The following is a 57,671-nucleotide window of genomic DNA, read 5'->3' as shown; positions in this document are numbered from 1 at the left end:
CTCCATCCCTTGCGCACCGGATATCCGACAGATGCGCATGGAGATCGACAGCTCGCGCATCGACAGTCAGGTCCTGCAGCAGGAAGTTGCCGACTTCACCCGCGACTGCTACGGCTATTCCCGCTCTCGGCTGTTCACCAACCGTCCGCAGTTGGACAAGGCACAAAGTCACGACGCGTCCTGGATCGGCTCAAGCTATTTTCTCGACACTCCGGGCTACTACGACACCGATCGCTCACGTACACCGCGCGTCAAGTGGCCGTATGACGACAACCGCGATGTTTCCTTGCCGCGGTTGGAGAATGGCGCGGGCTACCCCACCTGCAAGCGTTGGTGGAGCGACAGTGGTGTTGGGCTACGCGAGCGCTTGATCGAGCAGGTCGATCCTTCGCTGCTGACTCAGCTGAAAGGTTGGTTGACTGGCCGTTCGAGCAACGAGATCGAAGATGCCACCCTGCGTGAGCTGGTCAGCCCGCGCCAGCAATCGATGTCCATGTCGCCCGGACAGGTGTATCAGGACTACGGCTCTAGCGCTCGTGGAGGTTCGATCAATCAGGGTCTCAATAACCTGGCCACCAATACTGGATTGGCACTGGGTTCCTTCAGTAATTTTCCCGCAATGAATGCGCTACGCGCCGCCCTGCCGATGGTGCAGGCGTTCCTGATCATGGGCGTCATCATCAGCTTGCCGTTGATCCTGCTGGTCAGTACATACCAGCTGAAGACCGTCATGACTGTGACGTTCGCGCTGTTCACCTTACACATGCTGAGCTTCTGGTGGGAACTGGCGCGCTGGGTCGACTCCAGTATGCTCGATACGTTGTACAACCAAGTTTCGGCTTCCAATCAGGTACTGTTGTCGCTGCCCACATCCGGCTTCATGGATGGGACTGTCACCGCGCAGGTGATCGAGTATGTGATGGGGGCGATGTTCATCGTGCTACCGATGCTGTTTCTCGGGGCAATGAGTTGGGCCGGATATAGCGTAGGTTCAGGCGTAGAAGGAATGCTCACCAGGGGAACCCACGCAGCACAGACAGCGAGCTCTAACGGGACCTCTCAGTTGATGAGCGGTGCAAGAATTGTTTCGCGTAAATAGAGCTCAAAATAACCAATAGCCTACTTCAGAGAACCCCATTTATCGTAACGCTCAGGCCGAGACGGTCTATGCATTGGATCGTCGAGATCGTCACTACCTGGAGCGTCTGAACCCTGAAATGGGATAGCTGCTAATACGACAATTGTGCACATCAGCATAAACAACCAGAAGCTGACAAAAAGAAATGCTCCGAACAGAGCGAGCTTGGCAGTCAGAAAACTCCCGCGAACAAGAAATTTACTTGCGGGCACACTTGCGGCCTCCGCACGCTCAACCATGTGGGATTCAAAAGTTTTCAACCTAAGGTAACCACGCTTCACCGACAGACCACAGACATACGCCCAGCGGTGGGCACGTGAATTCTGAACAGGTTGTTGAGTCGGCATGGTCTCGCCCTCTTCTGAGCGTTTTCATGGTTGAGCCTTGAGGAATAGCCTACTACCGAAAACGGCCCATGCCTGACCGTATATCAGTTTCCCCGGTCGAAAAATCCTCATTGGAAGCCAGAAGACAAGTCCCGTGAACCAGCGTCTCTACAGTGATTGACCCAGATAAATCGTACGATTAAATACAAGGTACGGATCGCTGTTATCGACAGCACTCTCCCAGGTAGCCAGAACCTTCAAGGCTACGTCACTTCGATGATGGTTCTTCCCAAGTGCGATTAGCGTTCGGTGGCTCGCACGGTGACCGTTGCCGCGGTGATGAACGCCTACTCCTCATCTAAGTGCCTTCCGAGCTTCGCTCGCCAGGCAAGCTTCTTGTTTTTCTTCAACCCACTGCAGGGAAATCTTTCCCCGCGCGGGACAGGTTTCTTCGAGTTTTCAACGGAGACATACCATGCCCGACTCACTTACACCGGAAATACTGAACACCCTTCGGTTACCCATCGTGTTCACACCTGGCGCGTGGCAACGTGCTGTACTGCTCGAGCAATCCGATCATGCTGAGAAGCTGCAGGTCGATCGGTTGAGCCACGTGTTGCGCGCAGCCTTCGAAGCCCACCTGGCCTATCCACATAAGTCTTACGTGCTGTTCGAGGTAATGCATATTGAACCAGCCGATCACTTAGACCACGACCCGTTGCTGCAATTGAGTCTGAGCTTACTCCAAGAACCGGGTCAACCTGGCGCCTTGCTGATCGCGCTTGCAGGAGAACAGCGCTAAGCGCAATGGGCGGCGCCCACCTCCACATTCGGACGGCATGCAAGACCTGTATCAATCCAACCCATCACCCAACCGGGGAACCCTCCCCCGACGGGCAAGGCGTTCCTCCGTTTTTTCTCTCGAGGAAATTGCCATGCGCGATATCTACCAAGACGTGACAGACAAGATCGTTACTGCTTTAGACCAAGGCGTTGCACCCTGGATCAAACCCTGGTCCTCAAGTGGCTCCGCTCACATGGGTCATCAACCCTACCCCATCAACGCCATCACGCGACGTCCGTATTCGGGCATCAATTTACCGCTGCTCTGGACCGAGGCCAGGTTGCAGGGGTTCACTCAAGATCGTTGGCTGACTTTCAAGCAAGCCAAAAAAGCTGGCGGGCACATTCGTAAAGGTGAGCACAGCACTCTGGCGGTGCTCTACAAGCCGATGGAGCGCGAGGAACAGACCGAGTCAGGCCAACCCGTACTCGATGAAAACGGTCAACCCAAGGTCGCTCACTTCGGCATTCTCAGGACGCATTTTCTGTTCAATATCGAGCAAACAGAGGGGCTCGAAATGCCCAATGACACGTTGCTCGAAACGGAACAGAGTGACCCCTTCCAACCCACTAGCGCCGCAGAAAATCTGCTGCTAAGTTCAGGTGCACGTATCGTTCATCGGCCTGGCGACGAAGCCTTTTATCACCCGATCAGGGATCTCATCCAACTGCCGACAAAAGCACAATTTCACGATGAAAGCGGGTACTACGCCACGGCACTTCATGAGCTGACGCACTGGACAGGGCATCACGCTCGGTTGCAGCGCGAAGGCGTGACGTCAGCCTGTCCGTTCGGCTCGCCAGGCTACGCGTTTGAGGAGTTGATCGCCGAGATGGGCGCTGCTTTTTTATGTGCCTACGCCGGTATACAGGGGGAGCTGCGGCACGAGGGCTACATCGACTCCTGGCTTGGCCTGCTCAAGGCTGACAAACGCGCGATCTTTCGCGCCAGTGGTCAGGCCCGAAGCGCCTCGGAGTTTGTACTCAACCTGGAGCAGCAACTGAAGCAGGTGGTAATGGATGACTCACGATGCATGAACGATGGAGTTTGATCGCTACCTCACCGTTGCAATCGCATCACAGGGCCCAACCCGAGTTGGGCCCTTTTTTCTGCGCCCAGAAAAATCCCCATGCCGCCGGGCTCTGATGCAAAGAATCAGGGGTGGGCACACACCCGCAGCCTGTCATTCCGCATCCAGATTCTGCGCCAGATAATCCACCAGCTCGAGAGGACTTCGGCTATCGATTACCTTGTAGATCAAATCACGCTTACTGCGCGGCAACTTCTTGACCACGCTCTTAGCCGAGGCCCGGACGGCTTCGTCGGTCCCATGGATACGTGCCGCGAGCAGCAGCACGAGCGTGGCGTCAGTGAGGTTCATGGCAAGACCCAAAAAATAGGCACCGCAGTGTACCGACTCTTGTCTTTGCCGTACTAGCCCCAACAAAACGATGCCTAGCAGTATCCATATTCCGATTGCCGCGCAAAGGGACACGCGCCAAAAGGACGGTAAGGGTTGGAAAGGAATGGGGGGGCAAGGGTAAGAGCCCTATCCGAAAAGGCTAAAAGGCCACTGACCCAGCCACTTCCCGGAGGTCACGATGCTCAGCCTGTTTCGCCGCAAAAGGCAGAAGCCCTCTCCGCCACTGACCGTCAACGTCGCCGAAGGTTACCTGCCCATCGAGTCGGCTCACAGCTTGTTAGCTGCGGAGCACCGCCGCCAGTTGCTCGATCGCATATGGCAGTACACCGCCCTCTCCCACGCGCAGTTCATCCAGCTCTATTTAAATCCGATCCATCGCTACGCCGAACAGGTCCAGCAACTCCCGGCCAGCGAGACCCACCACCATGCGTATCTCGGCGGTATGCTCGACCATGGACTGGAACTGGTCGCTTGCAGTTTGAAACTGCGTCAGTCGTATCTGCTTCCCACTGGCGCCGCGCCCGAAGACCAGGCGGCCCAGACCGACGCGTGGTCGGCGGGCATCGCCTATGGCGCGCTGCTGCATGACATCGGGAAGATCGCCGTGGACCTGGTGGTCGAACGCCAGGATGGCCATCTTTGGCATCCTTGGCAGGGTTCCCTGGATCAACCCTACCGTTTTCGCTACCTCAAAGGCCGCGACTATCACCTGCACGGCGCCGCCGCAGGCTTGCTCTACACCCAGATTCTCGACCGCACGATCCTGGACTGGCTCAGTGGCTTTCCGCCGCTATGGGCCAGTCTGCTGTATGTCCTGGCCGGTCAGTACGAACGTGCTGGCGTGCTCGGTGAGTTGGTGATGCAGGCCGACCGTGTCTCCACCGCGCAAAACATCGGTGGCAACCCAAGCAAGGCGCTGCAGGCCCCGATTCATTCGCTGCAACATCACTTGATCAGCGGACTGCGTCATCTGGTTCAGCACGAGCTGAAACTCAACCAGCCAGGTGCCGCGGGATGGCTGACCCAGGACGCACTCTGGCTGGTCAGCAAGACGGTCACGGACAAGCTGCGAGCCTATCTGCTGTCGCAATCGATTGAGGACATTCCCTCATCCAACATCGCTGTGTTCGATGAACTCCAGTCGCATGGATTGGTCGAGTCTACCCCGGAAGGCAAAGCCATCTGGACCGCGCTTGTGACACAGGGGAACTGGCAGCAGAGCTTTACGTTTCTGCGTCTTCAACCGGCGTTGATCTGGGGGAATGAAGACCGTCCCGAAACTTTCAGCGGAACGGTAAGCGCTACACTCGATGACACTCAGCCCAACGCTCCCCTATCACCACTCTCCCCAAAGGCCGTCGATTCAAGATCAGATCAAAGCTCTTCGCTGCCAGATCCCATTGAGATCGAAGATGCCGACTATCTCGGCTCGTTACTGGATATAATCGACTCGGGAGAACCTGAAGTTCGTGAAGTAACGTCAGTAAGCGCTCTCGAAATCTCATATCCGCATTCGGACAACCCAGGCCAGGCTTTCCTAAATTGGGTCAGGGTAAGTATTCAAAGCCACAAGCTAATCATCAATGAAAGCAAGGCCAAAATCCACACGGTGAGTGGCAGCGTATTTTTGGTCACGCCCGGTCTGTTCCAACGTTACGCGCAGGAGTTTCCTGGCGTCTCTCAGAGGACCGATCAAGCGATTGAAGAATGGCGACGGGTGCAAAAACAATTCGAGAAGCTGAAGGTCCACAAGAAGCGAGACAACGGTCTGAATATCTGGGCATGCCAAGTGCAAGGCCCGAGGAAGAAAACCATCTTGAAGGGGTATCTGATCATGGACCAAAAATTAATTTTTGAATCGATACTCCCCGATAATCCTTTTCTTAAAATTGTTGAACATTAAATTTCCGTGGTGCGGCGGGTAATGCTTCCAATCGCCATATTCAGACCTTCATCATTGTGCATTATCGCAGGCAACGGACTGGCTCCGCGCGGACCGGTATCGTAGGATAAATGCCTCGACACGAGGAGAGTCATGGATGAGCGCTACCAACCCCCAATCGTTTTCCCTGGCGTTGCGCTCTTATTCAGGTGAGGTTGAGCTTCACGAACATGACTTTTATCAAATAGTCCTTTCTCAGTCCGGCTCAATGGAAATTGAGGTCGACGGACGAGGTGGCAAGGTCGATTCGAGCCAGGGGGTTGTGATTTGCGCGGGTTCCCGGCATACGTTTCTGGCCAACACCCATAACAATTTTCTGGTGTTGGATGTATCGACCGACCGTGACGAAGCGCATACAAGTAGTGCTGCATCACTTGCCCCCCTCAACGCCAAGCGCTTTTTTGCGGTCAGGCCCGATATACGGCATTTACTCGATTACGCCAGCAGCAATGGGGCACGGTTGATCGGCTCTCTCACGATGGCCGAGTCCTGGAGCCGGTTGCTGTTGTGTTCGTTATTGCAGCCCGAGGTTGCGCGCAGCGACCCCGGCCAGTTCATTCTCGCTCGCGCGCTGGCCTACATCGAGCAGCACCTGGCCACCGCCCTGACGGTGCATGATATTGCGCGTTATGCGGGCACCAGCGAGCGGCGCTTGTATACCCTATTCGGGCAGCACCTGAACACAACCCCGTTCTCGCATATCGCGAACCTGCGCCTGAATCTGGCCATTGATCTGCTGCGCCAAACGTCGTTGTCGATCATTGATATTGCGCATCGCACCGGTTACGCCGACCAAAGTGCGTTAACCCATGCCCTGAAGAAAGCCCGCCACCTGACGCCGGCCGGTGTGCGTAAACAAGTGCCAGGCCACTGAAAAATAGCAGTCCCGAACAATTCTTTGGCGGGACTGATCAATACTCGCTCTCTCGACCTTTCTATTGTTCCCGCTTGAGGATAATCCGCAGACGGGGCTTGCATGAGCACTTCCAACCCATCCATCACCCTTGCCAAGGGCGCCGCCAGTGCAACGCTGATCGGGGTGATTGCCGTGTTTTTGTGGGCGTGCCTGGCGCTTCTGACCACCTTGACCGCCGGGATCCCGGCCTTCCAGTTGCTGGCTTCGAGCTTCGCGGTCGCGTTCGTGGCCAGCCTGTGCATGCTGGGGCTGCGTGGCGCTGCCGGGTTCAGCAGCTGGCGACAGCCCTGGCCTGTATGGGCAACGGGGTTTGCCGGCATCTTCGTCTATCACGCGTTGTATTTCTTTGCCCTGAAGGCCGCGCCTGCGGCTGAAGCCAGCCTGATTGCCTACCTGTGGCCACTGCTGATCGTTCTGCTGTCGAGCTTTGCCACCGGCGAGTCGCTGCGCAAGCGCCAGTTGCTGGGCGCGTTGCTCGGCCTGGCGGGGACGGCCTTCATCATGCAACTGCGGGCCCGGAGTGACAGTGCGTCGATGCCGGTTATCGGTTACGCCGCCGCCTTTGCGTGTGCCTGGGTCTGGGCGATCTATTCGGTGTTCAACCGGCGGTTCAGCCATGTTCCGAGCAGCATCATCGGGGGTATTTGCGGGCTGGTGGCCGTGGCCGGAGGGCTATGCCATCTGGCGTTCGAAACCACGGTGCGGCCTGAGCCGGGCCAGTGGGCCGCAATCATCGCCCTGGGGCTGGGCCCGGTGGGCCTGGCTTTTTTCGCCTGGGACCACGCGACCAAGCACGGAAACCTATCGATGCTGGGCGCCCTGTCTTACCTGGCGCCGCTGTTCTCCACGCTGCTGCTGATTGCCGTGGGGCAAAGCGATGCCAAGCCGATCCTGATGATTCCCGCGGTGTTGATCATTACGGGGGCGGTCATCGCCACTTCACGCTCACGCACGACCTCACGGTGATTTCGACGGGTAAGGAGACAGGGAAATGAACTTGATAGCTTCGCAGGGCGTGTTCGCAGGCTCACGACTCGTCGGCCATTCGAGCGATGACGCCAAAGTGATCGCCACACTGATGAATGCACGTGGCCTCATGGAACTCATATTTCTCTCTATCGGGCTGCAACTGGGGGTACTACCGCCGAACGTTTACTCGATACTCGTGATATTCGCGCTCTTCACAACAGCGGTCACGGCGCCGCTACTGCGCCGGAGGATACGGCGTGCAGAAGTCGATGTGATGGGATAAATCTCGTAACACATCAAATGTACCAGCTGAGGCGGAGAACACTCGGCGCACCCACTGGATCTCGATGCCAGGACTAAATCTCTACCGCACTGACTCAACGAGCGTTTCAATGCTCCATGCACCATACGCGCTGACGTGGCCAACAATGGTATACACCAAGTGCAACGTAACAGTCCGGCCAAGTCACTATTTAGAAAACCTCCAATGGCGGCTCAGGAGGACCGATAAAATCCAAAAAATACGTCGTTTCTGTCACTGCTAACAATGAAGGCAGGGCGGCCACCTTCAAGCTTTCAAGCGGTAGGAGTTAACCGCTACCGCAGGACCTGAGCATGCCAGTGGCGGAAAAGTCGTTCCTATTTAACAACTCGCCAGTCAAAGCGGCTTTACCCTGCAGAAGGTTAGCGGTGCTATAGCGGATATCCATTGCCTCCAACCTAATGCCTTAAAATATCCGACGGATGTCAGGGGGGTAGTTAATGCTGACCTTCTGCTTCCCTTACTCTATCTGGCTCTATAGTTAGCGGGCCGTAAGCTGCCCCTGCTGCAATGCAATGTTCAGGGCCAGCACGTTGACCACCGGCGGGCCCACCAACGAAGTTTCAGTATTAGCTGAAACTAAGTCTTTCAGGCTTTGCACGGATACCTGCCGCGCAGCAGCTACCCGCGCCAGTTGATAGGCAATCGCCTGTGGTGGCAAGTGTGGATCAAGACCGCTGCCGGAGGTAGTCAGCATTGCTATCGGTACCGGCCCCTGACCGGGTACCAGCAGCTTGTTGGCGTCGTCGAATACGCGGGTAGCCAAGGCAGGGTTGCTTGGGCTGAGGTTGCTGGCGCTGCTGGAAACCGTCGCAAACGCACCGGCAGATGGCCGTGGGTGGAACCAGCCGTCACCGGTGAAATCCTGGGCGATCAGGCTCGAACCGCGAACCTTGCCGCTGGCATCGTGTACCAGGCTGCCGTTGGCCTGGTCAGGGAACGCGACTTGCGCCACGCCAGTGACAACCAGGGGATAGGCCACGCCGGTGATCAGGGTCATCAACACCAGCAGGCTCAGGGCCGGGCGGATTATGTTGGACATTTCAAATTCCTCGATTCGGTTATTGCAACCTGCAGGCACCGGTTTGCCGGCGCCTGCAGGCATCGGGTCAAACCAGGTGCAGCGCGGTCAACAGCATGTCGATCGCCTTGATGCCCACGAACGGCACCAGAATCCCGCCCAGGCCGTAGATCAGCAGGTTGCGACGCAGCAACGCCGCCGCACTCGCCGCCTGTACGCGCACACCGCGCAGTGCCAACGGGATCAGCACCACGATGATCAGGGCGTTGAACACGATGGCCGAGAGGATCGCGCTCTGCGGGCTTTGCAGGTGCATCACGTTGAGCACACCCAGTTGCGGGTAGATCGAAGCGAACAGCGCCGGCAGGATCGCGAAGTACTTGGCCACGTCGTTGGCGATAGAGAACGTCGTCAGTGCGCCACGGGTCACCAGCAATTCCTTGCCGATCTGCACCACGTCCAGCAGCTTGGTCGGGTCGCTGTCGAGGTCGACCATGTTGGCCGCTTCACGGGCAGCTTGAGTGCCGTCGTTCATTGCCATGCCGACGTCAGCCTGGGCCAGCGCCGGGGCGTCGTTGGCACCGTCGCCGCACATCGCAACCAGGCGGCCGTCGTTCTGTTCGTGACGAATGCGCGCCAGCTTTTTTTCCGGCGTGGCTTCGGCGAGCACGTCATCCACGCCGGCTTCAGCGGCAATCGCGGCGGCGGTCAGCGGGTTATCGCCGGTCACCATCACGGTACGAATCCCCAGCTTGCGCAACTCGGCGAAACGCTCACGAATGCCAGGCTTGACCACGTCCTTGAGGTGAATCGCGCCGAGCAATTTGCCGTCGGCACACACCAGCAACGGCGTGCCGCCGCTCTGGGCGATTTTGTCGATTTCCCGGGAGAGCGCCGGTTGCAGGTCGCGGCGTTGCAGGCCGATAAAGGCCAGCAGCGAATCCACGGCACCTTTACGGAACACACGGCCCTGGTAGTCGACGCCGGACAGGCGGGTTTCCGCGCTGAACGGGACGCTGGTCAGTTCATCGGTCGACGGCTCGGCTTGCGGGTGCTGGCCACGCAGGTATTCGACGATGGATTTACCTTCGGCCGTGTCGTCCGCCAGCGATGCCAGCAGCGCGCCTTCGGCCAGTTCCTTGCCGCTGACACCGGGCGCGGCGATCACGTTGGTGCAGCGACGGTTACCGAAGGTGATGGTGCCGGTCTTGTCCAGCAACAGCACGTGCACATCCCCCGCCGCTTCCACCGCGCGACCGGATTTGGCGATCACGTTGAGACGCACCAGGCGGTCCATACCGGCAATACCGATGGCCGACAACAGGCCGCCGATGGTGGTCGGAATCAGTGTGACCAACAGCGCCACGAGGAACACCAGCGGCAAGTTGCCATTGGCGAAGTGGGCGAACGGCTGCAGAGTCACCACCACCAGCAGGAAGATCAGCGTCAGGCCGATCAGCAGGATATCCAGCGCGACTTCGTTGGGGGTTTTCTGGCGTTTGGCGCCTTCCACCAGGGCGATCATGCGGTCCAGGGTCGACTCGCCCGGGTTGGCGGTGATGCGGATCATCAACCAGTCCGAAACCAGGCGGGTGTTGCCGGTGACGGCCGAGCGGTCGCCGCCGGACTCACGGATAACCGGAGCGGACTCGCCGGTGATCGCCGCTTCATTGACCGCAGCAATCCCTTCGATGACTTCGCCGTCACCCGGGATCATTTCCCCGGCGACCACACGCACCACATCACCTTTGCGCAGGCTGGTGGCCGGTACGACTTTGAAGCTGCCGTCGGTTTCCTTGCGTCGGGCGCTGAGGCCCTCGCTGCCTGCCTTGAGGCTGTCGGCACGGGCCTTGCCGCGACCTTCAGCCAAGGCTTCGGCGAAGTTGGCGAACAGCACGGTGAACCACAGCCATACAGCGATTTGCACGGCGACGTAGGTCGGTACGGCAACATCCGGCACGAAGCACAGGATGGTGGTGAGGATCGCGGTCAGCTCCACTACCAGCATCACCGGCGAGCGTTGCAGCTGGCGCGGGTCGAGCTTGACGAAGGCCTGGACCAGCGCCGGGCGCCACAGGGCCGACATTGCGGTCTTGGCCGGCTCCTGGGTTTTGACGGGAGCCGCGTTTTTTGCAGGCATATTCATTTTCATATCCCCTTAGAAGCCCATGCTCAGATGTTCAGCGATAGGCCCAAGTGCCAGCGTCGGCAGGAAGGTCAGGCCGCCCACCAGCAAAATGGTCACGGTCAGCAAAACGACGAATAGAGGACCGTGGGTAGGAAAAGAGTTATGACTGAGTGGAGCAGTTTTTTTCATCGCCAAACTACCGGCCAGGGCCAGGACCGGGAGGATGTAGCCTAAGCGGCCAATCAACATGGCCAACCCCAGCATTAGGTTATGGAAGGTTGTGTTTGCGCCGAACCCGCCAAATGCAGAACCATTGTTGGCAGTCGCCGAGGTATAGGCGTACAGAAGCTGACTGAAGCCATGTGGCCCCGGATTACTGACAGCTCCGGCCGGTCCAGGCAAGGCGGAAGCGATGGCGGCCAGTACCAGTACCCCAACGGGCATTACAAGCAAGGTCGCCACGAGCAATTTTACTTCATGAGCCTGTAGCTTCTTGCCTAAATACTCCGGCGTGCGTCCGATCATTAGGCCAGACAGAAATACTGCAATCAGCACGTAAAGCAGCATGCCATAAAGTCCGGCACCGACGCCTCCAAATACCACCTCACTGAGCATCATGTTGGCCAATTCCACCATCCCACTGAGTGGATTCATACTATCGTGCATGGCGTTGACCGAACCATTGGAAGCAGCGGTTGTGGCCACGGCCCAAAGCACACTGGCAGTGGTACCGAACCTGGTTTCCTTCCCCTCCATTGGAGCTGACTGCTCAACCATCGGTGAGTTGAAGGCCGGATTTGGTTGATACTCGGCGACCAGTGAAACCGCCCCACCTATCAATAACAGCGACAGCATGCAGGCAATAATCGCGCGACTTTGGCGCATATCTTTAACGTAATGCCCGAACGTAAATACAAGGGCAGCAGGAATTAAAAGAATCGACACCATCTCGAACAAGTTACTTAACGCCGTAGGATTTTCGAAGGGATGCGCTGAATTGACACCGAAGAAACCGCCACCATTGGTACCCAGCTGCTTGATTGCGATTTGGCTGGCCGCTGGGCCCAGCGGAATCACTTGATCAGTGCCTTGTAAAGTTAATGCGTCGATATAATGATAAAAAGTTTGAGGCACACCTTGCCACACCAAAAATAGCGCGAGCAGGAAACTAAGCGGCAGTAGTCCATAAAGCGTTGCACGGGTCATGTCGACCCAGAAGTTGCCGATGACATTCAGCGATCGGCGTCCGATCCCCCGGGACAAAGCGACCAGCACAGCGAGACCGGTTGCGGCGCTCACGAAGTTCTGCACTGCCAGGCCGACCATCTGACTGAGGTATGACAGTGAAGCTTCACCGCTGTAGGCTTGCCAGTTAGTATTAGCAACGAAACTCACGGCGGTATTGAATGCCAGTGACCACTCCATACCTGGGAAGTTTTGGCCATTGAGCGGCAGGTACCCCTGCAGCATTAGCATCAGCCACAACAGCAAGAATCCGGCCAAATTGAATGCAAGGAGTGCCAGGGTGTACTTCTGCCAGCTCTGTTCAACCTTTTCATCAACGCCCGAAAGTCGGTAGCACATCCGCTCCACTGGATGCAAAAAGGGACTTAGGAAGGTACGTTGCCCTTCCATAACCTTGTAATAAAAACGCCCCAAAAAAGGGGCTGGAACAAGCACTAATGCTAGGAATGCAAAGATCAATGCATAGTCATAACCTTCCATAGCCTACCCCCGATCCGCATGTAATAAGGCGAACAAAAGATAGCCAAATAGCCCTACGGCGAGCAGAAGAGAGACCCCATCGAAAATGTTCATTAAAATCCCCAAGCTATGGTTAACGGCGCTTGGTGAGAATTTTCTGCGGGACACCCGTAAATTAGCTAGGTGGACAGAGAGGAAATGAGTAAAGAGCACGTAAACACAATGAGATTGTATTCGACGTAGAGGACATATTCTTGTTACTAGATGGGGAAACCTGGTGCGCACGTCCTTGCCGTTGATCAACTTGAAGATCTCACGCAAGCAGGCCGGGTCGTATTCGGAGGGCACCGGATATTCCAATCGTTGAAGCGCACGTTGAGCACCTTGGCATACACCTAGAACGACTCAGCCACCTGGTCATTGAAGCTGGCAAAAAAGCGTAGGCTGTGGAGCAAGGTACGCCGGGCTTCAGGGAAATCGGTGCCTTATTTGTCGAGCTTTTCGATGATCGACACAAACTCATTGCCTCCCGCGTCGGTCGAGTGGTTGGGAGGGTTTTCCGGGTCGGCAGTCTCATTCAGGGTGATCGACCACGCGAAGTCAGAATAGATCACCACGAGCATTTCCTAGTGCTGGTTTTCCCGATTTTTTCGCCCCGTCTTTCAGTAGTTCTTCGGTCTTAGCGATCCATTGCCGCTGGCGAAGAAGGTACGGTGCGCGGTTCTTCAGGGGGGACTTGGGCGGCCACGCCGACGGACAGCCGGGCGGCGCGGAACACTTCGGGGTGGCGCTTGGCGTCACTGTCTGGCGCCTCGCCACGGGGCGGTCACCAGTTTTTGGCCGGTGACGCAACCGGAATATGACGTGAAGCCCACACTGGTGACATGGGTGGAGGTGAAAATCGCTCCGGACAACGTCTGGTAGTAAATATCCGTCAAGTTAGGCTGCGCCTGGCCAACGTCTTTCATCGCCTTGCCCATCCGCGACATCGGCGGGCGGGCGACGGAGGTTGCCTGCACGGTTTGCGGATCGTGATCCATCAGATCGTTGAAATAACTCAGCGAAAGCAGCGTGACATCAGTAGGCACCAGGGCACTGAACGAAAATCCCGAGCCCACCGGCCAAGCCTTGCGCGGTTCCCGGACGATGACCTGCACAAGTACGTCGAATACGCCGCGGTTCATGAATAACGGGCTGCCCCTCTCACTCGTTTGCGTCCCTTAACAGCGGAAGTTCAGTTCGAGCGTCTTGTAAAAATCAGTCCGTAAATAGCGTCGGCCACTCGTGGAAAAACCTCACAGTCGAGGGCGCCAAAAAAGCGACGCTGATTCGCTCTCATCGCGATAACCTAAGCAAGTGGCGACCCGCTCGCCACTTATCAACCGGCACGCTCACCAGGAGAGTACTGTGACTAAGGTTATGCGCAACAGTTCTTATCCCTACACTTAGCCCCTCCCCTATGCTCACGTCAACGGCAGGGGTCTGAACTTCGCTTACGTTAGACGATTGTTTGAGGGCACTGTCGAGGCCAACTTCCTAAGCTCAGCAAGCGCATTGATACGCCAGCAATTGCCCGATCACGGTTGCTCGCTGAATAGGCCAGCGGATCAGTACGTTTTTAAGGTAGGCATGCCAATTTATCAAAAGCACTCACATGTGTTGGCAAAACTTGCTAACGAAAATCGTTGGGATTTTGAGTCCTCGTACTCATCTGAGAACTCTAGGTTCTGGAGTTTGCAGACAGAGCGCGAGCCTATAATATTCAATGGGCCGGCCTTGATGTCGCGCGATTTGTCGGGGGGGATTATTCCAAGCTGACGGTAAGTACGCTTCGGACCTTCTTCGAAATGAGTCTGCCTCATCCTTGAACGCTTGGCGCCGCAATCCTAGGTCAGTCACAAATGGAAAAACCGAGTGTTGAGTACAGCAACCAGCAACGCTGGTTTGCCCTGACCAAGATAAACATCCTCTCAGCCCTGTCGCAGATCGTGCAGATCGGTACAGTCACTCCGCTGCTGTCGCTTTCGCTTGAGCGGCAAGGGGTCGAGCCGGCAAAAATCGGTGTGATTGTCAGCGCCTCGTGGCTGGCTATTTTACTGCTCTACAAATGGGTTCCACGCTTACTGGCCTATCAGGGGCTCGTAAGGACTAATATCCTCAGCGCAGTGCTGACTATTGCTGCGCTGATCGGTATGACCCTGACAACCCATCTGGTACTGATTTTTTCGCTGAACGTTTTGCTCGGCATCGGCTTGATCTTGCGCTGGATCGCGTGCGATACGTGGATCGTCGCGGTCGCCTCGAAAGATGAGCGTGGCCGGGCGATCGGCGTCCATGAGACCTTGATGGGCCTGGGTATTGCTGTAGGCCCGCTGCTGCTGATTGTATTTGGCGTCGGGAGCGCCGCACCTTACTACGCCTGTGCCGTGATGGTGTTGATGTCCGGCGCGCTGGCTTTAACCCTTAAGACCTACGACACGCAGCCGAAAACTCCAGTTGAAAAACGCCACGGCAAAATGTTCAGGGTCATCCCGACGGCTCTATGTGCCGCATTTATCGCAGGTTTTTCGGAAACCTCATCCGTATCGTTCCTTGCAGGCTACAGCCTCTCGGCCGGCTATCTGTTGACCGCCGCGACCCTCCTGATATCGGTCTTCGGAATTGGCGGCACCGCCCTTCAACTGCCGATCGGCTGGCTGGCTGACCGCAGCTCTTACAAGGTCGGCCAGCTAGTCTGCAGCCTGATACTGTTGCTGGGCACATTGGCCATTCCGCTCAGCCAGCCGCTTCCTTGGTTGGCGGCGATTATTGTGTTCCTCTGGGGAGGAGCCATCGGAGGCATGAACACCCTGGCCGTGATCGAAGCAGGAGGCCGGGTTGGCGAACATCAAGTGTCCACCGCCATGACGTCGATTGCGATTTTCTACACCTTGGGCAGCGTATTGGGCCCCATTGCCACTGGCGCCTTAGTGTCTTATATCAGTGAGCAAGGATTGATGATTTCAGTGGGCGCAGTCGGTGCGCTGTTCATTGCAATGGTGCTGTTGCGTGGTATTCCGCGATCACCGTGATACGTCCCAACTGCTTGGCTGAATATCCTAGCATGCCGCGACCCGGTACTCAGCAAGCCACATTCACGTATGTTTGCGCGATACCGAAAAAGGACAGCCCTGCGTATCTGTCGAGGCGCTGGGCCAGTTGCAGGACGTTTGACTGCTCGCGCTCGGCAAAACGCAAGGCTCCGTTCCTGAAAGCTCTGGCTGGCTTTGGTCGGCGGGATCGCTGGGAGAAAAATCTCCACATCGAATGTGCAGGCATGCTACCCAGCGCGTCGGACAGCGAGGCAATAGCGCTCTACTCGTGTACAAAGGTGTCGGGATGTTTATGGGCGATCCTGAGAGTCTTTAGGTTTCGTCGGGCAGGCTGTTTAGCTGATCATTTCTGCCTTTCCACAAACCATGGAGTTCCATTCACTTCCGGTAGATTGCTACATTGGGGGCACATCTGAGGGCATACGTTGGATGGTTTGAAAAGGATGCCCCCAGCCTGAAGTCCAACAGTTCCCTTCTAGAAAAGTCACCCGTTGTTGTTCCCACACACCGCGGTGTGAAGGTAGGCCGATGAGATGCTCTCCTCTGCCAAAGTGCGTGAGCAACCGAGTGATACCTCCTGTGCAATTAATATTTCAAGTGTAAGTCGCCAAGCTGAATTCAGGTATTACTCCGACGCTTTTCAAAACGCTGCCAAAAGTCGGCTGCTCACTCCAGGGGCCAGCAGGCTTTACCAGACCTCTAGTTGGACAAAGGCTGCTAACGGTAAAGAGCAAAAATTCAGTAGGCGCAGTTCCTTGTCTGCCTTGCTGCGATATCTGACACACAGGCAGTCGTGGTCTGACAGCCGCTCTCAGCAATTTTCCGTCGTACGTGTATGGTTGCTTTCGGTTAGTCTTGTCGACTAGGAGCAGGGGAACAAGATGCAATAGGACGCCTGCATTGGATTGTCGTCAAGGAAGTCAACCTTAGCATGCACATCACTTTTGGCCTTTTCTTGGATACCCGTCAGGGTCCGTCCCCGACGAACTTCTTCAATACCCCGATAGTGGGCCGCCTCGGATTCCTGTCCCTGCTGGAGACCTACCTTGGTCTAAGCGCGCCAGAAGCGTCCAAGGCCAGACGCGTGACCATCTACTCTGGCCTGCTGCGCGTCCATGACAACAACTCGCGCTTTTACAGTGAGTCCCTGAAGGCCGACAGTATTGGTACGGCTGCGCGCCTCCTGGCCTGGCGTGACGAGTGGCGGCTTGGCGGTTGGGACGGCAGCGCTAATCCAGAGCATGCTTCGCGAATCCAGGAGCTTGCCGCCATTGAAAAGGCAGCTCTCGAAACGCTGCCGCCCGGAGAGGCCGATCGCTTGCACCTGGTGATACAGGCTCTGAGTGCGTCCGCCCCCGGCCCCATCAAGTCAGTTCACCTGGTTGACCCGCCCGAGGATTTCCCGCTTCTCTGGCGGCAGGTGCTCGAGCGCCTGCCAGCGGTCGAAGTCCGACTTCCCGAGCCACAGGGAGAAGGCCAACTTCGTGCGTTGCAAGAGCAAGCCCTAACCGTTCTGGCTGGAGGCTCCGCGGGCAATCTGACCGTGCAGACCGACGGGAGTGTCTTGCTAGTGCACGCTCTCGCGGCCACGACCGCCGAACACTGGTTGAGCGCACAGCACTCGCACCAGCCCGGCGACCGGCTGATCCTGGCTGAGGATGCGGGCGACTCGCTAGATGTGTCGCTGTCCGCGACCGGCGGGGTCAACTGCGGGTTCGAACGCCCTAGTCAGCTCCGCCCAGCCCTACAGGCACTAATCCTTGCCTTGGAAATGTGCTGGGAACCAATAGACATGAACCGACTGCTGGATTTCCTGACGCACCCAGTGGGCCCATTCAGTCGTCCTGCGAGAGGCAGGCTCGCTCGTGCTGTCGCCAAGCAGCCTGGAATTGGGAGCGAAGCCTGGACGGCGGCTAAGGCCAAGATCGCAGCGGGTAACAATGCCCAGGAAGTAGCAGATGAAATTACCTTCTGGCTGGAGTCAGAGCGCTGGTCACGCACCGATGGAGTGCCGGTCGATGCACTGATTGCTCGCGTCGCCCGGATGAAGGAGGCTATGCGGCTTCGCCTCTCAGGTGAATCCGCTGATGCGGCGAGTTTTACGGCGGCGCATAGCCAATGTGCGGCTGTCCATGAAGCATTGATCGAGCTGGCTCGGCAAGGGTTGGCCACGGTGCTGCCTCGGCAAGTCGAGCAGTTGGTCGCCCACGCCACGCCCGCAGGGGCAACCAACCCCGCAGCGGTTTCCCATGTCGGTTGCATGCGCTCGACCAGCACCGCAGCCGCGTGCATCGAAGCAGCTGATGAGGTGATCTGGTGGATGCCATCTACGCCTGCCCTGCCCTCGCCTCTGCCTTGGTCTCCTGCCGAGGTGAACGCTCTTACACAATTAGGTGTGCAGTTGCGAGACCCGGCGCGTGAGCTTGTATCGTTAGCACTGAAGTGGCTGCGGCCACTACTTGCTGCGAGAAAAAGATTCATCATCGTCTGCCCTCCCCCCGGTACAGAAGTACATCCGATTCGCCAGATTCTTAAGAAGCTCGTACCGGATATCGAGTCCGCTTCGCTTGACCTGGACATTGCACTCGACTCCACACTTCTCGGGGTAACCGCTGAGGTGCTTGCACCTCAGTCGCTGCCAGCTACTCCACGACACATCCAACTCCCTCATCCCGTGCAGCTCGGCGACGTTTTACAGTCGTTCACTACGCTCAACGAACTCTTCAATGACGCAGCCCTATTCGTTCTGAAACGAGTGGCGAAGCTGGATCCGACCTCCGTCCTGGCGGTGGATGAGGACAACCGCTTGCTGGGTATCCTCGCTCATCGGGTACTCGAGAAACTCTTCGCGCACAACGATGCCTTGAGTTTGTCAAACTCCGATGCCCTTGCGTGGTTCCGCGCCGAAGCAGACTCGCTCTTGCTGACTGAAGGCGCTGTACTACTCATGCAGGGCGCAGGAGTAACGCAGCAGCACTTCCGGAAGGTTTGCGAACTAGCCATCGGCAGTCTCCTCGATCACCTCAGGCTCGCTGGTGCCGTTCAGGTTCAGACGGAGGTGGAGCTCAGAGGAACCTTGGGAGCAGTCCCGCTGATCGGCAAAATTGACCTCTTGGTCACGCTTGGTGACAAGCGAACTGTCGCCGTGGACATAAAATGGAGAGGCGATACCTACTACGCCGGGCTGCTTCGCTCTGGTGAACACCTACAGTTGGCCCTCTACTCCAGCCTTATAGAGCAAACAAGCGGTGTCGCACCCGCTGCGCTTGGCTACTTCATCCTAGAAAGCGGCGGACTGTACATCAGCGCTGCTGACATTTTCCCAAAAGCGCAGGTTAGAAGACCGCCGGACGGCGCAACCGTCTCCAGCATACTAGACCGCGCGCGCGCTACGTGGAAATGGCGCAAGGAACAACTGGATGAAGGGACCATCGAAGTCGTTCCGGAAGATCCGAGCGACGAGTTCCAGGGCCCTGAGGGAACCCTTCCGGTCAAAGGTCCAAGCAAATGGGACCGAGACCACCTTATCTTGCTGGGAGGCTGGAAATGATGAACAACATCGAATTCATCAGTGCAGGCGCCGGCAGTGGCAAGACCTACAAGCTGACTGAAACACTCGCCCAAGCCCTAGAGTCGGGCACAGCCCGCCCTCACGCCATCTTGGCCACGACCTTCACCGTGAAGGCCGCTACCGAGCTGCGTGAACGCGCTCGCTCCTGGCTGCTTGAAAAGGGACGTATCGACCTGGCCACAGCTATCGGCCAGGCCCGCTTGGGCACCGTCAATAGCGTTTGCGGCCAGATGCTCAAGCGGTTCTGCTTTGAGCTGGGGCTTTCTCCCGATCAGACTGTATTGGGCGAAGGTCAATCCAAGAGACTGCTCAAAGCTACACTTGCAGAGTCGATGGAAGCCGACGCTCAAACGGAACTGGTTCGGCTCACAGAGCGGTTCGGTATCGAGCAGGCGGACTGGTCCAAGACTGTTGAGGCTGTCGTTAAGGCCGCGCTCGACAACGATATCGGGCCGGATGAACTTCGAGTGATGGGTTCCCAGAATGCAGACGCGATGCTCACGAATTGGCCTACTCCGGCTACGGGGGTGGATCCGACCGAAGCATTGGCGACTGCGCTGGCCGAAGCGTACAGGGGAGTGGCGGCATACGTAGAACAGCAGCAAGCTGCCGATGTCAAAGTTGCAGACAACCTATTAAAAGGCCTAGAGGGACTCCAGAAGCTGGATCGACTCTTCCGTGAAGGCCGCTGGAGCTGGCCAGACTGGATCGGTGCAGCCGGGTTCGACGCCGGCGCCAAAGTCAGAGATATCGTAGCACCAGTCAAATCCGCAGCGCAGGCCCATGAGTCTCACCCGGCTTTTCATGCCGAGGTCCGCCAGTACCTTGACCACGTCTTCAACCTAGCCGCCGACGTTCTCAATGCATATGAGCAGGCTAAGAAGGCGCTGGGTGCCGTCGACTTCAGCGACCAAGAGGTGTTGCTGCTACGTGCGTTGAGGACAAAGCCAGCTGTCCGTGAAGTCTTGGCTGCAGAACTGGATCTGATCATGATTGATGAGTTCCAGGACACCAGCCCGCTCCAACTGGCGCTTTTCATCGAGCTGGCCAAGCTAGCTAAGAAGTCGGTGTGGGTCGGCGACCCCAAACAGGCTATCTACGGCTTCCGCGGTACTGACGCAAGCCTCATTTCCGGCGTTCTCAATGCCATCAAGGACTGGGGCGGAATCGTAGGGAAGGCCCTGGACACTTCCAGACGCTCCAACGAAAGCCTGGTCTCGCTCACCAATGGTCTATTCAACTCTGCATTTGAGCCCGAGCTGACGCCCGAGCAGGTTCGGTTGCAGTCACTGCGCAAGGACATTCCGGACCAGCCTGCGCTATTGAACTGGAACTTCGAGAGCAGTCGAAACGACTCGGATTACCTATGTCTTGGTCAGGCCATCCGCGAGCTGTTGGAATCCGGGACCAAGGTCGAAGACAAGGACACCAAGGAGCTCCGCCCGATTCAGGCCGGCGATATTGGAGTGTTGTGTCGCTACAACGACCAGGTCGAATTTGCCGTCACGTCACTCACCCGCTGGGGCATTCCGTCAGCCAGCCCACGCTCCGGCTTGTTGGGGGCCGCCGAAGCCATCTATGTCATGGCCTGTCTGAGGCGTATGAACGACCCAACCGACACTGTCGCCACGGCGCTGGTTATAACACTGGCCGACAGCACTCCGATCGAAACCTGGCTTGCAGACAGGCTGCAGCACCTCGCCACGGATGAGGCCAAGCCATACGAGTGGCTGACGACGGGCGATAGCGCTCATGAACTGATCGCCCGATTGGAAAAACTGCGCCCGACGCTAACGGCTTTGACGCCACTGGAGGTGCTACGACTTGCCGCTGCTGAGTCCCAAGTAGCAAGACTGGCCGGCCAATGGTCCACCTCCCCCCATGAGAGCCGCAACCGGATGTCAAACGTCGAGGCACTGGTTGAGCTCGGAAAGACTTTCGAGGACGAGTGCGTCGCCGCGAAGCGGCCAGCGACGGTAAGTGGCATGCTTCGTTGGCTGGATGAACTCGCTAGTCAAGAGGATGATAATCGGGCTACTTCTGCAGGCAACGCAGTCTCGGTTCTCACTTATCACGGGGCAAAGGGACTGGAGTGGCCAGTTGTCGTGCTGACAAGCCTCGATGCGATAGCACGTACTTCGCTTTGGGGCGTGCGCGCGAGGACAGTTGGAGGCTTCGACCCGCAGCAGCCACTCGCCAACCGCTTCGTCCACTGCTGGTTAAAGAGCTGGGGCAAGCGGTCCCAGCCCCAGGCCGCACTCAATGCCGAAGCCAGCGTAACTGGCCAAGCCATGCAGGCAGAGGCATTGGCGGAGAACAAGCGTCTTCTATACGTGGGCCTGACCCGCGCACGTGACATAAACGTAGCACTATCTTTCGTGCGTAAATCAGGACCGGGCCGCGCCTGGGTTGGCGAGATTCAAGGCGCAGCCGAGCTGTTGTTCGGTGACTCAGAAATCGTAACGACACCCGAAGGCAAGCAGCTCTCCAGACTATCGAAGTCCTGGAGCAAGGATGAGTGCTCAGCGGAGCCACCTTCCACAGCCCCCGAGGCCTGCCACTGGTTTACAGCTCGTCCGCGCGTGCAGGCCGAACCTTTGTGGCACCGACCGAGTTCTGCTTCGGGCGGTACATTCACAGTTGTCGAGACCGACGCCGTCGGAGTTCGGCTAAGTCTGGCAGGCAAGCCCGACATGGCATCGCTGGGCACTGCGCTCCACCTGTGCATCGCACGCGCCGGCGTGCTTGGCGGTATTTCTCCCCCTGACGTCGAGCGCATCCTGAAGATCTGGGCCGTGGCTGATTCTGTAGATAAGGATGCCGTGTGCACCCAGACCTCAGCGTTCCAAGCTTGGGTAGCCAAGCGCTGGCCTGACTGTCCCGTTTACGTCGAAGTGCCCATCGAAGCCAATGGCCCTAACGGCACTCGTATCCGGGGCCGCATCGACTTGCTGGTTGAACTGCCAGATAGTTGGATTCTCATGGACCACAAGTCGAACCCCGGTGGCTCAGCCAGAGACCAGGACCTGGTGGCGGAGCACGGCCCGCAGCTCGAGTCCTATGGTCATGCCCTTCTCAACGCGACCGGCAAGCCCGTGAGCGAGCGATGGCTCTACATGCCGGTCGCTGCACGAGCAGTCCGCCTCTCCTGACGCTCCCAGAAGCGTACCGGACTTAGTTAAGTAGAAACACGAGGGAAAGCAGAGATGGATGTGAAGTTCCTGTCGGCTTCGCAGACGCAGTCGACACTCATAGCACTGGTTGAGAACTGCGACTCGATGCAATGGGCAGTAGCCTGGGCGACCGAGAACGCGGTCTTCGAGGCAGCGATGAAAGACAGCTCGAAGTTCGAGCACTTCGTTGTCGGCACTCATATGTTCCAGACGCAGCCCGAGGTGCTTGAGCGGCAGCAGCGCTAGCGGCCGCAGCCGTCGTTCCTCCTACGGGCGACCTGTTCCACCCGAAGGTCTACCTGTTTCGTAACGGGCAACGCATACGCTGCGTGGTCGGGAGCCCAAATCTCACGAAGGCGGCGATGAGCCGAAACGTCGAGGCGAGCGTGCTGCTTGATGGCTCGCTCGACGATGCAGTGCTGGTAGAGCTCAGTCGCTTCATCGCAGAAGCGTGGAAGGGGGCGGAGGACATCTCTCACGAGTTCCTCTTTCGGTACCGTCACCAGTACGCAGCTAAGACGGCTGCGCGACAGGAACTGATCAAATTCGCTGACGTTCGGCCACCTTCTAAGCCGAATACCAAGCGCGCGCCACATGACATGAGCTGGGCGGACTACCTCGTGCAGGTCCGAAGCTCATCACACCCGTCTGAGCACCTGTTTAAGGAGCGCTTGGGCGTTCTGACAAAGGCTCGCGCCCTTTTTGCGACTGGCATACCCTACGCGAAGTGGAACGAGGACGACCGCAAGCTGGTCGCCGGCACTCTCGGGCGCAAGAAGTCTCAGCAGCCAGGCGTGGACTACGGGCTTTTCGGGAGCATGGGCGCAAGTGGGACGTTCGCGAACCTGGTCATCGAAGCGCCCACAGATCTCTCCCACGCCCTCGATTTCATCCCGTTGATGGGCGCGGTCACGCAGGGCGACTACGACCGCTACGGCAAAGCGTTCAGAGCAGCCTTCGATCAGGACGGGCGAGTCGGCGGACTACCGACCGCGACTAGGCTCTTGGTGATGAAGCGGCCTGACGCATTCGTGTGCATCGATTCGGCCAACCGGAAGGACTTGTGCGAAAACTTCGGTGTCAGCCCGAGCACAACGAACCTGGAGAACTACTGGCAGCGCATCATTGAGCCGATGCACGGTGATCCGTGGTGGAGACATCCGCAGCCGAGCAATGCGGCTGACGCAGAAATCTGGTTGGGACGCGCAGCGCTTCTGGACGCGATCTACTACACGCCCCGTTGAGCGTGCAGCTCTTCGACTTCCTGCGGACGCAGGACACGTCCATCCCCCCCTTGAAACCGCCGAGGTTCACAGATGGTGAAGAAGTCGCTGACTTGGTCATCGTCAAAAAATCTACATCCTGGCAAAGCCTATATAAATTAATAGCTTAAATTTAAATCCAGCCCATCAAACCGCCCTTTTCGCGTATCGCAGTATCACTAGACCACCGCGCTTAAACGTTAAAGCGAAACAATAGAACAACTTTCCGGCGTCAGAAAGCCAACAAAAATCTCTCCAATCTGCGGTTTACAAGACGACATTTACATGGTGATATCTTTGTGCCATTTATGAGTGTCATATCTATCCGTGAAGGGAGTCAACGTGAGCGTCAAGAGCAAAGGCTATCCAGCCACCGCTGTGTCTACGTGGAGCGGCTACGTCTACCAAGGGAAAATTGCACTATATCACTCCCTCAAGTTAATCCATCAGGGCGACTTAGATTTTGAGCTTCAACTAGATAGCAGCGACGATTTCGCCATTTACAAAAGCGGCGCACTTGTAAGCGCTCATCAAGTAAAAGCCAAGATTGGAACGTACAAAAGCGAGTACATCGAGGCACTGGAAAAATCATCTGCTGTCGAGTACGATCGAGTTAAAGGCGTATCACGATACTTCCATGTATCGGTCCAACTCAACGATACCGATGATTACACCGGAAACAACAACGAGCTGGTTAAATTCTACTCGTACGGGAACAACAAATATTGCGGTCTAGGCGAGATCGAAGGCCTCACAAAAGCTGTCATCAAAGAAATATGCAGCAGCAACTCCATCCTGCTAACCGACGAGCTCTTGCACTACAACTACTGCCTTCTGTCTGAAAAGATAAGCACACAAGCAGTCGCGATTCACCGAATGGTACAGGTCGACCGAGAAAAGGCCAACAAGGCAGCGTATGAAAGCCGTATTACAGCTCAGAGCCTAATAGACGATATTGTTAACAAGAACCCATACAACAACACTGAGTATTATGCGATCGATCTGAAGGCAAAGCTGCACAGCCATCTGGAAGACAGACTCGATCAAGCCTTACCTGGTATGAGCGACGCCTCGTACGGGCGAGCGCGTCGGCTCTTCGAACATATTCGGGATTCAGAAGCCAGCGACATGCAGACGCTTTGTCAATTGATAAAGCCATCAGAGCGTTTCTCCAGCATACAAAAAGCAGATATCCGGCGTTATTCCGGCCTTATCGAGGACATGTCGATTGAGCCGATTTTTAAACAATTCCCGCACTATCTGGACAGTGACAAGCGATTCTATCTTCCGACGGCCCTCGACCTTCCCTTCGTTGATGACCACGAGGGTTGCACTGTAGACCTGCTGGGAGAGATGGATACCAACGGAGATTTACTCAAGCTGCTGTTTGAGTACAACAACCTGATCCCCAGCAGATCTTCCGAGTCTTTCATCATCAACACCAAGTTCACGCACCCCAACGACCTTGACGATCAGCAGGTCAGAGACCGCATTGACAGCAACATTCTCAAATCATTTTGTTTAAGCATCGTGACTAAAGAAGACGCAGAGGCTCGTTTGAATGATAAATAAAATTATTGATGAGGCGCTCATTTATCATGGATTCACCAAAGACTTTGAAACCGACCTTACGAGCTTCTACGTTCGGGAATCCGGCTCCGCCATCCGCTTTGCGATTTTGCACAAGCTGGATCACTTACCCAGTCCCACCGAACTAAATGCTCTTATTAATCAATCGGCCCCCGACTCCTTCCTGAACCATCCAACATTCAAGAAAAACTGTGACCTCATCTGCATTCATCACCTGAACCACCTAGCTGAATTCAAAGACCAGGAAGAACAGATTTTTGCGATTGAAGAGGACCCTCACTTCTTCAAGAAATATGTACTTTACTACAGTGATACTGAGCAGCATGCCATCCAGGACTATACCTTCAACGAACTAGTGGCCACTGTCTCGGACAAGAGCCAGTTCAGCAACTACAAGGAAGACCCTCTGGCCGCTACGCACTACAGTGTTGCAGCAAAGATTTTCATCAAGCTTCCTTTTCTTGAGCTCCCGTTCACCCGAGGTGAGCTTATTTCCTTGCGCCTGCAAGCAGCCGACGCCGTAGCCGAAGCAGGCCTTGATGAAACCTACACAATCATCCAGAAACTCACGTCGAATAACGCTGAAGAATTGATCACGGAGCTGATGAGCAATGAAATGGAAAATAGCGCGGATTGAAGTTTCTCGATTCAAGGCTTTTAAACACGTCAATTTGGATCTTGGCACCTCATCGCTGCTAACGCTCGACGGGCCGAACGGGTACGGAAAAACCAGTGTCTTCGATGCTGTCGAGCTGTTGCTCACGGGTCAGATCAAGCGGATCGACAATCTTTTTTCGACATTGATGACGAAGCTCAAAACAAACTATGACGACAACCTCTTCTGGAACCAGCGCACCGATCAAAAAGACCTGAGCATCAAAATCGAATTCCATGATGGGGACAAACGCTTGGTTCTGGCCCGGCATGCGCCCGTAAAAGCGTTCGACAAGAAATCGAACAACCGAGCCGACAAGTTCAAGCACTTCAAGCTGTATGAACTCCCCGATTTCGAATCGAAAGCCTTCACGCCGGCCAACCTGCGTGAGAACGAGTTTCTAGACGAAGTCTTCGGCAGAAACTTCCGGGAAAATTTCACCTTCCTCAACTACCTTGAGCAAGGGCAGAACAAACTGCTTCACACGCGGGTAGACGAGCGTAAAGACCAGCTTGGCAACCTGTTCAACATCAACGATGTTGCAGCTGAGATTGAAAATTGCCGCTCACTCTCGACAAGGTTCACAAAATTCCTAGGGGACGAAAAACGCAAAGCTGATGAAGAAGCGCTTAACAATGAGTGCACAGCCCTGCGCGCGATGGTGCAAGCCGATCTGGGAAATATTGATTACAAAAAGCTGTCCACGGTTGAGGTTGGGCCGGGTTGGGATAAGGAAGATCCCTTCCCCACCTACGACTCAGAGATTCACACCCAGTTCTCGAACGCCATTCGCAAGCTAAATGGCCTGCTCCCTCAGAAAGCAGCCATTCGGGTCAGAGCTCAGAATGATGCCATCAATGCGGACATCGAGTCGCACGCGGAGTCGCTGAGCAGCTTGGCACTGCTGGGCACCGACTTGAACAAACTAGATGACCTGGAACAGATCAAAAAGGAGCTCGACGGGCTCGATAAAGCAGCCAAAATCGTCAAGAAAGGTGCTTCCGCCATCACTGCTGAGCAGGCACGAACACTGCCAAGTTGGGCTGCTGGTCGACTTGAATGGTTTGAAGAGCAAATCAAAGCGCGTAATGACCTGAACATCAAGAACACAGCCAATGACAGCGCCGCTGCCGAACTGGCCCGACTGAAGCAGCAGTTGCTTGATGAGCACGCCAAGCTCTATCCGGACGACAAGTTTTGCCCGTTGTGCGGGAATGACTGGAAAACTCACGTTGCAATGCTCGAAGCGATTGAGGTCAGAGCCCAAAAAATCTCTGACACCTTAGGAAAGGATGGGAAGGCACTCGTCGCGCTGACCACTGCGATGACCACTGAGTTGGGCACCATTGATACATTCATTCAGGGGCGCGAAGCGATCCTGAAACCTGGGTACAACGAGGCACTGCATCAGGCACTGGCCAAAGTTGAAACCCGCCTCCCTGCAATCCAGCAGCTCCTGGAACGGCTCAGGGGCGAAGGCATTCTGATCACCTTCACATTCAACAACGACGAAGTGGTGACAGAGGCTCGCCTGGAAGAACTGCGAAAATCGATGCACGCCAAGAAAACGGACGAGACAGTGGTGCTCCCTGACGATTGGCGGCAAACCATCGAAGCAGTCTTCAAGGACTTGCAGGATTTTTACATTTTCGACGCTCAGGATCTGGCAAAAAAAGAGCTCTACATCACGATCAAAGCCAACGAAGCGCAGAGCAGCCGACTTCAAAAATGCCTTGAAGAACTGCAGAAAATGCAACGCGAGACGGAGGCCGCCACCAGAGCAAAGGGCAAGGTCATCCAGCTGCGCGCTACCTTGGAGAAAGCGGAGCAGAAGTATGCAGATCAGACCATCTCGGAGATCGAGCTCATCTTCCACATCTACAGTGGGCGACTGATCCAGAACTACCAACGCGGCCTGGGGTTGTTCATCGAGAGCCGAGATGGCAAGCAGCTCAGGTTCCTGACGGCAGAAAAATCTGAGCATGACGCGGTCATGTCCATGAGCACGGGCCAGGTGTCGGCGCTGAGCCTGGCCTTCTTCCTGTCGCTCAACAAGGTCTACGCAGAAGTCCCGCTTATCCTCATCGACGATCCATCCCAATCTCTAGACGAGGTGAACATCGCATCTCTGACCGACCTGCTCCGCTGTGAGCTCAAACATAGCCAGTTGATCGTGTCGTCGCACGAGGACGATATCTCGGCGTACATGCGCTACCGCTTCAACCGGGCCGGTCTGACGACGAGCTCGCTCAACATGCAACGCTTGGCCAAGCAAGCGTCCTAATGGTCACCGCGTAGCAATTCAGCGACAGGAGTAACCGGAGCGAGTCATCGATACTGACGCCTTCGAGGTCGGGGTGCATGGAGCGCCCCGGGTACATCAATGCTGCGACATTACTAAGCAAGATCAATGATGACTGCGCGAAGCCTTCGATATCCAATGCTTATTGTCCGCAGCCGGCACAACGATCATTTTGTCGCTAGCCTACGACTGAGCGGCTGCAGATAAATTATCGATAGAGGCTTTGTTTAAGCCTAGTTCATAAGGCTGGGATAAGAGTTGCTCAAGCCCTATGCCCTCTTGTGGCAGACAGTCGCCCTCCTTCCACACATCGTGGACTTCCTGAGCGAGTTCAGGTATCCACGAAGTAACCGCTTGGTTGTCACCTGCGTAAAGGATGGGCAGTGGCCTGTGGCGACCGATAGTCAGCAGCTTTCGGTAGAGCCAGATCGCCGGGTACAGCTGGGTCTTATGCTTAGAGTTGTATCGCAGCGGTATTGAAACACCCTCGGGGTCCAGATCTCCGAAGTATTCCGCTCCGTCACCGTCAACCTCCCTGATGACTTCATCCAGCGCTGTACCCGTCGACGTAATGGCGCTACCCGCGCCATATACGACGGCCGCGTAGCGATGTGCGGTGTCGTTCCATTCGCCAAGGCTGAAGAACGTGTGATGGTTCTCCACGACCAGCACCGGCCGCCCTGGTTTGCCAGGCTGCTGTCGGTAAGGCAAGGGAAGGTCCACCTTTCTGGCACCAATCGCCGACAGAGCAAGCCTGCCGCCAAAAAGTGCATTGGATCGCACCCTGGCATCGAGGTATTTCTCATCCCCGAACATCTCAAGCGATCGCTCGCGCAACGGCACCGTCATAAAGCGCCCCTTGCGGCGGATGAGCCATTCGTTGACGACCTTGGCAGTCACCTTTTCGCTTTCCGTCAATTGCATCCAAAACCCCAATTCCGGCATCCAGGAAACGGTTGTCCAGTCTGGTTTCAACACCGAGATCGTTTCAACGATGACGGTGATAAACATGGGCATGGCCGGATTGCCAATCCGCTCGAAACTGCGGGGAGAAGGAAGTCTCAGGATGCCTTGCTCATCTCCAGCCCTAAGGGCTTCCATGAGTAACCTATCCCGATTGGGATGCTGTTGGAGCTCTGGATGGTGTTCTATCCAGAGGCTCCTTAACTTCAGCAGCTCTATGCGCTTTTTACGGCTGCCGCGCAACGCTTCAAAAAAAGCAATGTTCATCAATTTGTACCTGCTCTTTGCACCACAGTATTGAAGGTTGCAGTCGCCATCTGAATATGAGATCGCCCACTTTTCACGCCCTCCTTGCGCAGACGGATCACCCGCTGAAAGCCGGCAAGGATGTTCACATCCTTCATGGCTGTGAAGAAAATCAACTGCACACCAATGGCCTCGGCCAGCATGATCTGTACATCAATCAACGCCCGGGTCTGTACCTTGGCAAACGGATTATCAAGAATAAGGGGACACCCGCCTCCACGCTTAGTGACGGCCTGATGGGTACGCCGCAATTGGCTCATCATCAGGTACATGAACATGGCGATGACCACCCCTTGGCCACCAGACTTTTTCAGCCTCCCGGCATCCTGGTACTGGTGATCAGCATTCTGCTCCATTTGCAATAATTGCAAACCGAACGCGCGTTGTGGGGAAAGGTTAATCATGCCGGCTGCGACCAGGTCCGCGCCGTGTTCAGGAATGACCTTAGTCTCTATCAACGCGTTCAAGTAATGCCGAATAGAAGCCTTTCCGGTTTCCGTCGAAACACCTGTAATCGGATGACGCATCTTCATGATGACTTTGCCACCGACATAGGGGGCGCCTTTTGGCACCATGACCTCGCAAGCTTTCTTCAGGACACTCATGCCCTCTTCTACCAACTGATGCACTTCGCCCACGCAATTCTCAAAGTCGGGCAGCATGCCGTCGAGCTCAGACTGAGAGGCATCCGTACGCTCAACGATCAGCATCATCAGTCGCTCAAAATCACTGCAGGTGGTTTCAAATGAGTTGCTCGACAGCTCGTGCGCGAGGGCCGGATCGACTTCCTGCACGGCCTTTGATTTCACCACATCAGTAAACCCTACGAAGTGCGCCTGAGCCAATTTCCGGGCTTCGTCCAAGCCGCCACTGAGCTGCTTGTGGCGGTCGAGCACCTCGTTCAGTTGTGCATCACCGTCACCTTCAAGCTCAATAAACTCGGGAGCGGCAGCCTCATGAGGAACCGCAGAACTGAGCATTTTCTTATGTTTGTTCAGCACATCGACATTCTTCTTGCTTTGAGCACGCCCCTGCAATGCTTTCTCGGCTGCTTCTTGATCACAGACCAGACTGGTCTCAAGCTGCTCCGTATTTTCCTGGACCACCACGATGTGTTGCGCCAGTTCATCATCGCTGAGTGACAAGACGTCATCGGAGGGTTGAGGGGGATTGACCTTGGCAAAGAAAGCACGCTTGTCATTGCTGGCCACCGCGTGCGCGTTCGATGACGATAAAAATGCCTGCTCGTACAAACTGACCTGCGCTGCCTGGGTCGAGCGTTCATGTGCCAGATCGAGGTCGAGCAGGTCGATCACGGCCTCTTCGCGCAGATCGGAATAATCAGCCCTGTATTCGCTACGCAGTGTCGCTTCCGTTTCACGCCGTTGTTGAAGGGCTATTCGGCGAGCACCCAATCGGTCGGATTCCGCGGTATCAAAAAAAAGCTTTTCGGTGTCATAGGTTTCGATCAGTGCCTGCAGATTGAAATCATGTTTGAGGATTGCGTTGCAATCGAAACCGGGATCGAAGATCACGGTTGTTGGCGCTGATTGAAAACTGACCCACCCTGCCGATTGAAAATTGACCCAGGACGGATTGCTGATTTTTGCCCCAGCAATTGTGGATAAGCTTAGCAGCAGTGTTCTGGTTGACGACGCATCCAGCCCCACCGCATGTAGGCATGCAGCAGGGCGTTTATGACGCGGATCAAAACGGCTGATCGTCCTCGATATCATCTTCATCCTTGCGCTTTCGTTCTCGTGATTTGATCTTTGTCCGGGCGGCCAAGGTGCTGTGTTGAAGGCGGTAAGACTCGTTGCCCGTTTCGACGATGTGGCAGTGGTGCGTCAGCCGATCCAGCAACGCTGTAGTCATCTTGGCGTCACCAAATACGCTCGACCATTCTGAGAAGCTGAGGTTGGTGGTGATAACCACGCTGGTGTGCTCGTACAGTTTCGACAGCAGGTGAAATAACAGGGCGCCGCCACTCTGGCTGAAGGGCAAATACCCCAGCTCATCAAGTATCACCAGGTCTGTGCGAAGCAGTCCCTGGGCGATTCGGCCTGCCTTGCCATCGTACTTTTCACGCTCCAGCAGATTCACCAGATCCACCGTGGAAAAGAAGCGCACGCGTTTGTTGTGGGCCGTAATTCCGGACACCGCCAAGGCGCTGGCCAAGTGTGTTTTCCCGGTTCCAGGGCCGCCAATGAACACGACATTCTGCGCGGTCTCAGTGAACGCCAAGCTGGATAGATCGCTGACCAACCGGGCATCAGCGCTGGAAGCGCTGAAGTCAAAGCCAGCTAAATCACGGTGCATGGGGAGTTTGGCCATGTTCATCTGGTGGTTCACCGAGCGCACCGCGCGATCCGCCTGTTCCTGTTGAAGCAGATGCTCCAGCAGCCATTTCGATGAAGCCGTCGAGGCGGTTCCTTGAGAGACCAGTTCGTCCCAAGCACTGGCCATGCCGTGCAGGCGCAGTTCTTTGAGTTCTGTCATTAAGTCACGCATTGCGGTTCTCCTCATCGGTCGTGCGGAGCCGGTCGTAGCGCGCCGTATTGGCAACAGGCGCCACCTTGAGTTGCAGGCTGGTTTCTACGCAGGGAGGTGGTGCCGTGGAGGTCAGGCGGGCAAGGACATTGAGGATGTGATCGGCGCTCAGATTTCCCGACTCAAGTACCAGCGCCACCGCCACCAGCACCGGTTCGAGACCGGCGATAGGCACAGCAGCCAGTACCTGCATCATGATTCGATCACCGTTGGTGTGACGCCTCAGTCCCCGTTTGAGAAGCAGTAACGGCTTCGGTAGATCGGCAAATGGCGCACCATTACGCAGTGCACCAGGCTTGCGTTCGATAAGCGGGATGTAATGCTGCCAGTCAAAACTTACCTGATCTCTATCAAAGAGGCGCTCGTGGCTGGCGATCACCGTTTCATCGGCGATGACCACGATTCGCGAAGGATACAGACGGCTGCTGACCCACTGGCCGACTCGCTCACATGGCACTGAGTAGCGATTTCGCGCCACGCTGATCAGGCAGGTGCTGGAGACCCGCACGGTACGTTCGACGTAGCCATCAAATGCTGTCGGCATCGGCATCATTTCAACCCGCTCCAGCTCTAAGACCTCGGCCACCGTCAGCCCGCTGTACTGCGGATGCACCAGCTCGCTCCAGAGCGACCGGCAGCGTTGACCGAGCCAGATATTCAGCTCTTCGAAGGTGTGAAACATGCAGTCTTGAGCGTCGATCCAGATGCGCCGTCGGCTGTCTTGGACGTTCTTTTCGACGATGCCTTTTTCCCAACCCGAGGCGACGTTGCAGAAGTCCGGGTCGAACAGATAGTGGGCACACATGACAGCAAACCGGGCATTGACCGTGCGGCCTTTGCCTTTGTTGACCTTGTCGACAGCCGTTTTCATGTTGTCGTAAATGCCGCGACGCGGCACTCCGCCAAGCGCTCCAAACGAGCGGGTATGGGCGTCGAACAACATCTCGTGGCCTTGGCTGGGATAGGCAACCAACCAGAACGCGCGACTGGCGCAGAGCTTCATGTGAGAGACCTGGATGCGGCGAAACAGCCCGCCGATCAGCAGACCTTCTTCGCTCCAGTCAAATTGAAAGGCCTCACCGAGCGCAAACGTCAGTGGCACAAAAGCGCGTAAAGACTTGCCTTGCTCGCCTCGCCAAGTGCGCACAAACGCCGTGAGCTGGCTGTAGCCACCGTCATAGCCCTCGGCCTTAATCTGTTCGAAAAGTGCTTTGGCGCTTCTACGGTTGTGCTTTGCCCGGAACGAATCGGCTTTCAGCGCCTGTTCTAGCGTGTCGTGGAACGGGCTGAGTTTATTGAAGATTGCGCAACGTTGGTACGCCGGCTGAGTGGCTTCGGGCGCTCTGACCCACTTTCGGATGGTGTTTCTCGACAGCCCGGTACGCTTGGCTATCTGATGCAGCGAGAGCTTGTCGCGGAAGTACATCCGCCGGATTTTTCCCAACATTTCCATGCTGATCACCCTGTGTTCTCCTGCTCGAAAAGTGAGCAGAAGCAGTTGAACACCTGGGTCAGTTTTCAGTCGGCAGAACAGCCTCTACTGGGTCAGTTTTCGGTCAGCGGCAACAATCACGGTAACATCCTTACGACTCAAGAGTTGCCTTGCATCGACTGCAAGGTCGAACTGCAATTGCTTCGAGTGGGTGATAATTCCTTCCTTCTGTTCGATCGCTCTCCCAAAGCGGTCACTTTCTGATTCTGCCTCTTCCAGAGAGGCTTGTACCGTTGCCAGCTGCTGCTTCCACTGCGCAAGCGGCTGCTCATACTGATGCGAGTAACGCTCCAGACGCTGGATCATGCTCGCCTGATTGGCGATTTCATTTGGAATCGATTCAATCTCTCCCTCAAGCCCCTTTGCACGCTCCGACACTTCACTGACTTCTTCCAGACACGCTGCCCGCAGGGTCGCGAATGCCTGTTCTTCCTCGTAGTGAGTTTGAATGTTTCGCTCAAGCTCAGCGATTCGCACAGCGCCGAAGCGTTCCTGATAATCCATGAGTTTGTTGGAAGCATCACGAGCATCGCTGCGGCGTTGAATGTGCGCGTCGCGCGTCTCTAAGATTTCAGCGATTCGTCGTTCAAAATCGATCAGCGCTGCGGCCGCGGCCTCTAGGTTATAGGCAGAGTTGTCTTCTGCCGGTATCACGACTCGATCGAATGCAGCAACGGCCACATCAAGGGTGGCGAGGGCGATTGTCACCGGAGTGCTCAGGGGTAAGTCAGCCCCCGCAACAATTTTTCGTGATTTCCCCCACTCTTCAGAGGCCACACAGACGCCGAGAAACCGGGCTGGGTCGGAGGCGACCAGTCGACGGGCCTCATCAGCATCGGGGACCAGGTTTGCAATGTAGGAGTTAGTTGCTCGCGCAGAATGAATGCCAGCGGATCGAAGTAGCCGGACAACTTGATCGACGTCATCACTCTGGCCCGCAAGTTCGGATTCTTCAATGGACTGCCTGGCGCGCTGGAGGTTGGCCAGGCGAATATCCCGCTCCAACACTTCACGATCCATGGATTGGATAAATTCGTTAACGGTGCCCAGCAGAGTCAGGGAGTCAGGATCACATCGCTCGGCTTCGACCACCGAACACAGCAACCGATTTTGTTGAAGGTCTTCTTGAAGGGTTCTGGCATCGCCGACTTCTCTGTTCAGGTTTTGTTGGATGTGCGCTTGCGCTTGGGCCTGTAACTTATGCTGCTCTGCTTGTTCACGAAGACGGCCGATGTATTGTTCATGACCCGCTCGTTCAGCACGCAAAGCCTCAAGGCGGGTTTGCGCTTGGGCAATGGCCGCTGTAATTCTTTCGATCGCAGCAGCTGCGTCATGATCGAACGCGTCAAGTACTCCATCGTCCAGCAAGCCTGTGCGTTGAATCTCGGCATTATTGATGTCGGTCCCGACTTTCGCTTCCTCCAGCTGGAGCGCCCTAATGGATAAGCTCAACGTTTTAATTTGGGCCTTGGCTTGAGCCACTGCCTCAGCAGCCTCCAGCTCAATATTTTTCTGCGCTATGTGTTTGTCGTCGTTCTGCTTGAGCAGAATATCGATAGCGCCACGAAGCAGCGCTCCCTGCGTTTCGAGCTTTTCCTTGATCGGGCGCAAGCCCTCAACTTCTTCTGCTAGTGATTGTTCTTCAATGAGAACGCGTTCATGGGCGCTGATGATTTTCTTGTACGAAATGGCGCCGTTGAGATGCCTCAAACGCAATTGAGCTGCATCCCTACTTGCCTCGGCCTCTTTGCATGCCACTGCAGTGCGATCCACACTGCGCGTGTGCTGTAAAGCATGCATGGAAAGCGTGGATGCTCGCTGATTGACCAGAAGCTCCTGCTTTTCCAACATACGTGGGTTGAGGCTATCGATCACGTCGCTAAAATAAGTGACCTGTTTTTCCTCACTTAAACGAGCCAGCTCCATGGCCGCAGCCAGGCCCGACGCGTGGCGCAACAATCCGGTTCGCGCTTCAAGTGCACGCTCAAAAGCTTTAGACGATTCACCCAGTGGCTTCATGGCTCCCAGGATTCTGGCCAACTGAATAAGCCGCGCTTCAAGACGAGGCTTATTCTGATATTTGTCAGCCACATTCACCACGGTATTGCGTACCGTTTGAGCGCGCTCAGGGTCCATCGTCAGTGCCATGAGCTTACGAACAAGATCCTCTTCATCCTTGAAGGTCAGGAAGCCGCTTTCCAGGCCGCCTTCCTGCCCGTTGAATTGTCGCTGCATGACCAGAAGATCGAGATCCAGTAGCCGCGTAGTAGCAAGGTGCGTGATCCAATCGTGCTGACTGCGGGTCGAGTAAAAGTCTTCAGGGGACTTCCTGTTCATCTGGGTGAGCCATTGATTGAGCTCTCCCATCGTGTTGACTCCAAGCATGCTGACGCCAGGGGCCGGAATATCTTCAAAGGCTATGCCGTGCTGGGATTCAAACGCGAAAAACACCCGATCAACGTCGTTACCGCGTTCAATGACATCTCGCGTCGCAACGGCTTGGGCAATGACCAACTTGTAGTCCTTGCCCCCAGGCAGCCTTGAAGGCATCGACCATTCGATGATGATGAAAGATGGCTTTCCGTCTTTAGCGAAATAGTCATTGAACTGGTGGTTGGGGTTCTGCATGTGCTGAATGAACAGATCCCGGCGCGGCTCGAAGATGCTGAACACATACGACAGCAACGAGGTTTTGCCACCGGTGTTCTCAAGGTTGACAATTGCGTTGACCGCCTCGTGCGTATCCGGCGCAGTGAAGTCGAGCAAGGTCTGGTCGTACCAGGCAGTGGCAGTACCGTAGCGACAAACATGCATTCGGGTAATTTTTTGCATAAAATCCTCAGGCCGTTGCGCCGGAACGCACATAGTCAAATAGTCGCGGTAGCGTCCGTTCACGCAGCTGAATGCGCAGTCGATGGGTGGCGGTGTATTCAACCGCTTCGCCCTCATCCTGGGGCCCCACGTTATTCACCAGCCCGTACTCAATCAGGTAGTTCAGTGCCATGCGCACCAACCCTTCAATCGAGTTTGGCGACGCGCGATCGGCTTGGGGGATCGAAGTAGGCAGGCTGTGAATGTAGCTCCAGCCTGGTCGCAGCTCCTCTCGGGAATAATCATCGGAATCTTCGAGTGCATTCATGCGCCCGGACAAGCCAGTCAAGGTGTCCCTGAACATGGCCAACGTCGCCGGCATTGGAAACCGGCTGTCATCTTCAATCAAAGCGGTCGTTGGATAAAACACCGCGCAGATGGCCAGGAAGCTCAGCGCCAGCGCGACACGCTGGTCTTCAGACAAGTTTTTGCGTAGATCACCAAGTCGAATCGAGAAGCGACTTTCCTTGCGTGCCGGGGCGATGATCAAGCCACGCTCGCTGACATCGAGCACCATCAGTTCCATCCCTTCAGCAATTTGCGCAAGGACCTGCTGCAGTTCTGGGCTAGCACGGTACCGAGCCAATAGCTCGCGATACTCCACGTCATTGGCCGGGGTCGCACTTAGATTAAGTGCCCGATAAATCAGACGTGCTGCGGCGCTGTTCTGGTTATCCAAATGAACCTCCTAAACCTTTGTCTTGACGTCGAATCTGAGGTTGTCGCCTCGGACCACCCAGGTTTCGTATTCACCATCGAGCACCGCATGGTGGTTTTCAAATTCTGATTCGCTGTCGGGGAAGCTGCGGTAAAGGCAGAACGCAATGCACTGCTGCTCAATCGCACTGAAGCCTTCGTTCGCTCCCGCATCTATCAGTTCATCAATCCGCCAAGAACGGTTTTCTTCAAATTTTGCGGATAGCCATTGAGAAATTTTGACAACCAATTGATCTGGAAAAGGATCCGGCCAGACCTGGAACGGCTCGATCTCGTCGTCATCCTCGTCGTCATCTGCGTCCTTGGTTAACTGACGTCGCTCCAGCAGGATGCTAAGCAGGTTCGATAAATCAGGTGTTTTGGGAAACACTGCCGGGAACAAACTGACAATTAGCTCCTCGGCCGCCACAGCCAACTGCGCGCCTGGGCGGATCATTGCTTGCGGGAGAAGATGTGTCTCAAGATCAGGAATGCCCGAAGATTTGCGGGCACGAAACGCGGCTGTCTGAGCTTCGATGAAACGCCCTTCGGCGCTGCTGACCTCCAGCTGCAGCCGGGCTCTTACGTTGCCTGCCTTCGACAACAAGTCATGCAGGCTTGAAAGCTCTAGCTTGCTCTTGATGTTTTCTACTTCACCAATCTTGTTGCGAATCGCCATGAGCAATCGCCCCTCTTCCTCCTGGCGAGCTTTGACATGCTGGCGGGAGTCGTCTAATCGAGGCTTGATGTCCGTAGTCCATCTCACCGTTCCCGGTGCGCGAATCGCCTGAGTAATTTGCCCATGAATGTGTTGCCGATGCTCAATGGAAAGCACCATGGCGCGTTTGGCGAACTCCGCTGCCTGCTCAAAACGCCCCCTCTCGATCAGGATCTGCAGCATCTTTTCCATGAGAATCTGCTGATCTTCAACGTCCACATTCAGCATGCCGATCAGAAGCAAATAACCCTCCGGTGAGGGGCGATACCGATAGACGTCATCAAGATCCGGCTCAAGAGTGACCAGGCGAAAGCGGTACACGAGGGTTTGCAGAGTGGGGGCATGAAAGTAGGTGAATTCGAATTCTTTATAGTTCTCGGCTTTATTACTCAGGCAGCCAATCACGACATCGGCTGCCTTTGCACACGCTGAGCTGGTTTTTTCTGGCCGGATCCGACTGATCAGTGAACTCACATAGGAGTGCACATCCGCCATGCTGTACCCCGCGCCAACTGCGGATCCCTCCATCATGAAATTGAGGGTGGCCATGCACAGGTAGTGGGTGTCCAGCCCATCAAATAGCGGCTCTCCAGCCTCGTCTTGATGGAAGTTACGAGTCGCATGGAGCTGGTTCATTGGTTCCAGCAACCGCTGATTTCGCAACTGAGGCGATAAGTCGATCAACTCGTTCTTGGGCTCGCCCAGCGAATCGGATGCATCGGGCAACTGTTCGTTTGGCATGGGGCTTTCATCTGCTCAGTAGAGAGGTCAACGCCACTCTTAAATGGTCATCAATTTGATAAGCTTGCAGGAAGTCTATTGATGATGGTGTAGTATGGCAATCCCCTTCACTACAAAAAGTTCGACCATGCTTGAGAACCTCAGTCAGCCACAACGAGACCGTCTCGCCTTCATAGATCTCAGATTGCGCATGCTGGGTGAACTCAAGCGTCAGCACTTGATCGAGCGCTTTGACATTCAGGAAGCGGCGGCCAGTCGTGACATCGCGCTGTACAAAACGCTCAGTAAACACAACCTGGTGTATGACGCGAGTTCGCGCCTCTACAAAGCCAGTGAATCCTTCAAGAGCCTATTTGACCCCACCGCGGAACACGCGCTGATCTGGATCACCAAGGGGCTCGGTGACGGGGAACCCAGAAACACCACGCCTGGGATTACGGTCGATTTTCCCGATCAGCTGACGTGGCCGAAGCTCGATATCCTAGGCCACGTCACCCAGGCGATTCACCAGAAATGCCCCCTGCAGATTGATTACGAGTCGCTGAACGGATCCAGCCAGCGCGTCATCGTGCCTTTTTCTCTGGTCGACAATGGACTTCGCTGGCACGTCCGTGGGTTTGACAGGAAGTCGGGCGAGTTCCGAGATTTCGTCATCACCCGGATCCGCAAGGCAAGCCCTCTTCCCGATGATGCCGTTGCTGTTCACGAGACGAGCGATCAAGACATTCAGTGGACAAGGATCGTTGAGCTGACACTTATCCCTCACCCTGATCAACCGCGACCGGAAGTCACGCTCATGGATTACGCAATGGTTGATGGAATGCTGTCGCTGAAACTTCGGGCGGCTACGGCGGGCTACACCCTACGTAAGTGGAGCGTGGACTGTTCACCAGATCACAGTCTAAGGGGGCCAGAATATAGGTTGTGGTTGTCCGATCCCTTGGCACTGTACGGTGTCAAGAACGCGATCCTTGCTCCTGGTTATGTCGCACCTGACGCGCGCGAATTTTGAATTGGATGGTAGGTGGCTCTGGCGACGGTCTTCTCGTTTGGGTGCTCAATCGGTCCATTTGACTTCAAACTAATAACCTTATCGCTCTGCAGGTAAAAGCCATTGACGATGATCATTCAGCTACCCGTGTTCTAATCACGGCTATTCCGTTAGCTACCGTTGATATGTTCGATCAAAACAAAGGCAAGCTCCTATTCCACCGCATCGACACTAAGGCACTAGACGCCCCTGATGTAATCGCAGAGCCAAGGCCGGCGTCGGCATAAGCGGTACCTGGGCACGCGGGCGCTCGCATTCGACCGCCCGCGTGCTGCGCCTCGCTACCCGACACGTGTCGAAACCGAACCGGTCACTTTGCATTAGCAGGGCCGAACAAGAATTGGGCTGCGCATAACCTGCTTTGGTTTCCAGTTCACCGAGGGAGAACCTCTGAACGTGTCACTTCCCTCCCCCCCCCAGCCAACCCCAGTTTGGGCGTACACTCAAAGCCACCCAGAGCCATACTGGATTTCGTTAGGAATCGCCATTCGTGATCGCTCATGTACGGCGTCTGAGTGGGGGCAAAATTGGGGGCATATTAAGATCTTTTCAAACTGAAACTACCGAGCTAGAGCCAAGTCAAAATGTTTTTTGGCGACCCGGACAGTCTCGAGTTGCCTGCGCATTGAGCAGGCAACCTCGAAATGAAATGCGCCCGGCGGCGAACGGAAGTCCGCGAGCTCAGGCCCCGGACCGGGCGAGTCGATAAATCGACAAACAGTAAAACGCCAGCGCCGAAGCCGCCAGCATTCCGCCCACCACCCCGATGTAAGCAAAACCAAACTGGCTGCCGACCCAACTGCCCAGCAGTGCCCCGCCGCCGATACCGATGTTGTAGATGCCTGAAAACAGCGCCATCGCCACGTCGGTGGCGTCCGGTGCCAGTACCAGGACTTTCGACTGCAACGCCAGCCCGAAGCCCATGATCGCCATACCCCAGAACACATTCAGCACGCCGAGGTAGGAGACGTTGCCGCTCAACGGCAACAGCAAAGCCAGGCACAAGGCGAGCACCGATACGCAGATGATCAGAAAGCGCTGGGGGTTATAGCTGTGCAGGTAGCTGAACAGCAGCGAGCCGAAGATACCGGCACCGCCGAATAGCAACAGCAGCAGCGTCACCACGTCGCCGCTCATGTTGGCCACGGTCAGTACGAACGGTTCGATGTAGCTGTAAGCGGTGAACTGTGCCGTCACCACCAGAGCCGTCAGAACATAGACGGCCACCAGCGCAGGTCGCTTCAGCAATATCGGCAGGCTCTTGAGCGAGCCTGAGTTCTGGCTGGGCAGCAGCGGCAGTACCTTCGCCAGGCAGAACACCAGCGCTGCGGCAAAGCCGGCAATCACAATGAACGTGGTACGCCAGCCCATGGCCTCGCCCAACAAGCGACCGAGGGGAATACCCAGCACCATAGCCAGCGAAGTACCGGTTGCAAGTAAGCCCAAGGCTTGAACCTGCTTGCCCGGTGGCGCCAGGCGCACGGCCAGAGACGCGGTGATCGACCAGAACAACGCATGCGACAACGCCACACCGATCCGGCTCACCAGCAGTACACCGAAGCTGGTCGCCAGACTCGACAGAATGTGACTGGCGATAAACATCCCGAACAGCACAATCAGCAATTTCCGCCGCTCGACGTTGCGCGTCAGCAGCATGATCGGCAGCGACGTCAAAGACACCACCCACGCATAGATGGTCAACATGAGGCCGACCTGCGCAGTCGACATGTCGAAGCTGCTGCCGATCGAACTCAACAGACCGACCGGGACGAACTCGGTGGTGTTGAACACGAACGCAGCCAGTGCCAAGGCAATGACTGCGTACCAGTTGCCGTTGTTTGTCGCCGTAGAATCACTCATTTAAACGTCGTATTACTCTTTGATGATCGCGCGTAATTGTACGCAAGCGATCTGTGCCCATCTGTCGGTGTCTTGATACCGATTGCCGAATGTGTCGACGTTCAGGGGACGCACCATCAGAGGGTCAAGCCACACTGATCGGGTCCAATGCGGTAGAGCATACGAGGTCTTGATCAATCAATCTGCCTTGTTCACTGGCCCGAGTAACCTTTGACGCGCATGCAGTCATTGGTCAGGTCGATCTGTTTCTCCGCTATGACAATCCCGTCACCCACGGCGCTGCCCATGCCGTGGGTTTTATCGTTCGCTGCCGGGGTTGAATGGTAGCTGGCGGTCGCGGCCTTGGCCTGATACTGGCATTCAGCTTTATCGTGCTGGATATCAGCAGCACTGGCGCCGGGCCTGGACCAGTCCTGCACAGATGTCACACAGGCGCTCAACAGCGTCGCAAACAACGCAATCATCAATAATTTCATAGTGTGTACCGCCGATTGATTAAGGGCTGCTTACTTGCAGACGAATGTCACATTGGTTACTTCATTCGCAGGATCGAGCGGCAGGCGCGATTGCACGTCAAACACGTCGATCTGCTTGCCGAGCGATGCACATTTTTTCTCGGCGCCATCAAGGGCCATCCGACGGGCCTCGGAGTGCGTGTGTCGGGACTGCAGTGTCTTTGCCGAGACCTGGTACTCGTAGGGACCGAGTTTCAGGTCATGGGACTGCCAGACATAGTTGCCGACCAATGCAATTGCGCTCACAGCGATGATCATATTGAGTTTCATGGCCAGTATCGGACGCTGGATATTTGATTGCTCATCACGCCCACCCTTCTCTTTGAATCAAGCCTCATTGCTGTCATGCGAAAGTTCGGATGACACCCGGTGCAGTGTGTTGTGCAGGTTGAAGCCGCTCACTGTCACCGCAGAGCAATGATTGAGCAGCCATATGTTTAAGTGAAGAAAAACGCAGTATCTTTCAGCAAAGATTAGAAATACTTATCCAGAGCGACAGCCATGCAACTCGACGCAAAACAGATGCAGGCGTTCCTCGCTGTGGTCGACAGCGGCAGTTTCGAGAAAGCTGCGGAACGACTAAACGTGACGCCGTCGGCGGTGTCGCAACGCATACACGCCCTTGAAGTGCGTCTGGGCAGCTCGGTTGTGGTGCGCGGGCGCCCGTGCGAGCCGACGCTGGCAGGTAGAAAACTGATGCTCTATCTGCGCCGTGCAACCGTGCTTGAAGAGGAACTGCTCAACGAGCTGAGCGGCGATGAACAGGATCACCTGCGCGTGGTGATTGCGGTCAATGGCGACACGCTGGCGACCTGGTTCTTTCCGGCACTGGCCGAGATCTTCGTCAGCGAGAATATTTTGCTCGACGTTGTGGTCGACGATCAGGATCACACCTATGCCTTGCTGGAAAGTGGTCAGGTTATTGGCTGCATCGGCACGCGTTCACAGCCTATGCGGGGATGTTTTGCCGAGTTGCTGGGGTCGATGCGCTATCAGTTGGTCGCATCGCCCGCGTTTCAGCAGCGCTGGTTTGCCAAGGGCCTGACTCGCGCGACTGCACGTAAGGCGCCGGTATTCGCCTATTCGCGCAAGGACACCTTGCAGTCGGATTTCATGCAGTCGCGTTTCGGTCTTACCGCAGACGCTTATCCCACGCACTACCTGTCACTTCCGGAGGCACGCCTCAAAGCCATACGCCGTGGACTGGGTTATGGAATGGTGCCGCACATGCAGGTCAGCGACTTGCTGAAAAATCGGGAGCTGGTGGATGTCGCGCCGGGGCATTTCACTGATGTTGAGCTTTACTGGCATGCGTGGGCGCTGCAATCACCGCGCATGGAAATGCTCTCCGAGCGCGCGGTACAAGCTGCGCGACGCCTGTTGAGCAGCAAAAGACCGGTGAAGCGCTCGACCATGCCGAGGAAGTAAGAGGTTTCGCTGCTGATCCTGTCTCGTCGTCAATATCGATCATTGCATTGGCAGCAACACAGAATTGCGTTGAAAAGATTGATAGCCCCCTAACGAAAGGTGCATGCTAGAGGGCTCGAATCGGTCTTATATCATTCCGAATGATAGTTACCTTTGCTTCATTCGATTCGTGCCATCACAGCCCGCCGAGCATCATCCGCCCATCTTCAATACATTGGCGGATGATTCCATGGAACAGTCACTCAAACATTTGCGCTTCCCCTTGGCCATGCTGGCCGTGCTGGTGATGAGCGCTTGCGGCAAGACTCCGGAGACTGCCGCCACTATGCCCGCTGCTAAAGTCAGCGTGGCCAAGGTGCTGGAACAACCGGTCAACGAGTGGGACGAATTCACCGGGCGCCTCGAAGCGCCGGAAACTGTTGAAATCCGTCCTCGGGTCTCTGGCCAGATCGACGAGGTGGCGTTCACCGAAGGTGCGCTGGTCAAGAAAGGCGACCTGCTGTTCCAGATCGATCCGCGTCCTTTCCAGGCTGAAGTGCGCCGCCTCGAAGCCCTGGTAGCCCAGGCCCGCGCCAATGCCACTCGCAGTGAAAACGAAGCCGGGCGTGGCGAACGTCTGCGTGCGAGCAACGCGATCTCCGCTGAACTGGCCGATTCGCGTACCAGCGCTGCCCAGGAAGCCCGCGCCGCCGTCGGCGCCCTGCAGGCGCAACTGGATCTGGCCAAGCTGAACCTGAGCTTCACCCGCGTCACCGCACCGATCAGTGGCCGCGTCAGCCGTGCCGAGATCACCGCCGGTAACCTGGTGACTGCCGACACCACCCCGCTGACTAGCGTGGTTTCCACCGACAAGGTCTACGCCTACTTCGACGCCGACGAGCGTGTGTTCCTCAAATACACCCAACTCGCCCGCAACGGCCAACGTGGCGCCACTACCCCGGTGTACATGGGCCTGTCCAACGAGGACGGCAACCCGCACCTCGGTCAGATGAACTTCGTCGACAACCAGGTCAACCCGAAGACCGGCACCATCCGTGGTCGTGCGGTGTTCGACAACAGCGACGGCACCTACACCCCTGGCCTGTATGCACGTCTGAAACTGGTCGGCAGCGGCACCTACAACGCCATGCTGATCAACGACGAAGCGGTCGGTACCGATCTGGGCAAGAAGTTCGTGCTGGTGATGGATGCGGACAACAAGACCGCTTACCGCGCCGTCGAACTGGGGCCGAAAATCGAAGGCCTGCGCATTGTGCGCACCGGTCTGAACAAGGACGACACGATCATCGTCAAGGGTCTGCAGCGGGTACGTCCGGGTTCGCCGGTGACGCCTGAAGTGATCCCGATGGCCAGCGAGCAGACCATTGCCGCTCTGGCTCAACAACGTCAAGCGCTGGAAGCCAGCAACCTGCCCAAAGTCGCACCTGCCAAGGGTGCACAGGGTACGGCTGTGAAGCTGGCCGCTACGACCCCACGCGGTTAAGGGACGACAACTCCGATGAATTTTTCCCAATTCTTCATTTCACGGCCGATCTTCGCAGCGGTGCTCTCGCTGTTGATCCTGATCGCCGGTGCGATCTCGCTGTTCCAGCTGCCGATCAGCGAATACCCGGAAGTCGTGCCACCGACCGTGGTGGTGCGTGCCAACTTCCCGGGCGCCAACCCCAAAGTCATCGGTGAAACCGTGGCCGCTCCGCTGGAGCAAGCCATCACCGGCGTCGAGAACATGCTGTACATGTCCTCGCAGTCCACCGCTGACGGCAAGATCACCCTGACCATCACCTTCGCCCTGGGCACCGACCTGGACAACGCGCAGGTGCAGGTGCAGAACCGGGTGACCCGGACCGAGCCGAAACTTCCCGAAGAAGTGACGCGCATCGGTATCACCGTCGACAAAGCCTCGCCCGACCTGACCATGGTTGTGCACTTGACCTCGCCGGACAAACGCTACGACATGCTCTACCTGTCCAACTACGCGATCCTCAACATCAAGGATGAGCTGGCGCGCCTGGGTGGTGTCGGTGACGTGCAGCTGTTCGGTATGGGCGACTACTCGCTGCGGGTCTGGCTCGATCCGAACAAGACTGCTTCGCGCAACCTGACCGCCACCGACGTGGTGACCGCAATTCGTGAACAGAACCGTCAGGTCGCTGCCGGTCAACTCGGTGCGCCCCCTGCCCCGAATGCCCAGAGCTTCCAGCTTTCGGTCAACACTCAGGGCCGTCTGGTCACTGAAGAAGAGTTCGAGAACATCATCATTCGCGCAGGCGATAACGGTGAAATCACTCGTCTGAAGGACATCGCGCGCGTCGAGCTGGGTTCCAGCCAGTACGCCCTGCGTTCGCTGCTGAACAACCAGCCCGCTGTAGCGATCCCGATCTTCCAGCGTCCAGGCTCCAACGCCATCGATATCTCGAACGAAGTTCGCGGCAAGATGGAAGAGCTGAAGAAAGGCTTCCCGCAAGGCATGGACTACAGCATCGTCTATGACCCGACGATCTTCGTACGCGGCTCGATCGAGGCGGTGGTTCACACCCTCTTCGAAGCGCTGATCCTCGTGGTGCTGGTGGTGATCCTGTTCCTGCAGACCTGGCGCGCCTCGATCATTCCGTTGGTGGCGGTGCCGGTATCGTTGATCGGTACGTTTGCAGTCATGCACCTGTTCGGTTTCTCGCTCAACGCCCTGTCGCTGTTCGGCCTGGTACTGGCGATCGGGATCGTGGTGGACGACGCCATCGTGGTGGTGGAGAACGTCGAACGGAATATCGAGCTCGGACTGACCCCGGTCGAAGCGACCAAACGGGCGATGCGTGAAGTGACCGGCCCGATCATCGCAACCGCGCTGGTGCTGTGTGCGGTGTTTGTTCCGGCGGCGTTCATCTCCGGCCTCACCGGGCAGTTCTACAAGCAGTTTGCGTTGACCATTGCGATCTCGACCGTGATCTCCGCGTTCAACTCGCTGACCCTGTCGCCAGCGCTGGCCGCTGTGTTGCTGAAAAGTCATGACGCGCCGAAAGACCGCTTCTCCAAAGTGCTCGACAAGATCTTTGGTGGCTGGTTGTTCCGTCCGTTCAACCGCTTCTTTGAAAAGGCCAGTCACGGTTACGTCGGTACTGTGCGCCGGGTCATCCGTGGCAGCGGCATCGCCCTGCTGTTGTATGCAGGCCTGATGGTGCTGACGTTCTTCGGATTCTCCAGCACACCGACCGGTTTCGTACCTGGCCAGGACAAGCAATACCTGGTGGCCTTCGCGCAACTGCCGGACGCCGCGAGCCTGGATCGCACCGAAGACGTGATCAAGCGCATGTCCGACCTGGCGCTGAAACAGCCGGGCGTGGAAAGCGCCGTAGCGTTCCCGGGCCTGTCGATCAACGGCTTCACCAACAGCCCGAACGCCGGCATCGTGTTCGTGACCCTGAAACCGTTCGACGAGCGTAAAGACCCGAGCATGTCCGCCGGTGCCATCGCCGGGGCCTTGAACGGTCAGTACGCGAACATTCAGGAAGCGTACATGGCGATCTTCCCGCCTCCGCCGGTACAAGGTCTGGGCACCATTGGCGGTTTCCGTCTGCAAATCGAAGACCGGGGCAACCTGGGCTACGACGAGCTGTACAAAGAGACGATGAACATCATCACCAAGAGCCACAGCGTGCCTGAGCTTGCGGGGCTGTTCACCAGCTACACCGTGAACGTACCCCAGGTCGATGCTGCCATCGACCGCGAAAAAGCCAAGACCCACGGCGTGGCCGTCAGCGACATCTTCGACACCCTGCAGATTTACCTGGGTTCGCTGTATGCCAACGACTTCAACCGTTTCGGACGCACCTATCAGGTCAACGTTCAGGCTGAGCAACAGTTCCGCCTCGAATCCGACCAGATCGGTCAACTGAAAGTGCGCAACAACAAGGGCGAAATGATCCCGCTGGCGACCTTCATCAAGGTCAGCGACACCTCGGGTCCGGATCGCGTGATGCACTACAACGGCTTCATCACTGCGGAAATCAACGGTGCGGCAGCCCCCGGCTACAGCTCCGGCCAGGCCGAAAAAGCCATCGAGAAACTGCTCAAGGATGAATTGCCGAACGGCATGACCTACGAGTGGACCGACCTGACCTACCAGCAGATTCTGTCCGGTAACACCGCGCTGTTCGTGTTCCCGCTCTGCGTATTGTTGGCATTCCTGGTGCTCGCGGCGCAGTACGAAAGCTGGAGCCTGCCACTGGCGGTGATCCTGATCGTACCGATGACCCTGCTGTCGGCCATCACCGGGGTGATTGTCTCCGGCGGCGACAACAACATCTTCACCCAGATCGGCCTGATCGTACTGGTGGGCCTGGCGTGCAAGAACGCGATTCTGATCGTCGAGTTCGCCAAGGATAAACAGCTGGAAGGTCTCGATCCGCTGGCTGCGGTACTGGAAGCCTGCCGCCTGCGTCTGCGGCCGATCCTGATGACCTCCTTCGCGTTCATCATGGGTGTGGTGCCACTGGTGTTCTCCAGCGGTGCCGGTGCCGAGATGCGTCACGCGATGGGTGTGGCGGTGTTCTCCGGGATGCTCGGGGTAACCTTCTTCGGTCTGTTGCTGACGCCAGTGTTCTACGTGTTGATCCGTAATTTCGTCGAGCGTGGCGAAGCCCGCAAAGCGGCCAAGGCGCAAGCTCTTCAAAAGCCACTGGAGGCGCAATAATGAGTCTGAAAGTCTTCCTGCCGAGTCTGCTGGTGCTGGCATTGAGCGCCTGCGCCGTCGGCCCTGACTACAAGACCCCGGCGACGGAGGCGGCCAACATCACGACCGCCACCGACGGCGCTGCCGGTCAGAAGAACTTTGACCGTTCGAAGTTCGAAGGCATCTGGTGGCAGCAATTCGACGACCCGACCCTCAACCAGTTGGTGACGCAATCGCTGCAAGGCAACCGTGAACTGCGCGTGGCGTTCGCCCGCTGGAAAGCCGCCCGGGCGATCCGCGACGACGTCAGCAACGATGCGATGCCGACCATCACCAGCCGCGCGAGCAGTGATCTGGCCAAGGGGCAAATCCCCGGCCAGACCACCAAACGGGTCAACAGCGAACGCTACGACCTGGGGCTGGACATGGCCTGGGAACTCGACCTGTTCGGGCGTATCCAGCGCAATCTGGAAGCCAGCGACGCCGACCAGCAGGCGGCCGAAGCCGATCTGTACCAACTGCAAGTCACCATGATTGCCGAACTGGTGGACGCCTACGGTCAACTGCGCGGTGCGCAATTGCGCGAGAAGATCGCCGTGGCCAACCTGGAGAACCAGCAGGAGTCGCGCAAGATCACCATCAGCCTGCGTGACGCCGGCGTGGGCGATCAGCTCGACGTCGAACGTGCCGATGCGCGTCTGGCCTCGGTCGAAGCCAGCGTGCCGCAATTGCAGGCGGAACAGGTTCGGCAGAAAAACCGCATCGCCACTCTGTTGGGTGAACGTCCCGACAAACTGACCGTGGATCTGAGCCCGAAAGACTTGCCGGCGATTGCCAAGGCCCTGCCGATCGGCGATCCGGGTGAACTGCTGCAACGCCGGCCGGACATCCTCAGCGCCGAACGCAAACTGGCCTCGGCCACCGCGCGAATCGGTGTGGCGAAGGCTGATCTGTTTCCACGGGTCAGCCTCAGCGGGTTCCTCGGCTGGACGGCCGGGCGTGGTTCGCAGATCGGCTCCTCTGCGGCCAACGCCTGGGCACTCGGCCCGAGCATCACCTGGGCGGCGTTCGATCTGGGCAGCGTGCGCGCGCGTCTGCGCGGCGCCGATGCCGACGCCGAAGGCGCACTCGCCACCTACGAGCAACAGGTGTTGCTGGCGCTGGAAGAATCGGAAAACGCCTTCAGCGATTACGGCAAGCGTCAGCAACGGCTGATCTCGCTGATTCGTCAGAGTGAATCGAGCCGCAAGGCTGCCGATCTGGCGGAAATCCGCTACCGCGAAGGCACCACCGACTTCCTCGTGCTGCTCGATGCTCAGCGCGAACGCCTGAATGCCGAAGACAGCCAGGCACAGGCCGAAGTTGATCTGTATCGCGGCATCGTCGCGATCTACAAGGCCTTGGGTGGTGGCTGGCAGCCGGAAACCGTCGCCAGTAAGTAATAGTTGTTAAAGAGCTCCTTTGGTTGGCCGCAACCAACCAATTTTTTTGCCCCGCGTATCATTCGGTCGCGGGGCTTTTTTTCGCCTGATGGTTTTGCGCTTCCAGAACAGTGACAGTGGCTGTCGTACCGGCCCTTAATCGATTCTTGCCGGCATAGTCACCATCAATGCCGATGCGCACCGGCACCCGCTGCGCCAGCTTCACCCAGGTGTAACTCGGATTGATATTGGCCAGCAGTCGGCCACCCGTGGCGTTTTCCCGGTCGGCGATGGCAAAGGCGATGCTCTGGACCGTGCCACCAAAGGTTTCTCCGCTCATCAACTGCACGCGCACGCGGTCCCCCTCCTCGATTCGCGGCAATTTGGTCTCTTCAAAGTAACCGCTGACGTAGAACGAATCGCTGTCGACCAGTGCCAGCAGTGCACCACCCGCAACCGCGTAATCACCCTGTCGGGTCAGCAGATTAGTGACGTAACCGCTGACCGGCGATTCGACACGAGTACGCTGCAAGTCCAGTTCCGCCTGAGTCAGTGCAGCAATCGCCAATTGCACATTGGCCTCGGCCAGCCCGAGATTGGCCTGATTGCGCAACAGATCAGCCTGAGCCACCGCCACATCGGTATTGGACTTCTCCCATTCTTCCCCGGAAATTGCAAAACCCTGCTTGAGCGTACGCCGGCGCCGCTCTTCGCTCTGGCGTTGTTTGAGCAGCGCTTCACTGGCGACGATGGATGCCTGTGATTGACCCAGCGTCGCCTTCGCCACCTCGACCGAACGCCGCGCATGCTCGACTGCCAGGCTGTAGCGCGCCGGATCGATCTCCATGAGCAATTGCCCCTTGTCGACATGCTGGTTGTCCTGCACCACGAGGCTGACGATACGCCCGGAAACATCGGCTGATAGCGTCACCACATCCGCCCTCACCCGCGCATCCCGCGTCCAAGGCGCACGGGTGTAATGCTCCCAGGCAAACCAGCCAAGCACGATGGCCAGCAACACCACCGCTAATGTCGTTGTTCGAGCGAGTAACACTTTCAAGGCATCAGGCTCCCATCAGCAAAATCAGCGAGGCACAAACGCATGCATACAAGGCGCCCTCAAACAGCGCCTCGTGCCAGACCAGTCGCAACACACCCAGACGTCGCAAACACCAGTCCAGGAGCATAAATATCGGTATCGCCAGCAATAGGGCCTGGGCAATGGGTGGCAGATAAACGCCACCCATTTCGAAATCAATGGGCAAGGGCCGGTTCTCCTTCCGAGACGTTAAGTTGCAGGTATTCGCCGTGGCGTTTCAGGAAAGACACGACGATCAACAGCGCCACGCGCATGCGAAACACCGACCACAAATGTTCGTGGCTGGCGACGTGCAACTCGTCCAGCTCATCACCCAATAGCTGGAGCGAGGTCAACAACGCTTGCAATTGCACGTGCTGGCGCCCGGCCACAAAACGGCCGGTCTTGCGCAGCGCCGAAGCCAATTGCTGGCTGAACGCGTCCGTCAGCAGTGCATTGTTCTGTGCCTGCTGCCGGAGTTGATGCATTGCTACGCCCAATGCGACGCACGCCAGACTGATTTCATAGAGCAGCTGCATGGCGCGCTCGCTCACGGCCGGCAGCAAGCCAAGCATGCTGGTCAGTCGGTCGACCATACGGCTTTCGAAAGCGAATTGCTGTTCATCGGTGGCCGGTTTTTTGGTCAGTTCATAAACTTGCTCACGCGCCTCGTTATAAAAGCGGCGGAGACGCAATGCCGGACGGAACGGGAAAATCCATGCATAGACCATCAAAGCGAGCATCGCCGCGCTGACATAGGCGCCGGCGAATTCGAACCATTGAATTGCAGTGTTCTGCCCGGTGCCGACATTCTGTGGGCCGAGCAGGAGGAAACTCGACAACCCCAGGCCCATACCAATGCCCGCGGTCGTCGGGCTCGCCAAACCGACAGCGATCACGTACAGCAGCGGTGCCAGCATCAACGCCAATGGCTCGAAATCACTGATGGTCGGCACCAGCATGAATTGATAGAACGCCGAGACCACCAGTGCCAGTCCCAACCCACGCGCGTAACTCTGCGCGGCCATCAGTGGCCGCGGGAATGTCGCCATCAGCGAACAGAGAATCCCCACCAGAATCATCCCGCCCCGCGCGCCATCCCAGGCGGTTTCGATCCAGATCAACCCGGCTACCAGTAATGCGGTAAAGGCGCGGATGGCGTTCATTGAAGCCAGTGTGAAATCAAGATGCAGCGGGCTGGCCTGACCGCGATACAGACAACTGGCTTCGCGCCCTTCCTGAATGGCATCACTCAACTCCAGAATCTGCTCCAGTTGCTGCAACAGCCGCGCCTGCTCCCAGCGTAACGCCCACGCCAGCGAACGCAGGATAGCGCTCATGTCTTCGGTCAGTTGTTCGGCCTCATACGCCAAGGCTTCAAACTGCTGCTGCAGCGTGATGAATTGATGCCGCCGCTCGGCGGGCAGCGCTCGGCCCAACTGCGCCAACTGGTCGAGAAGTGCGAGCTCTTCTGCACGCAAGCGCTGTACGTCCAGAGGAAGATCGCCCTCCCAACGTTCGGTGAGCAATTCGCGCTGATGACGTAATGCAGTCAAACGCGAGGTCAGCAACATCAGTTGATTACCCAACAGCAGCACCAGATTGTCGGCACCGCGCAACCGTGGGGCATCGAAATACAGATGGCGGCGCAACCCTTCGAGCGCGCTGATTTCACCGAGCAACTGCATCTGACGGCGCTGAAAGTCGGCTTCACTTTCTTCTGTGCGAATCACCGCAGCGGAGTGACTGGCAGCCAGTTTGATCACCTGATCGACCTTGGCGAAGTAACCTTTGGCAACTGCTTCTGGACGCGCAGTGAGCAGGCTGACCACGCAGACGCACGCTACGGCCAGCAAGGTTTCGGTAACGCGGGTGACAGCCAGCAGAAAGGTGCCATCCTGGTCGGGAATGGCCAGCAATGCCACCACCACGGCGGTATAACCACTGAGCACAAATGCCTGAGAACTGGTATAGCGCAGCAATGTGCCACCCGCGGTGCAGAGCGCCAGCCACAGTGCCAGCGTTGTGATGAACGGAAGCGGCGCCTGCGGGAATATCGCCATGATCAACACCGCCACCGCAGCACCCAGCGTGGTGCCAATCACTTGTCCGAAACTACGCGCCAGCGCCATGCCGGCCAACGGCTGGCTGACAATCACGACGGCCATGATCGACCACTTGGGTTGGTCGAGATCGAACAGAAACGCCAGATACAGCGTCAACAGCCCGGCGGCAATGGTGCGCAGGGCAAACAGCAGGACAGCCTGACCGGGATGGATCACGACCTGGAAATAATTGCGCAGGGCTTGCATGGGGGCTCTCATTGAAGCGACTCCTGCAAGCGTAGACTCTGCATCGAATGCCTGATGGGTAACTGAATCGACAGATGTTGTAGGGCGATTCGCATGCACGGGGTTTGACTCACGGCCCTCGCTGGTCGAAGCTTGCCGTTCTGCTATAGAACGCCAGTTCACGGAAATCTGCATGCCTCAGTCCCGCCGCTACCTGCTCATCAGCCTTGGCCTTGTGCTGCTCGTCGTCATTGCCTGGTTATCCCTGCGCTCCACCGCCCCGGTGGTGCCGGAAGCGATCAAGCGCGGCTACAGCGAAGCCCTGACGGCCGCCCGTTCCGGTCAGCCGGGAGCCGCGCGGCAGTTGTATCAGCAATTGGGTCGCCCGGACCTGTCGGTCAAGCGCAGTGTCTGGCTGCTGGCCGAGTTGCCCAACTATCCGAGCCCGCAAGCGCTGAAACTGGCCGACGCCCATCTGCAAAACGAAGCCCCCGAAGTACGGCTGGCGGCGATTCAAAGTGTGGTCGGGCTGGTGCCCGGCGGACAACGCAGTCTGCTGCTCGGGCCGATGCTCGACGATGAGGACCAAAACGTACGGTTCGCTGCGATCAATGCCCTGCTGGGCCTGACGCCGGATGAACTGGGGCTGTATTTCGCCCCGCTGCAGCAGGCGATCGATGGCTGGGAACAAGCGCTCAAGGGACAGCCGGAAAGCGCCGCCACCTATGCGCAACTGGCACGCCTGTATCTGCACAACGCCGAACTCAAACAGGCCCAACAAGCGCTGGACAACACCCTGCGGCTGGAACCGGGCAACCTGCCGGCACTGGTGATGCAGATCGATGTCCTCGACCGCCAGGGTCAGAGCGACGCCGCCCGCCAGTTGCTCGCCAAACAGTTGCAGGCGCAACCGGATTCCGCCTACCTGCAACACGCGCTCGGGCTGTGGCTGTTGCACCACGGCCAGCGTGAATTCGCCCTGCTCGGCTTGTCCAAAGCGGTGGAACTTGAGCCTGACAACAAGGATTACCGCTACGACCTCGCCACCACCCTGCACGCCGCCGAAGAACTGGAAGCGGCGCAAAAGCAGTTGCAGGAAGTCGTCCAGCGTCACCCAGCCGACCGCAAGGCGCGAGTGCTGCTGATCAATTACTGGAAGGAAAGCGGCCAGTTGCAGAACGTGCAGATTCTGCTCGCGCAACTGGAGCAGATGAACCCTGATGACCCGGCGTTACAGCAGGGACTCTGAGCCCTTACCCGCTGATTCAATGACATTTTGATATCGAAACATCGGAACCGTCATGACTGGCAGCGGTCAAGTAATCAGGTAGAGCACGACGGCTGATACAGCCTGCTGCCTCGATTCCCCTAGTCATGAGAGGGCATTCTTTGTCTACGTCCAACGAGTTGATCAGTGCAAAAGCCGCCACCGGCATCATTGGCCTGGATGACATCCTCGCCGGTGGTCTGTCCCGAGGGCATGTGTTTTTGCTCGAAGGTGAACCCGGTACAGGCAAAACCACCGTCGCGTTGCATTTCCTGATGGCGGGCGCCCGTGCCGGCGAACGCTGTCTCTACATCACGCTGTCGGAAACCGAGCGTGAATTGCGTCAAGGCGCGGCCTCCCACGGCTGGGAGCTGAACGAGAACATTGAAATCTTCGAGCTGACGCCACCCGAAAGCCTGCTCAACGCCGAGCATCAGCAAAGCCTGCTGTACTCGTCCGACCTTGAGCTGGGCGAAGCCACCAAGCAGATTTTCGAAGTGGTCGAGCGCTTCAAGCCGACCCGCGTGGTGCTCGACAGCTTGTCGGAGATCCGCCTGCTGGCGCAGAGTTCGCTGCGCTACCGCCGACAGATTCTGGCGATCAAACATTACTTCGTGCGTTACGACGCCACCGTACTGCTGCTTGACGACCTGACCACCGAGTCCCTCGACAAGACCGTGCACAGCGTCGCCCACGGGGTGATCCGCCTCGAAGAACTGACCCCCAATTACGGCGCCGAGCGCCGCCGCGTGCGCATCGTCAAATATCGCGGCCAGAAATACCGTGGCGGTTACCACGACTTCACCATCATGGGCGACGGCGTCCATGTGTTCCCACGACTGGTCGCCGCCGAACACCGCAGCGACTACCCGCGCCTGCAATTGAGCAGCGGGATTCAGGAAATGGATGCCTTGCTCGGCGGCGGGGTCGAAACCGGCTCCAGCACGCTGATTCTTGGCCCGGCCGGTACCGGCAAATCGCTGATTTCGATGATCTTCGCCGCTGCGGCAGTGGCCCGGGGCGAAAAAGCGGCGCTGTTCATCTTTGATGAAGAACTGGGCTTGCTGTTCGAGCGCATGAAAAACATCGGCATCGACCTCAAGGCCTTGCAAGCCACCGGCAACCTGCTGATCGATCAAGTGGACGCCGCCGAGCTGTCCCCCGGCGAGTTCTCGCACCGGGTACGTCGTTGCGTAGACGAAGGCAACATCAAGACCGTGGTGATCGACAGCATCAACGGCTATCAGGCCGCGATGCCGGAAGAGAATGCCCTGGTGCTGCACATGCATGAGTTGCTGCTGTACCTCAACCGCAAAGGCGCGGCAACCTTCATGACCGTTGCCCAGCATGGCCTGGTCGGCGACATGCAGGCGCCGGTCGACATCACTTACCTGGCCGACACAGTGATCCTGCTGCGCTACTTCGAAGCCATCGGCAAAGTTCGCCGAGCCATTTCCATCATCAAGAAACGTACCGGCAGCCACGAATCGACCATCCGTGAATACCGCATTTCGGGCCAGGGCATGACCATCGGCGAACCACTGGAAGCGTTCCAGGGTGTGTTGCGTGGCGTGCCGACTTACCTCGGCGCGAGCAATCCGCTGTTGCGGGAAGAAACCTTGTGACAGCCTCCGTATCACTGCCGGAACGGGCGCTGATTCTGGCGCCCATGGGCCGGGACAGCCAAGTGGCGCTGATGATCCTCAATGAGGCGGGTTACGGCGGCGTCATCACCCCGGATCTGGGCGCGCTGTGCGCAGAACTGGAGCCTGGCGCCGGACTTTTGTTAATTGCCACCGAAGCCCTGCGCGGCCCCGAGCTGGAAACGCTCCTGCACTTTCTGGAACAGCAACCGGCTTGGTCGGATCTGCCGATCGTCTTGCTGACCCACCATGGCGGCCCGGAACCGGGCCCCTCCTCGCGCCTGAGCAAACTGCTGGGCAACGTCACGTTCCTTGAGCGCCCGTTTCATCCGGCGACCCTGGTCAGTCTGGTCTCCACCGCCCTGCGCGGGCGACGACGACAGTACGAAGCCCGCGACCGCCTGATCGATTTGAGTGAAAGCGAACGCCGACTGCAATCGACCCTGGAAACCCTTGAGCAACAGGTCGAGGAACGCACCGCGCAACTGCGCCACAACGAAGAAGCCCTGCGCCAGTCACAGAAAATGGAAGCGGTCGGTCAGTTGACGGGCGGCATCGCTCACGACTTCAACAACATGCTCACCGGGATTATCGGCAGCCTTGAACTGCTGCGCCGGCGTCTGGCTCGCGGACGCCTTGATGACCTCGACAGCCTGATCGATCTCGGTGTCACTTCAGCCAACCGCGCGGCCGGCCTGACCCACCGTTTGCTGGCGTTTTCCCGCCGGCAATCGCTGGACTCCAAAGCCGTGCAGATGAACACACTGGTGCTGTCGATGGGCGAGCTGCTGCAGCGCAGCCTCAACGAAAGTATCCAGCTGGACATGCGCCTCAACGACCAGTTGTGGATCGCCGAAGCGGATCCCAATCAACTGGAAAGCGCCCTGCTCAACCTGGTACTCAACGCCCGCGATGCAATGCCCGAGGGCGGCAAACTGGTGGTCGAAACCAGCAATCAGGTGCTTAAGCCGGAATTCACCGAGGCCTACCCGAATCTCGAACCCGGCGACTACGTGATGCTCAGCGTCACCGATAACGGCAGTGGCATGGCCCAGAGCGTGGTCAGCCGCGCGTTCGATCCGTTCTTCACCACCAAGCCGATCGGCCAGGGCACCGGGCTGGGTCTGTCGATGATTTACGGCTTCAGCAAGCAGTCTCGTGGTCACGTCTCGATCGACAGCGAAATCGATCAGGGCACCACGGTCAAACTGTACCTGCCGCGCTTTCGCGGCGAAGAGCTGGAGCATCCGGTGTCCGATGCTCAGCAGGCCCCGGAAGCAATGGATGGCGAAACCGTGTTGATCGTCGAGGACGACCCTGCCGTACGCGTACTGGTCAGCGCGGTGCTCAGTGAGTTGGGTTATGCGTTTGTCGAAGCCGGCGATGCCGACGGCGCCGTGCCGATCCTCAACTCGACACAGCGCATCGACCTGCTGATCAGTGACGTCGGCCTGCCAGGCATGAACGGCCGGCAACTGGCGGAAATCGGCCGGCAGTATCGGCCGGGGCTGAAGGTGTTATTCATTACTGGGTATGCCGAGCACGCGGCAGTGCGCGGTGGTTTCCTCGACCCGGGCATGCAGATGATCACCAAACCGTTCACTTTCGATCTGCTGACCGCCAAAGTCCGCGAGATGATCCAGAACTGATCCCCCAAAACGACTGTAGGAGCTGCCGCAGGCTGCGATCTTTTTTTCTTGTTTTTTTAGATCGAAAAATAGCAGCCAGCGGCCGCG

General features: G+C 57.1%; 42 protein-coding genes and 1 pseudogene (1 of these 43 running past the window's edge). 23 read left to right on the top strand and 20 right to left on the bottom strand.

Translation table 11 applies throughout. The annotated features are described in order from the left end of the window. A protein-coding gene (locus tag QMX91_RS02200; RefSeq protein WP_221734002.1) for a conjugal transfer protein TraG N-terminal domain-containing protein crosses the window boundary here: on the top strand, window positions 1–1,099 show its 3' portion. It extends 446 nt beyond the left edge of the window; 1,099 of the gene's 1,545 nt are visible here — the last part of the coding sequence; the start codon falls outside the window, past its left edge; its stop codon occupies window positions 1,097–1,099. A gap of 20 nt (window positions 1,100–1,119) precedes the next feature. Here the strand turns inward: QMX91_RS02200 and QMX91_RS02195 are convergent, their stop codons facing one another. Further along, on the bottom strand, window positions 1,120–1,485 hold the full coding sequence (locus tag QMX91_RS02195; protein ID WP_221734001.1) for a DUF3742 family protein: 366 nt from the start codon (window positions 1,483–1,485) through the stop codon (window positions 1,120–1,122). Window positions 1,486–1,939: 454 nt separating this feature from the next. Between QMX91_RS02195 and QMX91_RS02190 the strand changes: the two genes are divergently transcribed. Together QMX91_RS02190 and QMX91_RS02185 are read left to right on the top strand one after the other, a co-directional pair. After that, window positions 1,940–2,266, top strand: a complete 327-nt coding sequence (locus QMX91_RS02190) for a hypothetical protein (RefSeq protein WP_073162545.1) — start codon at window positions 1,940–1,942, stop codon at window positions 2,264–2,266. Window positions 2,267–2,399: 133 nt separating this feature from the next. After that, entirely contained in the window at window positions 2,400–3,359 is a 960-nt protein-coding gene (locus tag QMX91_RS02185; RefSeq protein ID WP_221734000.1) for a zincin-like metallopeptidase domain-containing protein, read from the top strand. 132 nt (window positions 3,360–3,491) lie between these two features. Here the strand turns inward: QMX91_RS02185 and QMX91_RS02180 are convergent, their stop codons facing one another. Continuing rightward, window positions 3,492–3,689 carry a hypothetical protein gene (locus QMX91_RS02180; RefSeq protein WP_154906326.1) on the bottom strand — a complete coding sequence of 66 codons (198 nt, stop codon included), beginning with the start codon at window positions 3,687–3,689 and terminating at the stop codon, window positions 3,492–3,494. A gap of 220 nt (window positions 3,690–3,909) precedes the next feature. On the opposite strand from QMX91_RS02180, the gene mobH reads away from it, so the two are divergent. The 4 genes from mobH (at window position 3,910) to QMX91_RS02160 (ending at window position 7,841) form a co-directional block, all read left to right on the top strand. Further along, on the top strand, window positions 3,910–5,634 hold the full coding sequence (gene mobH / locus QMX91_RS02175) for a MobH family relaxase (RefSeq protein WP_221733999.1): 1,725 nt from the start codon (window positions 3,910–3,912) through the stop codon (window positions 5,632–5,634). Between the two features lie 136 nt (window positions 5,635–5,770). After that, entirely contained in the window at window positions 5,771–6,547 is a 777-nt protein-coding gene (locus QMX91_RS02170; protein WP_221733998.1) for an AraC family transcriptional regulator, read from the top strand. Between the two features lie 102 nt (window positions 6,548–6,649). Further along, window positions 6,650–7,555 (top strand): DMT family transporter, encoded by a 906-nt coding sequence (locus tag QMX91_RS02165; RefSeq protein ID WP_221733997.1) that lies wholly within the window; start codon window positions 6,650–6,652, stop codon window positions 7,553–7,555. A 25-nt stretch (window positions 7,556–7,580) separates the two neighbouring features. Further along, entirely contained in the window at window positions 7,581–7,841 is a 261-nt protein-coding gene (locus QMX91_RS02160; protein ID WP_221733996.1) for a cation:proton antiporter, read from the top strand. 520 nt (window positions 7,842–8,361) lie between these two features. Here QMX91_RS02160 and kdpC read toward each other — a convergent pair. From kdpC to QMX91_RS02135, 5 genes and pseudogenes are all read right to left on the bottom strand, one after another. Further along, window positions 8,362–8,922 (bottom strand): potassium-transporting ATPase subunit KdpC, encoded by a 561-nt coding sequence (gene kdpC, locus QMX91_RS02155; RefSeq protein WP_221733995.1) that lies wholly within the window; start codon window positions 8,920–8,922, stop codon window positions 8,362–8,364. Between the two features lie 67 nt (window positions 8,923–8,989). Then, window positions 8,990–11,047: a potassium-transporting ATPase subunit KdpB gene (gene kdpB / locus QMX91_RS02150; protein WP_221733994.1), complete on the bottom strand. Its 2,058-nt coding sequence runs from the start codon at window positions 11,045–11,047 to the stop codon at window positions 8,990–8,992. 12 nt (window positions 11,048–11,059) lie between these two features. Beyond that, window positions 11,060–12,754 (bottom strand): potassium-transporting ATPase subunit KdpA, encoded by a 1,695-nt coding sequence (gene kdpA / locus QMX91_RS02145; protein ID WP_221733993.1) that lies wholly within the window; start codon window positions 12,752–12,754, stop codon window positions 11,060–11,062. A gap of 3 nt (window positions 12,755–12,757) precedes the next feature. Next, window positions 12,758–12,847: a K(+)-transporting ATPase subunit F gene (kdpF, locus tag QMX91_RS02140; protein WP_221734005.1), complete on the bottom strand. Its 90-nt coding sequence runs from the start codon at window positions 12,845–12,847 to the stop codon at window positions 12,758–12,760. Window positions 12,848–13,000: 153 nt separating this feature from the next. Next, window positions 13,001–13,899 (bottom strand): annotated as a pseudogene (locus QMX91_RS02135) (D-arabinono-1,4-lactone oxidase); the annotation flags it as partial. 735 nt (window positions 13,900–14,634) lie between these two features. Between QMX91_RS02135 and QMX91_RS02130 the strand changes: the two are divergent. From QMX91_RS02130 to QMX91_RS02095, 8 genes are all read left to right on the top strand, one after another. Continuing rightward, window positions 14,635–15,804 carry an MFS transporter gene (locus QMX91_RS02130; RefSeq protein WP_221733992.1) on the top strand — a complete coding sequence of 390 codons (1,170 nt, stop codon included), beginning with the start codon at window positions 14,635–14,637 and terminating at the stop codon, window positions 15,802–15,804. A gap of 952 nt (window positions 15,805–16,756) precedes the next feature. Further along, complete coding sequence (locus QMX91_RS02125; RefSeq protein ID WP_260456172.1) at window positions 16,757–19,375, top strand: PD-(D/E)XK nuclease family protein; 2,619 nt, start codon at window positions 16,757–16,759, stop codon at window positions 19,373–19,375. Continuing rightward, window positions 19,372–22,548, top strand: a complete 3,177-nt coding sequence (locus tag QMX91_RS02120) for a UvrD-helicase domain-containing protein (protein ID WP_221733991.1) — start codon at window positions 19,372–19,374, stop codon at window positions 22,546–22,548. Before QMX91_RS02125 ends, QMX91_RS02120 begins: the two co-directional genes overlap by 4 nt. 54 nt (window positions 22,549–22,602) lie before the next feature. Next, window positions 22,603–22,815: a hypothetical protein gene (locus QMX91_RS02115; RefSeq protein WP_221733990.1), complete on the top strand. Its 213-nt coding sequence runs from the start codon at window positions 22,603–22,605 to the stop codon at window positions 22,813–22,815. 116 nt (window positions 22,816–22,931) lie between these two features. Beyond that, entirely contained in the window at window positions 22,932–23,813 is an 882-nt protein-coding gene (locus tag QMX91_RS02110) for a hypothetical protein (protein ID WP_221733989.1), read from the top strand. A gap of 360 nt (window positions 23,814–24,173) precedes the next feature. Further along, window positions 24,174–25,403, top strand: a complete 1,230-nt coding sequence (locus QMX91_RS02105; protein WP_102592360.1) for an ABC-three component system protein — start codon at window positions 24,174–24,176, stop codon at window positions 25,401–25,403. Then, window positions 25,393–26,058: an ABC-three component system middle component 1 gene (locus QMX91_RS02100; RefSeq protein ID WP_102592361.1), complete on the top strand. Its 666-nt coding sequence runs from the start codon at window positions 25,393–25,395 to the stop codon at window positions 26,056–26,058. Before QMX91_RS02105 ends, QMX91_RS02100 begins: the two co-directional genes overlap by 11 nt. Next, window positions 26,033–28,360 (top strand): AAA family ATPase, encoded by a 2,328-nt coding sequence (locus tag QMX91_RS02095; protein ID WP_102592362.1) that lies wholly within the window; start codon window positions 26,033–26,035, stop codon window positions 28,358–28,360. The genes QMX91_RS02100 and QMX91_RS02095 overlap by 26 nt, the downstream gene beginning before the upstream one ends. A gap of 201 nt (window positions 28,361–28,561) precedes the next feature. On the opposite strand, the gene QMX91_RS02090 is transcribed toward QMX91_RS02095, so the two are convergent. From QMX91_RS02090 to QMX91_RS02060, 7 genes are all read right to left on the bottom strand, one after another. After that, window positions 28,562–29,608, bottom strand: a complete 1,047-nt coding sequence (locus QMX91_RS02090) for a Wadjet anti-phage system protein JetD domain-containing protein (protein ID WP_137206526.1) — start codon at window positions 29,606–29,608, stop codon at window positions 28,562–28,564. Then, window positions 29,608–31,389 (bottom strand): hypothetical protein, encoded by a 1,782-nt coding sequence (locus tag QMX91_RS02085; RefSeq protein WP_282412180.1) that lies wholly within the window; start codon window positions 31,387–31,389, stop codon window positions 29,608–29,610. The genes QMX91_RS02090 and QMX91_RS02085 overlap by 1 nt, the downstream gene beginning before the upstream one ends. Then, window positions 31,355–32,158, bottom strand: coding sequence for an IS21-like element ISPsy20 family helper ATPase IstB (gene istB / locus QMX91_RS02080; protein WP_282412179.1), 804 nt, complete (start codon window positions 32,156–32,158; stop codon window positions 31,355–31,357). Before istB ends, QMX91_RS02085 begins: the two co-directional genes overlap by 35 nt. Continuing rightward, window positions 32,151–33,650, bottom strand: coding sequence for an IS21 family transposase (istA, locus tag QMX91_RS02075; RefSeq protein ID WP_282412181.1), 1,500 nt, complete (start codon window positions 33,648–33,650; stop codon window positions 32,151–32,153). The genes istB and istA overlap by 8 nt, the downstream gene beginning before the upstream one ends. A gap of 84 nt (window positions 33,651–33,734) precedes the next feature. After that, window positions 33,735–36,521 (bottom strand): hypothetical protein, encoded by a 2,787-nt coding sequence (locus QMX91_RS02070; protein ID WP_282412178.1) that lies wholly within the window; start codon window positions 36,519–36,521, stop codon window positions 33,735–33,737. A gap of 7 nt (window positions 36,522–36,528) precedes the next feature. After that, window positions 36,529–37,239, bottom strand: coding sequence for a DUF6063 family protein (locus QMX91_RS02065; protein ID WP_102592363.1), 711 nt, complete (start codon window positions 37,237–37,239; stop codon window positions 36,529–36,531). 9 nt (window positions 37,240–37,248) lie between these two features. Continuing rightward, window positions 37,249–38,715 (bottom strand): hypothetical protein, encoded by a 1,467-nt coding sequence (locus QMX91_RS02060; protein WP_221729851.1) that lies wholly within the window; start codon window positions 38,713–38,715, stop codon window positions 37,249–37,251. A 190-nt stretch (window positions 38,716–38,905) separates the two neighbouring features. Between QMX91_RS02060 and QMX91_RS02055 the strand changes: the two genes are divergently transcribed. Beyond that, entirely contained in the window at window positions 38,906–39,727 is an 822-nt protein-coding gene (locus QMX91_RS02055) for a WYL domain-containing protein (protein ID WP_102592389.1), read from the top strand. A 720-nt stretch (window positions 39,728–40,447) separates the two neighbouring features. On the opposite strand, the gene QMX91_RS02050 is transcribed toward QMX91_RS02055, so the two are convergent. The 3 genes from QMX91_RS02050 to QMX91_RS02040 all read right to left on the bottom strand — a co-directional run bounded on the left by QMX91_RS02050 (window position 40,448) and on the right by QMX91_RS02040 (window position 42,411). Continuing rightward, window positions 40,448–41,626: a sugar transporter gene (locus QMX91_RS02050; protein WP_282412177.1), complete on the bottom strand. Its 1,179-nt coding sequence runs from the start codon at window positions 41,624–41,626 to the stop codon at window positions 40,448–40,450. Between the two features lie 191 nt (window positions 41,627–41,817). After that, window positions 41,818–42,090, bottom strand: a complete 273-nt coding sequence (locus tag QMX91_RS02045; protein WP_098964101.1) for a hypothetical protein — start codon at window positions 42,088–42,090, stop codon at window positions 41,818–41,820. A 42-nt stretch (window positions 42,091–42,132) separates the two neighbouring features. Further along, entirely contained in the window at window positions 42,133–42,411 is a 279-nt protein-coding gene (locus QMX91_RS02040) for a hypothetical protein (RefSeq protein ID WP_134786460.1), read from the bottom strand. 231 nt (window positions 42,412–42,642) lie between these two features. On the opposite strand from QMX91_RS02040, the gene argP reads away from it, so the two are divergent. From argP to QMX91_RS02020, 4 genes are all read left to right on the top strand, one after another. Then, window positions 42,643–43,569: an HTH-type transcriptional regulator ArgP gene (gene argP / locus QMX91_RS02035; protein ID WP_223007582.1), complete on the top strand. Its 927-nt coding sequence runs from the start codon at window positions 42,643–42,645 to the stop codon at window positions 43,567–43,569. 229 nt (window positions 43,570–43,798) lie between these two features. Then, complete coding sequence (gene mexE / locus QMX91_RS02030; RefSeq protein ID WP_139053919.1) at window positions 43,799–45,052, top strand: multidrug efflux RND transporter periplasmic adaptor subunit MexE; 1,254 nt, start codon at window positions 43,799–43,801, stop codon at window positions 45,050–45,052. Window positions 45,053–45,067: 15 nt separating this feature from the next. Continuing rightward, window positions 45,068–48,256: an efflux RND transporter permease subunit gene (locus QMX91_RS02025; protein WP_098964106.1), complete on the top strand. Its 3,189-nt coding sequence runs from the start codon at window positions 45,068–45,070 to the stop codon at window positions 48,254–48,256. Then, the gene (locus QMX91_RS02020) at window positions 48,256–49,677 is read left to right on the top strand and encodes a TolC family protein (RefSeq protein ID WP_027612754.1); all 1,422 of its coding nucleotides are present in this window, start codon (window positions 48,256–48,258) and stop codon (window positions 49,675–49,677) included. The genes QMX91_RS02025 and QMX91_RS02020 overlap by 1 nt, the downstream gene beginning before the upstream one ends. 58 nt (window positions 49,678–49,735) lie before the next feature. Here QMX91_RS02020 and QMX91_RS02015 read toward each other — a convergent pair whose 3' ends face one another. Genes QMX91_RS02015 through QMX91_RS02005 form a run of 3 tightly spaced genes read right to left on the bottom strand, consistent with a single transcriptional unit; the run spans window position 49,736 to window position 53,058 of the window. Beyond that, window positions 49,736–50,716: an HlyD family secretion protein gene (locus tag QMX91_RS02015; RefSeq protein WP_027612753.1), complete on the bottom strand. Its 981-nt coding sequence runs from the start codon at window positions 50,714–50,716 to the stop codon at window positions 49,736–49,738. A gap of 4 nt (window positions 50,717–50,720) precedes the next feature. Next, the gene (locus tag QMX91_RS02010; protein WP_027612752.1) at window positions 50,721–50,921 is read right to left on the bottom strand and encodes a DUF1656 domain-containing protein; all 201 of its coding nucleotides are present in this window, start codon (window positions 50,919–50,921) and stop codon (window positions 50,721–50,723) included. After that, a complete protein-coding gene (locus QMX91_RS02005) occupies window positions 50,911–53,058 on the bottom strand; it encodes an FUSC family protein (protein WP_282412176.1) in 2,148 nt (715 codons plus the stop codon). Before QMX91_RS02005 ends, QMX91_RS02010 begins: the two co-directional genes overlap by 11 nt. Before the next feature lie 160 nt (window positions 53,059–53,218). On the opposite strand from QMX91_RS02005, the gene QMX91_RS02000 reads away from it, so the two are divergent. The 3 genes from QMX91_RS02000 to QMX91_RS01990 all read left to right on the top strand — a co-directional run bounded on the left by QMX91_RS02000 (window position 53,219) and on the right by QMX91_RS01990 (window position 57,584). Then, window positions 53,219–54,274 (top strand): tetratricopeptide repeat protein, encoded by a 1,056-nt coding sequence (locus tag QMX91_RS02000; protein WP_027612750.1) that lies wholly within the window; start codon window positions 53,219–53,221, stop codon window positions 54,272–54,274. A 140-nt stretch (window positions 54,275–54,414) separates the two neighbouring features. After that, the gene (locus tag QMX91_RS01995) at window positions 54,415–55,917 is read left to right on the top strand and encodes an ATPase domain-containing protein (RefSeq protein WP_098964109.1); all 1,503 of its coding nucleotides are present in this window, start codon (window positions 54,415–54,417) and stop codon (window positions 55,915–55,917) included. Then, entirely contained in the window at window positions 55,914–57,584 is a 1,671-nt protein-coding gene (locus tag QMX91_RS01990; protein WP_210557214.1) for an ATP-binding protein, read from the top strand. The genes QMX91_RS01995 and QMX91_RS01990 overlap by 4 nt, the downstream gene beginning before the upstream one ends. The last annotated feature ends 87 nt before the right edge of the window (window positions 57,585–57,671 follow it).

Source organism: Pseudomonas sp. PS01299 (assembly GCF_029960145.1).
GTDB classification, from domain to species: Bacteria; Pseudomonadota; Gammaproteobacteria; order Pseudomonadales; family Pseudomonadaceae; genus Aquipseudomonas; species Aquipseudomonas putida_A.
Note: the sequence above shows the minus strand (reverse complement) of the source record. Positions and strands in the feature narration are given on the sequence as shown.

Bases quoted from the DNA above. Each gene is read 5' to 3' on its own strand.
- QMX91_RS02195 (WP_221734001.1), bottom strand. From the start codon at position 1,485: ATGCCGACTCAACAACCTGTTCAGAATTCACGTGCCCACCGCTGGGCG.
- QMX91_RS02190 (WP_073162545.1), top strand. From the start codon at position 1,940: ATGCCCGACTCACTTACACCGGAAATACTGAACACCCTTCGGTTACCC.
- QMX91_RS02185 (WP_221734000.1), top strand. From the start codon at position 2,400: ATGCGCGATATCTACCAAGACGTGACAGACAAGATCGTTACTGCTTTA.
- QMX91_RS02180 (WP_154906326.1), bottom strand. From the start codon at position 3,689: ATGAACCTCACTGACGCCACGCTCGTGCTGCTGCTCGCGGCACGTATC.
- mobH (WP_221733999.1), top strand. From the start codon at position 3,910: ATGCTCAGCCTGTTTCGCCGCAAAAGGCAGAAGCCCTCTCCGCCACTG.
- QMX91_RS02170 (WP_221733998.1), top strand. From the start codon at position 5,771: ATGAGCGCTACCAACCCCCAATCGTTTTCCCTGGCGTTGCGCTCTTAT.
- QMX91_RS02165 (WP_221733997.1), top strand. From the start codon at position 6,650: ATGAGCACTTCCAACCCATCCATCACCCTTGCCAAGGGCGCCGCCAGT.
- QMX91_RS02160 (WP_221733996.1), top strand. From the start codon at position 7,581: ATGAACTTGATAGCTTCGCAGGGCGTGTTCGCAGGCTCACGACTCGTC.
- kdpC (WP_221733995.1), bottom strand. From the start codon at position 8,922: ATGTCCAACATAATCCGCCCGGCCCTGAGCCTGCTGGTGTTGATGACC.
- kdpB (WP_221733994.1), bottom strand. From the start codon at position 11,047: ATGAATATGCCTGCAAAAAACGCGGCTCCCGTCAAAACCCAGGAGCCG.
- kdpA (WP_221733993.1), bottom strand. From the start codon at position 12,754: ATGGAAGGTTATGACTATGCATTGATCTTTGCATTCCTAGCATTAGTG.
- kdpF (WP_221734005.1), bottom strand. From the start codon at position 12,847: ATGAACATTTTCGATGGGGTCTCTCTTCTGCTCGCCGTAGGGCTATTT.
- QMX91_RS02130 (WP_221733992.1), top strand. From the start codon at position 14,635: ATGGAAAAACCGAGTGTTGAGTACAGCAACCAGCAACGCTGGTTTGCC.
- QMX91_RS02125 (WP_260456172.1), top strand. From the start codon at position 16,757: ATGCACATCACTTTTGGCCTTTTCTTGGATACCCGTCAGGGTCCGTCC.
- QMX91_RS02120 (WP_221733991.1), top strand. From the start codon at position 19,372: ATGATGAACAACATCGAATTCATCAGTGCAGGCGCCGGCAGTGGCAAG.
- QMX91_RS02115 (WP_221733990.1), top strand. From the start codon at position 22,603: ATGGATGTGAAGTTCCTGTCGGCTTCGCAGACGCAGTCGACACTCATA.
- QMX91_RS02110 (WP_221733989.1), top strand. From the start codon at position 22,932: ATGAGCCGAAACGTCGAGGCGAGCGTGCTGCTTGATGGCTCGCTCGAC.
- QMX91_RS02100 (WP_102592361.1), top strand. From the start codon at position 25,393: ATGATAAATAAAATTATTGATGAGGCGCTCATTTATCATGGATTCACC.
- QMX91_RS02095 (WP_102592362.1), top strand. From the start codon at position 26,033: ATGAAATGGAAAATAGCGCGGATTGAAGTTTCTCGATTCAAGGCTTTT.
- QMX91_RS02090 (WP_137206526.1), bottom strand. From the start codon at position 29,608: ATGAACATTGCTTTTTTTGAAGCGTTGCGCGGCAGCCGTAAAAAGCGC.
- QMX91_RS02085 (WP_282412180.1), bottom strand. From the start codon at position 31,389: ATGAAGATGATATCGAGGACGATCAGCCGTTTTGATCCGCGTCATAAA.
- istB (WP_282412179.1), bottom strand. From the start codon at position 32,158: ATGCGTGACTTAATGACAGAACTCAAAGAACTGCGCCTGCACGGCATG.
- istA (WP_282412181.1), bottom strand. From the start codon at position 33,650: ATGGAAATGTTGGGAAAAATCCGGCGGATGTACTTCCGCGACAAGCTC.
- QMX91_RS02070 (WP_282412178.1), bottom strand. From the start codon at position 36,521: ATGCAAAAAATTACCCGAATGCATGTTTGTCGCTACGGTACTGCCACT.
- QMX91_RS02060 (WP_221729851.1), bottom strand. From the start codon at position 38,715: ATGCCAAACGAACAGTTGCCCGATGCATCCGATTCGCTGGGCGAGCCC.
- QMX91_RS02055 (WP_102592389.1), top strand. From the start codon at position 38,906: ATGCTGGGTGAACTCAAGCGTCAGCACTTGATCGAGCGCTTTGACATT.
- QMX91_RS02050 (WP_282412177.1), bottom strand. From the start codon at position 41,626: ATGAGTGATTCTACGGCGACAAACAACGGCAACTGGTACGCAGTCATT.
- QMX91_RS02045 (WP_098964101.1), bottom strand. From the start codon at position 42,090: ATGATTGCGTTGTTTGCGACGCTGTTGAGCGCCTGTGTGACATCTGTG.
- QMX91_RS02040 (WP_134786460.1), bottom strand. From the start codon at position 42,411: ATGAAACTCAATATGATCATCGCTGTGAGCGCAATTGCATTGGTCGGC.
- argP (WP_223007582.1), top strand. From the start codon at position 42,643: ATGCAACTCGACGCAAAACAGATGCAGGCGTTCCTCGCTGTGGTCGAC.
- mexE (WP_139053919.1), top strand. From the start codon at position 43,799: ATGGAACAGTCACTCAAACATTTGCGCTTCCCCTTGGCCATGCTGGCC.
- QMX91_RS02025 (WP_098964106.1), top strand. From the start codon at position 45,068: ATGAATTTTTCCCAATTCTTCATTTCACGGCCGATCTTCGCAGCGGTG.
- QMX91_RS02020 (WP_027612754.1), top strand. From the start codon at position 48,256: ATGAGTCTGAAAGTCTTCCTGCCGAGTCTGCTGGTGCTGGCATTGAGC.
- QMX91_RS02005 (WP_282412176.1), bottom strand. From the start codon at position 53,058: ATGAGAGCCCCCATGCAAGCCCTGCGCAATTATTTCCAGGTCGTGATC.
- QMX91_RS02000 (WP_027612750.1), top strand. From the start codon at position 53,219: ATGCCTCAGTCCCGCCGCTACCTGCTCATCAGCCTTGGCCTTGTGCTG.